62 protein-coding genes, 1 tRNA gene and 1 pseudogene (1 of these 64 running past the window's edge) are annotated in these 55,316 nt (G+C 59.1%); 46 read left to right on the top strand and 18 right to left on the bottom strand.

The annotated features are described in order from the left end of the window. Window positions 1–962: the 3' portion of an aspartate--tRNA ligase gene (gene aspS / locus OBACDRAFT_RS01150; RefSeq protein ID WP_043582165.1), read on the top strand. 838 nt of this gene lie to the left of the window's left edge; 962 of the gene's 1,800 nt are visible here — the last part of the coding sequence; its start codon lies beyond the left edge, outside the window; the stop codon is at window positions 960–962. Between the two features lie 48 nt (window positions 963–1,010). Here the strand turns inward: aspS and OBACDRAFT_RS01145 are convergent, their stop codons facing one another. Continuing rightward, window positions 1,011–2,015, bottom strand: coding sequence for a LacI family DNA-binding transcriptional regulator (locus OBACDRAFT_RS01145; protein WP_198529830.1), 1,005 nt, complete (start codon window positions 2,013–2,015; stop codon window positions 1,011–1,013). Between the two features lie 154 nt (window positions 2,016–2,169). Between OBACDRAFT_RS01145 and OBACDRAFT_RS01140 the strand changes: the two genes are divergently transcribed. Genes OBACDRAFT_RS01140 through OBACDRAFT_RS01115 form a run of 6 tightly spaced genes read left to right on the top strand, consistent with a single transcriptional unit; the run spans window position 2,170 to window position 11,861 of the window. Beyond that, a complete protein-coding gene (locus OBACDRAFT_RS01140; RefSeq protein WP_052360813.1) occupies window positions 2,170–3,435 on the top strand; it encodes a hypothetical protein in 1,266 nt (421 codons plus the stop codon). Window positions 3,436–3,491: 56 nt separating this feature from the next. Then, window positions 3,492–4,397: a hypothetical protein gene (locus OBACDRAFT_RS01135; protein ID WP_043582161.1), complete on the top strand. Its 906-nt coding sequence runs from the start codon at window positions 3,492–3,494 to the stop codon at window positions 4,395–4,397. Window positions 4,398–4,455: 58 nt separating this feature from the next. Continuing rightward, window positions 4,456–7,266 carry a hypothetical protein gene (locus OBACDRAFT_RS01130; RefSeq protein ID WP_052360812.1) on the top strand — a complete coding sequence of 937 codons (2,811 nt, stop codon included), beginning with the start codon at window positions 4,456–4,458 and terminating at the stop codon, window positions 7,264–7,266. A 35-nt stretch (window positions 7,267–7,301) separates the two neighbouring features. Next, window positions 7,302–8,024 (top strand): type II secretion system protein, encoded by a 723-nt coding sequence (locus tag OBACDRAFT_RS01125; RefSeq protein WP_043582159.1) that lies wholly within the window; start codon window positions 7,302–7,304, stop codon window positions 8,022–8,024. Window positions 8,025–8,065: 41 nt separating this feature from the next. Next, the gene (locus OBACDRAFT_RS01120; RefSeq protein ID WP_043582157.1) at window positions 8,066–9,508 is read left to right on the top strand and encodes an MFS transporter; all 1,443 of its coding nucleotides are present in this window, start codon (window positions 8,066–8,068) and stop codon (window positions 9,506–9,508) included. 52 nt (window positions 9,509–9,560) lie between these two features. Continuing rightward, window positions 9,561–11,861, top strand: coding sequence for a DNA polymerase domain-containing protein (locus tag OBACDRAFT_RS01115; protein ID WP_232766480.1), 2,301 nt, complete (start codon window positions 9,561–9,563; stop codon window positions 11,859–11,861). Window positions 11,862–11,871: 10 nt separating this feature from the next. On the opposite strand, the gene miaA is transcribed toward OBACDRAFT_RS01115, so the two are convergent. Continuing rightward, entirely contained in the window at window positions 11,872–12,807 is a 936-nt protein-coding gene (gene miaA / locus OBACDRAFT_RS01110) for a tRNA (adenosine(37)-N6)-dimethylallyltransferase MiaA (protein ID WP_232766478.1), read from the bottom strand. A 107-nt stretch (window positions 12,808–12,914) separates the two neighbouring features. On the opposite strand from miaA, the gene OBACDRAFT_RS01105 reads away from it, so the two are divergent. From OBACDRAFT_RS01105 to OBACDRAFT_RS01050, 14 genes are all read left to right on the top strand, one after another. Further along, window positions 12,915–13,322 (top strand): hypothetical protein, encoded by a 408-nt coding sequence (locus OBACDRAFT_RS01105; protein WP_052360811.1) that lies wholly within the window; start codon window positions 12,915–12,917, stop codon window positions 13,320–13,322. After that, a complete protein-coding gene (locus tag OBACDRAFT_RS01100; RefSeq protein ID WP_043582152.1) occupies window positions 13,319–13,768 on the top strand; it encodes a periplasmic heavy metal sensor in 450 nt (149 codons plus the stop codon). Before OBACDRAFT_RS01105 ends, OBACDRAFT_RS01100 begins: the two co-directional genes overlap by 4 nt. A 10-nt stretch (window positions 13,769–13,778) precedes the next feature. Continuing rightward, window positions 13,779–14,387, top strand: a complete 609-nt coding sequence (locus tag OBACDRAFT_RS01095) for an RNA polymerase sigma factor (protein ID WP_081721739.1) — start codon at window positions 13,779–13,781, stop codon at window positions 14,385–14,387. 124 nt (window positions 14,388–14,511) lie between these two features. Then, window positions 14,512–14,766: a hypothetical protein gene (locus OBACDRAFT_RS01090; protein WP_043582150.1), complete on the top strand. Its 255-nt coding sequence runs from the start codon at window positions 14,512–14,514 to the stop codon at window positions 14,764–14,766. After that, the gene (locus OBACDRAFT_RS27750) at window positions 14,763–15,590 is read left to right on the top strand and encodes a hypothetical protein (RefSeq protein ID WP_157836862.1); all 828 of its coding nucleotides are present in this window, start codon (window positions 14,763–14,765) and stop codon (window positions 15,588–15,590) included. Before OBACDRAFT_RS01090 ends, OBACDRAFT_RS27750 begins: the two co-directional genes overlap by 4 nt. After that, on the top strand, window positions 15,587–15,778 hold the full coding sequence (locus tag OBACDRAFT_RS01080; RefSeq protein ID WP_043582146.1) for a hypothetical protein: 192 nt from the start codon (window positions 15,587–15,589) through the stop codon (window positions 15,776–15,778). Before OBACDRAFT_RS27750 ends, OBACDRAFT_RS01080 begins: the two co-directional genes overlap by 4 nt. Next, entirely contained in the window at window positions 15,775–16,140 is a 366-nt protein-coding gene (locus tag OBACDRAFT_RS01075; RefSeq protein ID WP_043582144.1) for a hypothetical protein, read from the top strand. The genes OBACDRAFT_RS01080 and OBACDRAFT_RS01075 overlap by 4 nt, the downstream gene beginning before the upstream one ends. 4 nt (window positions 16,141–16,144) lie before the next feature. Beyond that, window positions 16,145–17,017, top strand: coding sequence for a hypothetical protein (locus OBACDRAFT_RS01070; RefSeq protein WP_052360810.1), 873 nt, complete (start codon window positions 16,145–16,147; stop codon window positions 17,015–17,017). A gap of 15 nt (window positions 17,018–17,032) precedes the next feature. Further along, complete coding sequence (locus tag OBACDRAFT_RS27745) at window positions 17,033–17,179, top strand: hypothetical protein (RefSeq protein ID WP_157836861.1); 147 nt, start codon at window positions 17,033–17,035, stop codon at window positions 17,177–17,179. Between the two features lie 15 nt (window positions 17,180–17,194). Continuing rightward, window positions 17,195–18,124, top strand: coding sequence for a hypothetical protein (locus OBACDRAFT_RS01065; protein ID WP_043582142.1), 930 nt, complete (start codon window positions 17,195–17,197; stop codon window positions 18,122–18,124). 313 nt (window positions 18,125–18,437) lie between these two features. Further along, window positions 18,438–18,959 (top strand): ATP-binding protein, encoded by a 522-nt coding sequence (locus tag OBACDRAFT_RS01055; RefSeq protein WP_043582138.1) that lies wholly within the window; start codon window positions 18,438–18,440, stop codon window positions 18,957–18,959. Window positions 18,960–19,264: 305 nt separating this feature from the next. Next, on the top strand, window positions 19,265–19,549 hold the full coding sequence (locus OBACDRAFT_RS28790) for an ADP-ribosylation factor GTPase-activating family protein (protein WP_198529829.1): 285 nt from the start codon (window positions 19,265–19,267) through the stop codon (window positions 19,547–19,549). Window positions 19,550–20,032: 483 nt separating this feature from the next. After that, the gene (locus OBACDRAFT_RS30445; protein ID WP_269799044.1) at window positions 20,033–20,167 is read left to right on the top strand and encodes a hypothetical protein; all 135 of its coding nucleotides are present in this window, start codon (window positions 20,033–20,035) and stop codon (window positions 20,165–20,167) included. A 48-nt stretch (window positions 20,168–20,215) separates the two neighbouring features. Next, window positions 20,216–21,097, top strand: coding sequence for a hypothetical protein (locus tag OBACDRAFT_RS01050; protein ID WP_043582136.1), 882 nt, complete (start codon window positions 20,216–20,218; stop codon window positions 21,095–21,097). On the opposite strand, the gene OBACDRAFT_RS27740 is transcribed toward OBACDRAFT_RS01050, so the two are convergent. Further along, window positions 21,060–21,842 (bottom strand): hypothetical protein, encoded by a 783-nt coding sequence (locus OBACDRAFT_RS27740; protein WP_157836860.1) that lies wholly within the window; start codon window positions 21,840–21,842, stop codon window positions 21,060–21,062. The genes OBACDRAFT_RS01050 and OBACDRAFT_RS27740 overlap by 38 nt on opposite strands. 26 nt (window positions 21,843–21,868) lie before the next feature. Between OBACDRAFT_RS27740 and OBACDRAFT_RS01035 the strand changes: the two genes are divergently transcribed. The 12 genes from OBACDRAFT_RS01035 (at window position 21,869) to OBACDRAFT_RS00985 (ending at window position 28,382) form a co-directional block, all read left to right on the top strand. Beyond that, window positions 21,869–22,684 carry a hypothetical protein gene (locus tag OBACDRAFT_RS01035; protein WP_043582129.1) on the top strand — a complete coding sequence of 272 codons (816 nt, stop codon included), beginning with the start codon at window positions 21,869–21,871 and terminating at the stop codon, window positions 22,682–22,684. A gap of 4 nt (window positions 22,685–22,688) precedes the next feature. After that, a complete protein-coding gene (locus tag OBACDRAFT_RS01030; RefSeq protein WP_043582127.1) occupies window positions 22,689–23,279 on the top strand; it encodes a hypothetical protein in 591 nt (196 codons plus the stop codon). Between the two features lie 10 nt (window positions 23,280–23,289). Then, entirely contained in the window at window positions 23,290–23,979 is a 690-nt protein-coding gene (locus tag OBACDRAFT_RS01025) for a hypothetical protein (RefSeq protein ID WP_043582125.1), read from the top strand. 39 nt (window positions 23,980–24,018) lie between these two features. After that, on the top strand, window positions 24,019–24,285 hold the full coding sequence (locus OBACDRAFT_RS01020; RefSeq protein ID WP_043582123.1) for a hypothetical protein: 267 nt from the start codon (window positions 24,019–24,021) through the stop codon (window positions 24,283–24,285). 21 nt (window positions 24,286–24,306) lie between these two features. Beyond that, window positions 24,307–24,861 (top strand): hypothetical protein, encoded by a 555-nt coding sequence (locus OBACDRAFT_RS01015; protein WP_043582122.1) that lies wholly within the window; start codon window positions 24,307–24,309, stop codon window positions 24,859–24,861. Between the two features lie 26 nt (window positions 24,862–24,887). Next, window positions 24,888–26,015, top strand: coding sequence for a hypothetical protein (locus tag OBACDRAFT_RS01010; protein ID WP_043582120.1), 1,128 nt, complete (start codon window positions 24,888–24,890; stop codon window positions 26,013–26,015). A gap of 170 nt (window positions 26,016–26,185) precedes the next feature. After that, entirely contained in the window at window positions 26,186–26,452 is a 267-nt protein-coding gene (locus OBACDRAFT_RS27735; protein WP_157836859.1) for a hypothetical protein, read from the top strand. A gap of 299 nt (window positions 26,453–26,751) precedes the next feature. After that, a complete protein-coding gene (locus OBACDRAFT_RS28785; RefSeq protein ID WP_198529828.1) occupies window positions 26,752–26,898 on the top strand; it encodes a hypothetical protein in 147 nt (48 codons plus the stop codon). Next, on the top strand, window positions 26,895–27,071 hold the full coding sequence (locus OBACDRAFT_RS27725) for a hypothetical protein (protein WP_157836857.1): 177 nt from the start codon (window positions 26,895–26,897) through the stop codon (window positions 27,069–27,071). The genes OBACDRAFT_RS28785 and OBACDRAFT_RS27725 overlap by 4 nt, the downstream gene beginning before the upstream one ends. Next, window positions 27,068–27,313 (top strand): bZIP transcription factor, encoded by a 246-nt coding sequence (locus OBACDRAFT_RS00995; RefSeq protein WP_043582115.1) that lies wholly within the window; start codon window positions 27,068–27,070, stop codon window positions 27,311–27,313. Before OBACDRAFT_RS27725 ends, OBACDRAFT_RS00995 begins: the two co-directional genes overlap by 4 nt. Before the next feature lie 128 nt (window positions 27,314–27,441). Then, entirely contained in the window at window positions 27,442–27,879 is a 438-nt protein-coding gene (locus tag OBACDRAFT_RS00990) for a hypothetical protein (RefSeq protein ID WP_157836856.1), read from the top strand. After that, a complete protein-coding gene (locus OBACDRAFT_RS00985; RefSeq protein ID WP_043582111.1) occupies window positions 27,876–28,382 on the top strand; it encodes a PBECR3 domain-containing polyvalent protein in 507 nt (168 codons plus the stop codon). The genes OBACDRAFT_RS00990 and OBACDRAFT_RS00985 overlap by 4 nt, the downstream gene beginning before the upstream one ends. A gap of 228 nt (window positions 28,383–28,610) precedes the next feature. Here the strand turns inward: OBACDRAFT_RS00985 and OBACDRAFT_RS00980 are convergent, their stop codons facing one another. Beyond that, a complete protein-coding gene (locus tag OBACDRAFT_RS00980; protein WP_157836855.1) occupies window positions 28,611–28,916 on the bottom strand; it encodes a hypothetical protein in 306 nt (101 codons plus the stop codon). Window positions 28,917–28,998: 82 nt separating this feature from the next. Between OBACDRAFT_RS00980 and OBACDRAFT_RS00975 the strand changes: the two genes are divergently transcribed. From OBACDRAFT_RS00975 to OBACDRAFT_RS31150, 3 genes and pseudogenes are all read left to right on the top strand, one after another. After that, the gene (locus tag OBACDRAFT_RS00975; protein ID WP_043582108.1) at window positions 28,999–29,298 is read left to right on the top strand and encodes a hypothetical protein; all 300 of its coding nucleotides are present in this window, start codon (window positions 28,999–29,001) and stop codon (window positions 29,296–29,298) included. 111 nt (window positions 29,299–29,409) lie between these two features. Next, window positions 29,410–29,688: a hypothetical protein gene (locus OBACDRAFT_RS00970; protein ID WP_043582106.1), complete on the top strand. Its 279-nt coding sequence runs from the start codon at window positions 29,410–29,412 to the stop codon at window positions 29,686–29,688. 1 nt (window position 29,689) lies between these two features. Continuing rightward, window positions 29,690–30,646 (top strand): annotated as a pseudogene (locus tag OBACDRAFT_RS31150) (tyrosine-type recombinase/integrase); the annotation flags it as partial. 269 nt (window positions 30,647–30,915) lie between these two features. On the opposite strand, the gene OBACDRAFT_RS00955 reads toward OBACDRAFT_RS31150, so the two are convergent. Beyond that, window positions 30,916–30,990 (bottom strand) — tRNA-Thr (locus tag OBACDRAFT_RS00955). A 63-nt stretch (window positions 30,991–31,053) separates the two neighbouring features. Further along, a complete protein-coding gene (locus OBACDRAFT_RS00950; protein WP_043582101.1) occupies window positions 31,054–32,184 on the bottom strand; it encodes a small ribosomal subunit Rsm22 family protein in 1,131 nt (376 codons plus the stop codon). A gap of 58 nt (window positions 32,185–32,242) precedes the next feature. Between OBACDRAFT_RS00950 and OBACDRAFT_RS00945 the strand changes: the two genes are divergently transcribed. From OBACDRAFT_RS00945 to OBACDRAFT_RS00930, 4 genes are all read left to right on the top strand, one after another. Next, window positions 32,243–33,130, top strand: a complete 888-nt coding sequence (locus OBACDRAFT_RS00945; protein WP_052360809.1) for an NAD(+)--dinitrogen-reductase ADP-D-ribosyltransferase — start codon at window positions 32,243–32,245, stop codon at window positions 33,128–33,130. 84 nt (window positions 33,131–33,214) lie between these two features. After that, complete coding sequence (locus OBACDRAFT_RS00940) at window positions 33,215–33,751, top strand: FKBP-type peptidyl-prolyl cis-trans isomerase (RefSeq protein ID WP_043582100.1); 537 nt, start codon at window positions 33,215–33,217, stop codon at window positions 33,749–33,751. Window positions 33,752–33,839: 88 nt separating this feature from the next. Beyond that, window positions 33,840–34,574 carry a polyphosphate--glucose phosphotransferase gene (ppgK, locus tag OBACDRAFT_RS00935; RefSeq protein ID WP_043582098.1) on the top strand — a complete coding sequence of 245 codons (735 nt, stop codon included), beginning with the start codon at window positions 33,840–33,842 and terminating at the stop codon, window positions 34,572–34,574. Between the two features lie 188 nt (window positions 34,575–34,762). Then, window positions 34,763–35,437 (top strand): exopolysaccharide biosynthesis protein, encoded by a 675-nt coding sequence (locus OBACDRAFT_RS00930; protein WP_232766474.1) that lies wholly within the window; start codon window positions 34,763–34,765, stop codon window positions 35,435–35,437. Here OBACDRAFT_RS00930 and OBACDRAFT_RS00925 read toward each other — a convergent pair. The 5 genes from OBACDRAFT_RS00925 to OBACDRAFT_RS00905 form a co-directional block, all read right to left on the bottom strand. Next, window positions 35,397–36,335: a TerC family protein gene (locus OBACDRAFT_RS00925; RefSeq protein WP_043582096.1), complete on the bottom strand. Its 939-nt coding sequence runs from the start codon at window positions 36,333–36,335 to the stop codon at window positions 35,397–35,399. The two genes, OBACDRAFT_RS00930 and OBACDRAFT_RS00925, sit on opposite strands and share 41 nt — an antisense overlap. Window positions 36,336–36,661: 326 nt before the next feature. Next, the gene (locus OBACDRAFT_RS00920; protein ID WP_081721738.1) at window positions 36,662–37,510 is read right to left on the bottom strand and encodes a DUF1573 domain-containing protein; all 849 of its coding nucleotides are present in this window, start codon (window positions 37,508–37,510) and stop codon (window positions 36,662–36,664) included. 16 nt (window positions 37,511–37,526) lie between these two features. Further along, window positions 37,527–37,997: a DUF1634 domain-containing protein gene (locus OBACDRAFT_RS00915; protein WP_081721737.1), complete on the bottom strand. Its 471-nt coding sequence runs from the start codon at window positions 37,995–37,997 to the stop codon at window positions 37,527–37,529. 209 nt (window positions 37,998–38,206) lie between these two features. Then, window positions 38,207–39,049 (bottom strand): sulfite exporter TauE/SafE family protein, encoded by an 843-nt coding sequence (locus OBACDRAFT_RS00910; RefSeq protein WP_043582095.1) that lies wholly within the window; start codon window positions 39,047–39,049, stop codon window positions 38,207–38,209. Window positions 39,050–39,061: 12 nt separating this feature from the next. Then, on the bottom strand, window positions 39,062–39,490 hold the full coding sequence (locus tag OBACDRAFT_RS00905) for a phage holin family protein (protein ID WP_043582092.1): 429 nt from the start codon (window positions 39,488–39,490) through the stop codon (window positions 39,062–39,064). Between the two features lie 112 nt (window positions 39,491–39,602). Here OBACDRAFT_RS00905 and OBACDRAFT_RS00900 point away from each other — a divergent pair, with 112 nt between their 5' ends. Beyond that, window positions 39,603–40,367 carry a DeoR/GlpR family DNA-binding transcription regulator gene (locus OBACDRAFT_RS00900; RefSeq protein WP_043582091.1) on the top strand — a complete coding sequence of 255 codons (765 nt, stop codon included), beginning with the start codon at window positions 39,603–39,605 and terminating at the stop codon, window positions 40,365–40,367. Between the two features lie 102 nt (window positions 40,368–40,469). Here the strand turns inward: OBACDRAFT_RS00900 and OBACDRAFT_RS00895 are convergent, their stop codons facing one another. From OBACDRAFT_RS00895 to OBACDRAFT_RS00870, 5 genes are all read right to left on the bottom strand, one after another. Further along, window positions 40,470–41,798, bottom strand: coding sequence for an IS5-like element ISOpb2 family transposase (locus OBACDRAFT_RS00895; RefSeq protein WP_043582089.1), 1,329 nt, complete (start codon window positions 41,796–41,798; stop codon window positions 40,470–40,472). 141 nt (window positions 41,799–41,939) lie between these two features. Further along, complete coding sequence (locus tag OBACDRAFT_RS27720; protein ID WP_157836854.1) at window positions 41,940–42,902, bottom strand: hypothetical protein; 963 nt, start codon at window positions 42,900–42,902, stop codon at window positions 41,940–41,942. A gap of 77 nt (window positions 42,903–42,979) precedes the next feature. After that, entirely contained in the window at window positions 42,980–45,544 is a 2,565-nt protein-coding gene (locus tag OBACDRAFT_RS27715) for a hypothetical protein (protein WP_157836853.1), read from the bottom strand. A gap of 42 nt (window positions 45,545–45,586) precedes the next feature. Next, window positions 45,587–46,834: a hypothetical protein gene (locus OBACDRAFT_RS28780; protein WP_198529827.1), complete on the bottom strand. Its 1,248-nt coding sequence runs from the start codon at window positions 46,832–46,834 to the stop codon at window positions 45,587–45,589. Window positions 46,835–46,861: 27 nt separating this feature from the next. Then, entirely contained in the window at window positions 46,862–47,680 is an 819-nt protein-coding gene (locus tag OBACDRAFT_RS00870; RefSeq protein ID WP_043582085.1) for a type II secretion system protein, read from the bottom strand. A gap of 270 nt (window positions 47,681–47,950) precedes the next feature. On the opposite strand from OBACDRAFT_RS00870, the gene OBACDRAFT_RS00865 reads away from it, so the two are divergent. From OBACDRAFT_RS00865 to OBACDRAFT_RS00850, 4 genes are all read left to right on the top strand, one after another. Beyond that, the gene (locus tag OBACDRAFT_RS00865; RefSeq protein WP_081721736.1) at window positions 47,951–48,457 is read left to right on the top strand and encodes a Fur family transcriptional regulator; all 507 of its coding nucleotides are present in this window, start codon (window positions 47,951–47,953) and stop codon (window positions 48,455–48,457) included. A 131-nt stretch (window positions 48,458–48,588) separates the two neighbouring features. Continuing rightward, window positions 48,589–50,295 carry a peptidylprolyl isomerase gene (locus OBACDRAFT_RS00860; RefSeq protein WP_043582082.1) on the top strand — a complete coding sequence of 569 codons (1,707 nt, stop codon included), beginning with the start codon at window positions 48,589–48,591 and terminating at the stop codon, window positions 50,293–50,295. Between the two features lie 330 nt (window positions 50,296–50,625). Beyond that, the gene (locus OBACDRAFT_RS00855) at window positions 50,626–51,663 is read left to right on the top strand and encodes a phosphate acyltransferase (RefSeq protein WP_043582081.1); all 1,038 of its coding nucleotides are present in this window, start codon (window positions 50,626–50,628) and stop codon (window positions 51,661–51,663) included. 40 nt (window positions 51,664–51,703) lie between these two features. Continuing rightward, window positions 51,704–52,954: a phosphotransacetylase family protein gene (locus tag OBACDRAFT_RS00850; protein WP_052360805.1), complete on the top strand. Its 1,251-nt coding sequence runs from the start codon at window positions 51,704–51,706 to the stop codon at window positions 52,952–52,954. Between the two features lie 158 nt (window positions 52,955–53,112). Here OBACDRAFT_RS00850 and OBACDRAFT_RS29130 read toward each other — a convergent pair whose 3' ends face one another. Continuing rightward, window positions 53,113–53,508 carry a helix-turn-helix transcriptional regulator gene (locus OBACDRAFT_RS29130; protein WP_232766471.1) on the bottom strand — a complete coding sequence of 132 codons (396 nt, stop codon included), beginning with the start codon at window positions 53,506–53,508 and terminating at the stop codon, window positions 53,113–53,115. Continuing rightward, window positions 53,415–54,275, bottom strand: coding sequence for a substrate-binding domain-containing protein (locus tag OBACDRAFT_RS26095; protein WP_232766488.1), 861 nt, complete (start codon window positions 54,273–54,275; stop codon window positions 53,415–53,417). Before OBACDRAFT_RS26095 ends, OBACDRAFT_RS29130 begins: the two co-directional genes overlap by 94 nt. Window positions 54,276–54,437: 162 nt before the next feature. Here OBACDRAFT_RS26095 and OBACDRAFT_RS00830 point away from each other — a divergent pair. Next, a partial coding sequence (locus OBACDRAFT_RS00830; protein WP_043582076.1) for a glycosyl hydrolase 2 galactose-binding domain-containing protein occupies window positions 54,438–55,316 on the top strand: 879 nt, incomplete at its 3' end.

Raw genomic sequence — 55,316 nt, 5'->3', positions numbered from 1 at the left:
CGTTCCACGAGGCGATGAACCGCTTCGGCGTCGATAAACCCGACCTGCGCTTCGGCCTCGAACTCACCGACCTGACAAAAACGTTCAAGACGTCCGCCTTCAAGGTGTTCCAAGCTACGGTCGCGGGCGGCGGCGTCATCAAGGCGATCAACGCCAAGGGCCTCGCCGACCTCACGCAAGGCGAACTCAAGAACCTCGAAGACATCGCCAAATCACTCGGCGCGAAAGGACTCGCCTTCATCAAAGTCGAGGGCGGCGAATGGAAATCACCCATCGTCAAGTTCTTCTCCGACGCCGAGAAAGCCGCGCTCACGCAACAACTCGGCATCGCCGAGGGCGACATGATTTTCTTCGCCGCCGCGCCTTGGGAAAAAGCCTGCGCCATCCTCGGACGCATCCGCCTCGAAGCCGCGCAACTCCTCGTCAAGCGCGGCAAACTCACCATCGACCCCAACGACTGGAAATTCCTCTGGGTCGTCGATTTCCCCCTCATGAGTTACGACGAGGAACGAGGCGGTTACGCGGCCACGCATCACCCCTTCACCGCGCCCGTCCCCGAGGACATTCATCTGCTCGACAGCGACCCGAAGGCCGTGCGCGGCCAGCACTACGACCTCGTTCTCAACGGCATGGAACTCGGCGGCGGCTCGATCCGCATCCACCAGCCCGCGCTCCAGAAAAAGGTCTTCGAGGACGTGCTCAAGATCCCGCAGGACGTCGTCGAAAGCCGTTTCGGATACATGCTCAAAGCCTTCACCTACGGCGCGCCTCCGCACGGCGGCATCGCGTTCGGTCTCGACCGCATGGTTGCGCTCCTCTGCGGCACCACGAGCATCCGCGACGTGATCGCCTTCCCGAAGACGCAAAAGGGCCAGGATCTCATGGCGCAGAGCCCCACCCCCGTCACGGCCAAGCAACTCAAGGAATTGCACATCCAGACCGTGATTCCGGCAGCGGAGTAATTTCCTTTAAGGAGCCCCCCCCCTCCTCTATTTTTTCGATCTCACATGTCACAAATCATCGCCGACAGCTAATGTGTTTCCCTCATGCCAGTCACCTTCGGTCAAAAGCGTGATTCGGTTCGAGGGAATGCCGCGCTCATTCTGGTTGATCTTGTCAATGAGATGGCGCGCGGCAGTCGCGCCTATCGTCGAGGTATGATGGATGCCGGCATGCCCCTGCGCCTCCGGATCGATGACGTTGATGTTGACTAGTCCAATGTCGCGCGGAACCCGCCAACCGGCCTTCTTCAGCCAAGCTTCGATTCGGGACCAATACGTGTTGGACGAGACGATCACGCGCGGACGGACTTCACGTATCCATTTTTCAAACGCACAATCGTCCCACGCGGGGAGAATCAACGGCTTCAACGCAGTCAGTTTCCGTTCATTCTCCACCGCGAGCCGATAGGCGGCGCGCAGGACTCCACCGTTGCGATCATCCACTTCCAGGGGAAACACCAGGCCCACCCGCGTGAATCCCCGGCGCAGACACTGTGCGCAGATCACGCGCATCATGTGAAAATTGTCCGCATTGACGCGGTCGAAAGCCGGCTCCCTGAAAGAATTGTGGATCGCCACCACGCAAAATCGCTCCCACTCCAGCGCGAAAAGCCGATCTCGGTCCGGCAGCGGGCCGAGGATGATGCCAGGGATGTTCCGGGTGATGAGGATCTGGTTGAGCCGCTCCTCGTGCAGTTCACGATCAATGACAAACTTTTCCAATTTGTAGCCACGGCGCACGGCGGCATTTCGCGCACTCGCGATGTGACCGTTGTTGGCCTGCTGAAGTGAATCGCCGCGCAACACATAGGCGATGGTCATGTGGCTGTTGAGGGACGCTTTCTGATGGCGCAGCGTACTGAGCGCGGCAAGCAGAGGATTGGGCACATAACCGAGAGCATCGGCTGCGACGCGCACACGTCGCCTGACATCCTCCGAAATACGCGGATCGTTGCGCAGAGCTCGTGAAACCGTCGCCTGATGCACTCCGGCGGCACGGGCGACATCCTTCATCGACGCTGGCAGGGGGGGGAGGGTGCGTTCCATGCATTGGATTGCACAACAGCCCCGTTGCGCAGCGCAAGCGCAAGATCATAGATCGCGCCACATCGACTACTGCCGCCCGTCCCGACCAGTCCGCCACACCCCTCCAATGCCTTTATCAAATATGAACACTCTGACCGAGATCACTATTCCCGATGCCATCCCTTCCTCCGCGCCACGCGCACCTCGCATTCATTCCGTGCGACCGCCATCCATGTCCCCGCATGATTTCCTCCGCAATCAGAAGTTGTTTACCGAATGGCGCGATCCGGCGACCGGCGTGGCCAGCCACATCCTGACTCGCCGCGTCGCGCCGGTGCAGCAGTCGTTCTATTTCACGAGTCCGAGCATCACGGACGACGGTCGTTACTACTGGTTCTATTGCGCCTTTCCTCCCAGCGGCAGCGGTTATCACGGACGCACGCTGGCGGTCGCAGACCTGAAGGCTGGCGAGATCATCCATCACCCGAACACCCAGTTTCTGGAAGCCTCTCCACTGGTTGATCGCCGCACCGGAAACGTCTATTGGTGCAACCCCGTCGGCATCTGGAAACTCGCGCCGTGCGCCGAGTCCGAGGCCGAGTTGGTGAATAGATTTTCCCCCGAATTTGTGGGCTATCAGGACGTGCGACGCTATGCCACCCACCTGACCTTTTCGGCCGACGGCAGCGCACTTAACATCGACGCCGAAATCGGGCACAAATTCTGCATCGGCAGCGCCCCGCTCGACGGCGGAGACATCGAGATCTGGCAGGAGATGGACCACTGCTACAAGCACGGTCAATGGAACCCCGTGGACCCCGACCTGATGCTGATCGCGCAGGACCACTGGATAGATCGTGCAACATGGACGCGGCACACATACCAAAACCGCCTCTGGCTCATCCGCCGGGGCGGTCGGGCCGAGCCCATCTACACCGCCCCCGTCGCGGCCGACCCCGGGAAGCAGGTCCCGGAACACAATCGCGACCGCCGCACCCGCCACGGCCACGAGTGGTGGAGCGCGGATGGCAAACACATCTGGTATGTCCACTACGGCCACGGCGTGGAGCGCATCGCCCTCGGCGCGTCCGCGCCCGAACGCGTGTGGAACATTGAGCGCATCGCCCATGCCCACGCCGACGCGACCGGACGTTTCCTCGTCTGCGATGGTATCCATTCCACCACGACCGAAACGTGGCGCGTGACCTTTTACGACAGCGAACTCCGTCGCGAGCTTCCTCTGGTTTCGAGCATGCCCAGGCTGCTCCACGACGAGCCCCGCTACCACATCCACCCCCATCCCCATTTCTGCCTCGGCGACTCGCTCATTTGCTACACGACAACCGTTCTCGGCCAAGTCGATGTGGCCTTCACCCGGATCAGCGATCTGCAAGCCCTCTTGCGCTAAAACGTCCCCCCCCCCCCCTTCCCTGCCCAACGCAAAAACATCAAATCATCACCACCATGAACAACACACACCACCTCGCCCGTCTCGTTCGCCTCTTGAGCGCCAGCGCCCTGTTGGGGCTGGCCGCCGTCCTGTCTCCTGTATCCGCCCAGACAGCCATTACCCTAAACCCCTCGGACTGGTTCACTGCCAACAGCGATGGAGGCGCTACCATAGGGGAAAAGTTGCAGTTTGGCAGTTTGGGCGACGGCACCAGCACCATCCAGCACGCCGTGACCTATTTCGCGCCGACGGGCCAGACCGTGAACCTGTCGCATGTCGGCGATTCGTTGAGCCTGTCGCTGACCCTTTCGGTTCAAGTCAAAAACCCTGGCAACCCCAGCAAGGATCCCACATTTGGATTAAGTTTTTATGATTCGGGAGGCTCGCGCGTCTCCTCGGACGGGGCCGGGCCAGGATCTTCCGGAGGCCCCTATGCAGAATACCGTGGCTACCGTGTCGGTGTGCGTCCGGCCACAGACACCGGCAAGAGCGACCCATTCGAACTCCGGGCACGGTCGGGCACTGCCAACACCCTCGCGAACACCACTACCGCCCACGCCACGCTCATCGGGACCGGCGGCACGTCCAGCACTGACAGCGCATTGGTATCCGGCACACAATACAACGTCACCTACTCCATCACCCGCACCGGCGCGGACACCCTGAGCATCGCCTTCTCGCTCACCGGCTCTGGCGTAACCGGCTACAGCGACAGTTGGACGGTGGCCTCGTCGAGCGGCGCGTTCTACACCGCCTTCGACACCTTTGCCCTCTCGCTGGGGAACTCGAATATATTCAACTCCATCACCCTCCACGACGTGAGCCTATCCGCCTCGATCATCCCTGAACCTCGCTCGGTGGCGGCTCTGCTCGGCCTCGGAGCCCTGGGACTTGTGGCAGCGATGCGGTGGCGGCGTTGAAGAATCGGCCCGTCGCCTTCATTCATCTCCCCCCCCCCCATCACGACATCCAGCTTCGATGAAATACGTATCCAAGGTCTTGCTACTGTTTTCCCTTCTCTGCCCGGCGGTCCTCTCCCTTGCGAATCAGCAAGAGTGGCCTGCGATGGACGGGTTGGAGGTCGCGCCGAACGGCTCCTTCACCTTCGACCGTCTCCCGGTCATGGTCTGTCATTTCGACTTGGGATGGAATCGGGTGGACCAGCGTCGGCTCAAAACCGCGCCCGGCTACCCCAAATCGAACGCAGCCCTTTCGGAGACGCAGGGAACGCTCCAGCCGCGCGATATTCCCGAGCCGATCACGCTGCGCCAGCGTCTGGACCGGATCGACGCCCACTCCTTCCGCGTCCGTTACGAAGCCTCGCATCCGGCCGGCGCACCGACCCGCGAGATTTATCTGCAAATCGAACTGCCCATGACGTTCGCCGTCGGCAAGACGGTCCTTCTCGATGGCAAACCGCATACGTTGCCCGTCGATTTCTCGGCGACACGTCTGGCCGTGGAGGACAAAATTCAACGGCGCACGCTGGTGGTCCCCGGAGCCAGCGGCACGGTGACGATCGAGGGTGTCTTCAGCGTGCTCCTTCAGGACGCGCGCCAGTGGAGACAGGACGTCTATGCGCTGCGCCTGCGCTTTTCCCCGCAGAAAGATCCGCTGACCAAGGCCGCCCTCGAACTGACCTTCCGGCACACGCCCTCGCCGGACGCCATCGCGCCCCTCCCCCCGGTGATGCCGTGGACGGCTGTCACCAGCACCGAGTGGGCTGAGCACGCACACGCGCTCGATATTGAAGCGGGAAGTGTATTCGATTTTTCATCACAACTCGACGCACCCGCCGGCAAACACGGCCCGGTGATCGTCACACCCGAAGGCCATTTTGCCTTTCGTGACCTCCCCGGCGAACGCGCCCGTTTCTGGGGCGTCAACCTGTGCTTCTCGGCCAATTTCCTCGAAAAAGACTTGGCCGACCAGCTGGCCGAACGCCTGGCCCGCTCCGGTTACAACAGCGTGCGCTTCCATCACTATGACCGGGAGCTTCAGAAGAAAGACGGCGCGTCGTGGGAGCTCGATCCCGAAAAACTTGACCGCTTCGACTACCTCTTCACCGCGATGAAAAAACGCGGCCTCTACATCAATATCGACCTCTACACCTCCCGCACCTTTACCCCCGAGGAATTTGCCTCGGTCGGATTCCCTCCCGTAACCGATACCAGTGCTGCGGCGGGCGAGATGCACTGGCGGTTCAAGGCCATCCTTCCCGTTTCGGAACAGGCCTTTGACATCTGGGCACAATTCGCCCGCAACCTGCTCACCCATCGCAATCCCTACACCGGGCTCACCTGGGGTCAGGATCCCGCCGTCGTCGGCATCTGCCCGGTCAACGAGGATGCGCCCCGCAACCGCATCGACAGCGACCCGGTCGTCAGCCGCCTCTACCAGGAGCGATTCGCCGCCTGGCGGGCACTGCCGGAGAACCGGACGCAGACCGACAAGGACCGTGAGCGGGCCTTTAACCGGTTCGTTTACGAAACCCAGATCGAGTTCAACGCCCGCCTGCGCGCATTCCTGCATGACCTCGGGGTAACGGTTCCTCTGACCGGCACCAACCACCGCACCGCGCAGGGCCTCGCCTTCGTCCGTCAGCACCACGACTACGTGGACAATCACCGGTATTGGGACCACCCCTCGTTTCCGCAGGAACGCTTCCGCATCCCCTTCCAGTTCCGTCAGGCCAGCGCCACGCGCCACGCCGCGGAAGTTCCGCGCGACCTCATGCCGACACGCATCACAGGCAAGCCGTTTGCGATGACGGAATTCAACTTCGTCCGTCCCAACTCCCACCGGGCCGAAGGCGGCGTGCTCATGCCCGCCTACGCCAGTTTGCAAGACTGGGATGCCCTCTACAACTTCGACTACGCCAGCCACAGTCGCGACGTGGAGCGCCCCGGACTGGGCGGCACCTTTTCTATTTCCGCCGATCCCATCGGCCAGATCGCCGACCGGGTGGGAGCGGCCATCTTCCTGCGAGGCGACATCGCTCCGGCGCGGGGACTGATCGGCTTCGCGGTCCAGCCCGGCACGGCCTTCGTGAGCCGGGAGACGCCATTCCCCGATGTGTTTTCCCGGCTCGGGCTGATCACCCGCATCGGCTCGCAGCCAGCCGCGCCCGAAGCGTTGCTACGCGAGCCCGGCATCGGCGCGGTCGTCGTTGAGCCTGCGGACTACCGCCCCGGAGTGGACCAACGTATCTATCCCGCCGAAAACACGCTCACCGCGCGACTGGAACGCGACGGCGTGTTGCCACGCGGTTCCATCTCGGACAACGGACGACGTTACCGGAGCGAAACCGGCCAGATCGAACTGCGCACGGATGCCGGCACGATCAAAGTCGTGGCCCCGCGCAGCGAACAATTCGTCCTCCCCTCCGGCGCAGCCCTTTCGGGAGACCGGGTGGCTGTGCGCAACGGCTCCGTCTTCGGCACGGTTTCCGTCATCGCCGTGGACGGGCAACCGCTCGCCCGCAGCGGCCGCCTGCTGGTCACGCACCTCACGGATTCTCTGCTCACCGGCATGCGCTTCGCCGACGCGACCCGACGCCTCTTGGAAACACGCGGGCAACTGCCGCACCTGCTCCGACGCGGTGCTGCCGACCTGACCCTCAAACTCGGCGAAGGCAACTACCGTGCCTGGGCCGTTTCCCCCTCGGGCGCCCGCCTTCACGAGGTTCCTCTTACGCCGACGAACGACGGCTGGCACCTGCACGCAGAGACAGTGACGCCGCAAGGCACCCAACTCGCCTACGAAATCGCCCGCGAACAAGCACGCTGATATTAACAGTCACTCCAACATCCATCCGTATCCAAATGCAAACTACTACCTCCGGCATTCGCAATACCAGTGCCTTCACCCTGATCGAATTGCTCACTGTAATCGCCATCATTGGCCTCCTGGCGGCGATTATCATCCCTGTCACAGGCAAGGCTCGTGAAGCGGCCCGCAACGCCACCTGCAAAAGCAACCTCCGCCAGTTCGGTGTGGGCGTCTCCCTCTTTGTCATCGAAAACAACCGCTATCCCCACACCGTGGGCGGTCCCAACCTCAACTTCCACGGGGAACTCGCTCCCTACATCAAGGTTCCCGAAGGCTCCAAAGGCACCATTGTTGACGAATGCCCCTCCCGGGCCATCCGCGTAACCGGCCACATCAACCGCTCCTACAGTGCCAACCCCTATGCCCTCACCTCCACTTCCGATTACCCTAATCCCATCCGTCCAAGCGCAATCTTCCGCCCTACGGAAACCATCCTTTACATGGACGCCATCCAGCGTCCTGACAACGGGACCATTGACGCCGCCAGCGCCGCCACCCGTATGGTCAAAATCCCCAGAAATATGACCCTCACTCCCAGCGCGACGAATGCCAACACCCTCCTCCCCGCCGATGTATCCAGCGATACCGACGGCGTGGACGAGGGCGCCTACCGTTTCCGCCACAATGGCAAGGCCAACGCCCTCCGGGCCGACGGCTCGGTTGTATCCGTTGAAAAAGGCACGCTCAAACAACGGCACTTCGCGATCACTTACTGACCGGTCCCCTCCCTCCCCCCCGTTATCCCGTTATTCATCCAATGAACCTCTCCTTTCTCGCTCGCTTCCGCTCAAAGGTGGCGCCTGCCGACCGCGTGCCAGCAGGGCAAAAGCTTGCCTACGGGCTTGGCGGGCAGGTGGAGGGCATGGCTATCTGGATACCCAAGAGCAACCTCATCCCCGTTTTCAACATCGGACTCGGGCTCGACCCGGTGTTCATCAGCGCCATCATGATGATCTGGCGTATGTGGGATGCCATTACCGATCCAGTGATGGGTAACATTTCCGACAACGCGCGCACACGCTGGGGACGCCGCCGTCCGTTCATCGTCGCGGGCGCGATACTCACCGGACTCACCCTGCCGCTCATGTGGTGGATGCCGCGCGACCTCGGACAGTGGCAGATGGCGGCATGGCTGCTGGTCAGCGGCTTCATTTTCTATACCTGCTTCACCGTCTGGACGATGCCCTACTACAGTTTGCAACTGGAAATGTCGCCCGACTACGACGAGCGGACGAACATCACCGCATGGCGGGCTGTTTCGCAGAAATTCATCACGCTGGCGGGCGGCTGGATTCTCGCGCTGGCGGTGCTGCCCGTGTTCAGCACGAGCGCGGATGGCGCGCCCGACATGGTCAACGGGATGCGCTGGATCAGCATCGGGCTCGGTGTGCTGACAATCCTGGTCGGCTCCTTGCCGGGCATCTTCGTCAAAGAGCGTTATTACGCAAAAAAAACGGCGAAGCAGGAAAAACAACCGCTCATCGCCGGCATGAGGCAGACGCTGAGAACACGGCCTTTCCTGTGGCTGCTGGTCGTTGTCATTTCAAAATCATTCGGAGTGGCATTGGTGAGTTCGCTGGGCTTTTACGTCAACGCCTACCACGTTTGCCGTGGCGACCTTGTGCTCGCGGCAAAAATCCAGGGGGTGAAATCCAGTCTCCTCCTGGTTCCGGCCATTCTGGCCGTGCCCTTCTGCACATGGCTTTCGGCCCGTCTCGGAAAACACATGATGCTGTATCTGACGACCGGATGCGGGATGCTCGGTTATCTTTCAGTCTATGTTTTTTACACGCCGGAGCATCCGTGGCTGCAAGTTCTCTCGAGCTTGCTGATCGGGCCTGTCTCGGTGGGATTGTGGCTCGTTGCGCCCTCGATGCAGGCGGACATCGCCGACTATGACGAACTCGCCACCGGCAAGCGTCGCGAGGGCAGTTTCGCCTCGGTGTTCTCGTGGTGCCTTAAAACCTCCGGGGCGATTACCACGGGGTTGGCGGGGGTTGTGCTGACGCTGACCGGTTTCAAGGCCGAATACGGCGCGGCGCAACCGGGGCATGTCGCGGAAAATCTCCGACATTTCTATGTGTGCATCCCCGTCGCGTTCATGCTGCTCAACCTGTTCGCGATAAGCCGCTACAAATTGACCAAGACGCGCATGGCGGAAATCCGGACGGAACTGGAAACGCGACGCGGAAAGCTCTGACCCCGGACTCATCAGCGTTGCCCCCGGCGCGAGGACTGTCCCTATTGGCACCATGGCCGAAGACATCCACGAACGCTCCGTCATGACACCCGACTCCCCCTCCCCCCTTCCCCCCCCCCCCCCATCGTTGGCCGGACTCTGGATTGCAGCCGATGGCACGGTGCATGTCGCACTTGCCCGTCCCGATGGCACGCGCACGGAACGCACCGATGCCTTTCGTCCCTTTGCCTGGCTCACCGCATCCACCACCGACGCACCCGAACTCTCGATCGAACGCACCTCCAACGTCGCCCACTTTGAATCCCTCAACGGCGACGCCGTCTTCAACCGGCTCGTGCACATCGACACCCTCGCCGCCTACGAGCCCTTTATCAAAGCCGCGCGCGCCGCATCCGGGAGCGGCTTTGGCATCGACCTCATCCGCCCGCTCGAAAACCAGTATCTGCTCCAGCACCGCCAGCGCCTCTTCCGCGACATCGCCTTCTCGCAAGTCCGCCGCTGCCAGCTCGACATCGAAACCGCCTCGCATGACGGCGAGTTTTCCGACGCCACCAAACCCGACGACCGCATCCTCGCCATCGGCCTCCGCTTCACGGCCCCCCCCTCCCCCCCCCGCACCCGCCTCCTCGTCCTCGAAGAAATGACCGACGCGGCGGAAAAAAAACTCCTCGAACAATTCAACGCCCTCCTCGCCGAAGAGGACCCCGATTTCATCGAAGGGCACAACATCTTCAAATTCGACCTCGACTACCTCCGCCGCCGATCCAAGCGCCTCAAGGTTCCCTGCGCCTGGGGTCGTTTCGGGCAACCCGCCACCTTTCGCAACAGCCGCCTCAAAGTCGCCGAACGCTGGCTCGATTTCCCCCGCTGCGACCTGCCCGGGCGCACCGTCGTGGACACCTACCTGCTCGTGCAACTCTACGACATCACCACGCGCGAACTCACCTCCTACGGGCTCAAGGACGTGGCCGTCTATTTCGGCATCACCGACGAGGACTCCGCCCGCACCTACATCGAAGGCTCGCGTATCCAGGAAACCTTTACAACCGACCGCGAACGCTTCCTCGCCTACCTCGCCGACGATCTGCGCGAGACGCAAGGCATCGCCGACCTGCTCCTGCCCACCTACTTTGAGCAGATAAAAACATTCCCCATCCTCCCGCAAGAGGCCCTCCTGCGCGGCAACACCGGCAAGATCGACCTCCTCTTCCTCGAAGAATATTACCACGCCCGCCAGTCCTGCCCCGCGCCGCCCGAAGTCCGCCCCTTTGAAGGCGGCTACACGCGCAGTTTTCAAGAAGGCGTATTCAAACACGTATTACACTTCGACGTTGCCTCGCTCTACCCGAGCCTCCTCCTCGCCATCGGACAAAACCCCGCGAACGACTCCCTCGGCGTATTCATTCCGCTACTACGCACGCTCCGCGACTACCGGCTGCGCTACAAACAACTCGCCCGCACCGCCCCCACCGCCGGCGAGCGGGCGGAGGCGCAGGCGCGGCAGGCCAGCTTCAAAATCCTCATCAACTCCTTTTACGGCTACCTCGGCTTTTCCGGCGCCCGCTTCGGCGACGGCGAACTGGCCGCCGAAGTCACCCGCCAGGGACGCGAACTTTTGCAAAAACTTGTCGATGCCTTCACCGCGCAAGGTTGCACAATTCTTGAGGCCGACACCGACGGCATTTATCTCGCCTCCCCCGCCGATCACGACGACCCGGAAAACCTGCTCGCCCGCATCACACCGATCCTCCCCCCCGGCATCGAACTCGAATACGACGGACGCTACGAAGCGATGTTCTGTTACAAGGCCAAGAACTACGCGCTCTACGACGGCGAGGCGAAAAAGATCATCCTCCGCGGCAGCGCGCTGCGCTCGCGCGGCACCGAGCCCTACCTGCGCAAGCTCGGCAAGCAATTGATCCACTATCTCCTCGGCGCCAGCCCCGATTCGCCGATCGACGAAGTGGCCCGCCTGCGCGCCGCCATCCCCGCCCGCGAACTCCCCGTGCAGGAACTCGCCAAGTCGGAAATCCTCAGCCAGAATCCCGACGCCTACGAACGCTGGATCGAAGCCGGCGGCAAGCCCCGCCGCGCCGCCGCCGAGGCCGCGTTGCAACTCAATCCGCGTCCGCGCATGGGCGACCGCGTGGCGTATTACGTGATGCATCGCGCGTCCGGAAAAATCGCCGACTGGCAGCGCGCCCGTCCCGTGGAATTGTATGATCCTGCCACCGCGCCCTACGACGCCGATTATTATCTCAAAAAAATCGACGACTGGCTGGAACGCTACGGCCCTTTCCTTGGCCTCCCCCCTCCCCCCCCCCCCGGCGGCGTGCAAGGCGAGCTGTTTTGAGATCAGTTAATCAGGCAACTGTCTCTTCAACCTTCAGCCATTCGGCCTCGTCCCACATCGCCGCTGGCACCACCCGATGCGGCGGGATTTGTGTGCGAAACCACGTCCGCTGCTTGCGCACCAACGCCCGCGTATTTCTGACAATTTCCGCTGCCAGCGCCCCCCCCCCCCTCCCCTCTGTCGCGACGGCGTCCAGCACGGCCAGTGTTTCCCGATAACCGATGGCACGGGCCGCACTCGGATTTTCCCGAAACCCCGCCGCCGCCAGCCCGGCCACCTCCTCCACCAAACCCGCCGCCAACATCGCTTCCACCCGTTGCACGATTCGCGCATCGAGCTCCGCCGGTTCCCGCTCCAGTCGCACGCACACCTTTCGCCACTCCGCAAACGGCCCCGGCTGCCGCGCAAAGTCCGCCGCCAGTTCCACCAGCGTCCGCCCCGAAGCCAGACAACGCTCCAAGGCCCTCGTGACCCGGCGCGGATTGGCCGTGTCCAACCCCGCCAGATCTCCCGGCGGATTCAGTATCCGCAATCGCACTACCAAAGCCGCCAGCCCCTCCGATTCCAACTGACGCGCCACCTCCGCGCGAATCTCCGCCGGCACCGCCACGCCATCCGCCACAGGGGAAAAAAATGCCTTCAAATAAAAACCGCTCCCGCCCGTCACCAACACCCGGCGCCCCCGCGCCTCGATGTCCCTCACCGCATTTCGGGCCAGTTCCACATAGCGCGTGATGTCCATCGGTTCCCGCACCTCGCAAATGTCCACCAAATGATGCCGGACCCGCGCCAGTTCCTCACGAGTCGGCTTGGCCGTGCCGATGTCCATGCCCCGGTAAAACAAGAGGGAATCGCACGAGACGATCTCCGCGTCATTGGCCTCGGCCCAGCGCAAAGCCAGTTCGGTTTTCCCGACCGCCGTTGGCCCGGTAAGAACATAAATCACACGCGACGCCTCATTCATATGAACTCAAAGTTTTTGTTGAGGACGCAGCCATTCTGCGAATTCAAAAATCGCCAAGGGATAATCCCCGCCGCAACGTATCACTCCGCATGAAATCACCTGCCGAAGACCACGACCTTCGCGCCCTGCTCTCCACCTGGCGCCCTCCCCCGCCCGCCCGCGATCCCCATTTTCAGTCTGCCGTCTGGACCCGGATCAACGCCCACCCCGCCCCCACCCCCGTTCTCCTGACGCTGCCCGGAAAATTGTTGTCGGTTTTCATGACCCGCGCGCTCGCCGCGACGACCGCCACCGTGGCCACCGCCGCCATCGTCGGCGTCACGCTCGCCCTCTCCTACAACCACGCGCAAGCCACTGATCGCATGGCCGCCGCCTACATCGCCCGCATCGATCCCCTGCAACGCGCGCACCTCCCCGGCCCCGCCGCCGCCACCACCGAGCCGGCCACTCCAGCCACTCCCGGTCACGAGCACCATCAGTCCACCGCCAGCCCGTGAAACGCCTCCTCTACACCGCCCTTGCCGCCCTCGCCGCCTGCGCCCTCGCATTTGGCCTCACCCACTGGCTTGGATGCGTCCCGCACGCCACCGCCGGCAACGACACCCTGGCATGGCTGCAAAAAGAATTTGCCCTCACCCCCGCCCAGACCGACGCCATCCAGAAACTCCACGCCGCCTACGAACCGATTTGTGAAGAACATTGCCGGCGTATCCAAGAAACCCGGACACGACTCGCCGCCGCGTCCGCCGCCCCCGACGCCTCCGCCCATGCCGCCGCCCAGTCCGACCTCGACCACCTCACCCGGCTCTGCCGCGACACCACACTTGCACACCTTCGCCAAGTCGCCTCGCAAATGACCCCCGAGCAAGGCCGCCGCTTTCTCGCGCTCACCGAACCGAAACTCGAAACCGCCCCGCACGATCAACCCATGGGACTGAAGTGAGCCGCGCCCGATGACCGACGCCACGGACAACACTCCCCCTCCCCCCCCCCCCCCCGTTGGCGACGCTGCCGCCGCACCCGACGACGAGGCGCTCATGCTTGCCCTGCGCGACGGCGACGACCTTGCGCTCAACCTACTCATGCACCGCTGGCAGGTGCCGTTGCGTCATTTTTTGGAACGCCACCTGCAGAACGAGCACGACGCCCACGACCTCGCGCAAGAGACCTTCGTGCGCATCTACCAGCATCGCGCGCGCTGGCGCGATGGCTCCCGATTTTCGACCTGGATGTTTCAGATCGGACTCAACCTGACTCGTGACCGCGTCCGTTGGCGCAGCCATCGCAATCATCCACCGCTCGACGCCGCCCGTGACACTGCCAGCGACGCCCCCCTGCCCGCCGCCACTGTGGAGCTGCAAGAACGGGCCGAAGCTGTGCGAGTCGCCATTCATGCGCTCCCCGACGACCTGCGGGCGACCGTGATCCTATCTGAATACGAGGACCGTTCGCATGCCGAGATTGCCGACATCATGCGCACAACGCCCAAGGCCGTTGAAACCCGCCTGTATCGCGCCCGCCAACTCCTCCGCAAACGCCTCTCCCGCTGGCTGTCCTGTTAAACTGGAGCCGATGGTCGGAGTCGAACGGATTACCTTTCCGCATATGGCATTGATATTCAGAAACTGCATATTGCGGCTAATAGGCTTGTAGCAGCGATACGCACATTAAAGGGAGGGCGCGACGATGCCTAACGCCGCCCAACTCCAAGGCGGCAAAGCCGTTTGTCCGCGTCCGCGCCGGACCTACACGCCTTGTGAGGCATCGGCGGCGGCGGAACAATTTGGTTTTTTCCGCTCGGCGCGTTGGTGGTCGGACCGTTGCAAGACTGGCAAGGTCCGCACGCTCGCTGCGCTTCGTCCGTTCCATTACATAACAGAAGAGGAATTGATGCGGGTGATTGGTATCGTGGACCTTGCCGAAACGGGAGGTGAATCGTGAAGCGTCGCGTGCCGATTCACCGTCGCTTAACGGCCTATTTGCGGGCGATTTTCGCGAAAGGAACACGTTTCTATCGTTTGGACATGGACGCCCTTGCGCGTTCGTTTTCTTGCACGAAAAGAACCGTGGAAAACGCGCTTGTCACGGTGCGCGAATCCGGGGCGTTTCGTTTCGAGAAAAAACGCATCGGGCGTTCGTATTCAGTATTCTGCTACCCGCTGGTTTTTGCTGCGCGGATTTCAGACCGAAACTCTCCTCACTTAAGGGGGTTTTGCTACGCAAAAAAAGAATATCAAAACACGGCTGCGCCGGATTTGAAAAAATCTTCTCAGGGGGGATGGCAGACCGATCGCAAGGCACCGCCGCGCATCCTCGCTCTTGCCGCTTGGTTCGCTCGAAACGTTCTTTGCCGTGCGCATCGGTCCATTTCGCGGACGATGCCACGTTTTGCGCACGCTTACCGCTTCGCAGCGGATGCCCTTCACGCCGGTTTTTCGCGGGACGCGATTGCAGACGCTTACCGCTACGCCTTGCGGTCCATTGACGACGATTTGGCGCATTTGCCGCGTTCCGTCCGATGGGAACCGTCCAGCCTGATCCGCCTCGCCCGCCGTCGCCTTGTGGACGGTTTGAGCATGGCGGAACGCGTGGCGATTCGCCGCCGTGCGCTTGCTGTCGAATCCGGCGAGTCGTCCGCCGTTTCGTCCATTGTGGAAAACGTGATCGTCTCTTTTGCCGTGCCAAAGGCTAGCGAGGAAACGGCGTTTTCCGACCTCCAACACGACCCTGAATTCGCCGCTTTGCTTGCGGCACATGCCCAATGAGACCTTTGACCCGTCGCGAGCTAATCGCCCGCCATAACATCAACAAAGCCGCCTTAGCCGCGCATCAGGCTTACGGTTTTGACCATCCAATCACGAAAGCGATTCGTGCGAAAAGCGCAGCAATCGCCGCCGCCGCCGAAACGTCACGAATGCCCGATGTTTCGATTCTGAAAGGGGGCGCATCGTGATTTACGCGAACGACTACGAAAACCTCTATGAATTCGACCCTGTAAAACGCGCCTTGCACGACATGCGGGACGAATTTGAAAGCCACCGATTGGAGGTGGTTTTAGTCCCACAAAAAATCCACACAAACGAAGGCGGATGCATCCGCGTGCTGGCGGATCAAAACGCCCGCTGGTATCGTGAATTTTGCGGGCGTTTCGCTTCCTCGCGTCGCCGCAACAAGGCCCTTTTCGACACGAAAATCAAACGGCGAAACACCGAACGCGCCCTTACCGCGCTAATCGAAGGACGAAACGGCGGAATCTATGGCCCTGCCATTCTCTCAATCGCTCGTGAAAGGGCGGAAAACGAAAACCCATTCTAACGTCATGAATAAACCAATACTCAAAGTGTTGTCTCTCGGCGCGGGCGTACAATCGTCCACATTGGCGCTATTGGCAGAGGCCGGAGGAATCACCAAACCCGATTGCGCCATATTCGCTGATACCGGCCATGAACCGCGCCACACGCGCACGTTTGATCCGGGCTCCGGGAAATGGATCACTGGTGGAATCTACGGATGGCTAGATTGGTTGGAATCGCAAGTTAGCTTTCCGATTTACCGTGTCCATAAGGGAAACCTTTTCGAGGTGGCGGCAGAAGTCCGCCTGTCACAGAAAAGTGGCAAGCTCTACATGAAAGGTCTGATCCCGGCCTTTATCGACAAAGGCGACGGGAAGCCCGGCTTGCTTGGCCGTAAATGCACCGCAGATTACAAAATCATTCCGATACAGCAAAAGGTGCGTGAATTGCTAGGCGTGAAGCGAGGCGGCAAGTCGGTTGCGTGCGAAATGTGGGTTGGAATTTCGATGGACGAAGTTATACGCATGAAGCCATCACGCGTGCCGTATATTCGTAATACTTGGCCGCTAATCGACCTTGGCATGACACGACAGGATTGCTTGCGTTGGTTGTCATCGAACGGTTACCCGATAGCACCGCGCTCTGCTTGCGTTGGTTGTCCTTTTCATGGAGACGACGAATGGCGCAATTTGCAGGAAAACTCCCCGCTGGATTTTGCCGCCGCCGTGGCGGACGAACAACGATTACAGGACGCTGCCCGCCGCCAAGAAGCATTGGACGGAATGCCCTACCTGCACGGTTCCTGCCAACCTCTCGACACCATCACGTTTTCTGACCGCGCTTCCTATGGGCAGTTGGAAATGTTTGGTAACGAATGTGAGGGGATGTGCGGGGTTTAACTGCCCATTTTGACCATGAAAACCGCCGAAATTCGAGAGCAACGCAGTGAATTAAAACGCCGATACAAACGGATACAGCGTTACCGCCGTTACCGTCGCCAAGGGATGCGTGCTGAAAGCGCATTCATGCTCATCAAGGCCAATTCGCCGCTTTTCCCCTAACCCATTTTTCCACCTATGGACATCGAAACCGAAAACACAAAACCGCCCGTTATAACGGACGCCACGAACCTCGCCGCGGATGCGCTGGCACGTGCTCCCAAAGCGACCACTACCGTTGACGGCAAACCCGTTTCTTCCGCTCCGACCGGTGCCAGTGAACAAAGCGAGGCAAGCGCCCACCGCTTGGACGAACTGGACAGCTTGGGGCGGAAGTTTGACCCCAAAAAATTCCGCCCGGAAAAAGATAAAATCGGACGGTGGAAAAACCAGAAAGGCGGACGCCCCCGCAAAACCGGGGACACCGCAAACGCGGGCGGTTCTCCCGCGCAAACAACCGCACAAACCACCGTTTCTGCACCGGAAAGCGACCTGTTTATCCCAAAAGGAAATGGAGCCGCCCCCGGACAGGAACCGGGGGAAACCGCCACAGAAACGGCCTCTGGCACGGAACCGGGCAAAACAGACGACGGGCAGACACCGGAAGCGCGGGAACTTGCGGCAAAAAAAACCGCTGAATCCGTCTGCCGCCTCACGTATGCCGGACTTGGTTTTGTCACAGGACACCCGGAAGAAACCACCCCCACACCAGCGGAACACAAGGCGCTCGTTGACGGCACCTCCGCTTACCTCATGCGCAAAGGTTGGGTCGCAACCGGGCTGGTTTTGCTCCTCATGCTTTGGGGGCTTTACGTGGAGACAACCGCGCAAAAACCGGGTGTGTCGGCGAAACTGGCAAGCTGGTGGAAAAGCTGGTTTGGTAAAAAGCCCAAACCGGTTGCCGCCGCCGCCCCCCCCCGCACCGTTTCCGCAAATACCGCCACCGCGACACCCGCGACGCCGCATGTGGACCCTTCCTCATCCCCGGTTGCGGTTCCTTCCGAACACGCGCCGCGCACACCGGAAGTCCCGGCCCAGTTCCGCAACACCGGAAATCCCGTTTTTTGACCGCAATCAACCGCAACACGTAACCAAAAATACAATACACAATGAATGCAATCATCAATCTCCACGCCCATAACACTCTCCGCTTTGGCGGGCTTACCGGGCTCGTTTACACGCTGCTTTGCACGTTTTATCCGCTCGCGGTTTTGGCCGGAGGCAGTTTCCTCTTTTGGGCCTGCTTGCCCGGTCCTTGGTCCCCGGTAAAACTGGTTTTAGTCCTCATTTTCATCGTCATTTTGCTGAGCTATCGACCCCAACTGCCTCACATCTTAAACGCTGAAAACACCGCCCCAAAACCGGAAGGGAGGGCCGAATAATGGCCAGTGTTCGCGTTGCCATAGCCGGGCCTTCCGAGTGCGGCAAATCCACCCTCGCGCATTCACTCGCGGGGGCGATTACCGTTTTGCAAGGGCGGCGGCACATCGTTTTCGATCCTCAAATTGAAACCAACGCATGGCCGCGAGGCTCCTTTGTCACAAACGACAAAGACCGGTTTTGCCTGAGTGTGGAACGCTCGCGGAATTGTTGCGTATGGATCGAAGACGCATCCGCCACGATTGACCGGGATCGCTCGCTGTCATGGCTCTTTACGCGCATCCGGCACAACGGGCATTTGCTCTACGTCCTTTGCCATTCCGCCACCGATTTACTGCCCGGTATGCGCCAAAACCTCACCGAAGTTTTCCTTTTCCGCCAACCAGCAAAAGGGGCGGAGCTTTGGGCTGAGACCTTCATGGAAAACGGCTTGCTCGCCGCCCAACACCTCCCGGCAAAAAGCTACGAGTTCCTTCATTACGTCCCCGGTTCTCCGATTGTGAAACGAAAACTAAAACTATGAAAACACTTGGTCCGCCCAACACCTCAGAGGAGGCACGGAAATTATGAGTATCGAAACCACAACTACGGCACCGCCCGTTGCCTCCTGCGCTCTGGTTAGACCGGCGCACATTCCCGACCTCGGAGGTTGTCCCCCTGATTGCGGACACACTGAGCAAGAACACATCGCTTTCGACCTTGGTGTTTATGACGGCGAGCGCGGAAACACGGTGCCCCCAGTGGAGTTCGATTCTGGCCTGCTTCGTGAAGCATGGATGACCGGCTTTTCAGTCGGCCAAAAAAACAGGTCTAACCCGGAGGTGCGACATGGCGAATGACAATGAGACATTGGCGCAACCGGCTGGTTCTGAGGGTTGGCTGCGCGATAATTATCACCGGGCATATATCCCGGCACCGGGTGAGCACATCCCCGGAAATGCGCGGTGCGCCGATTGCGGCGCAACCTCGGATGACGCTGGCCGCTATCGAGTGGCCGAAGATCACGAAGTCGCGGATGCCGATGGCGAGATCTACGAATGCGCCGATTGCGGCGGACTCATGATTATCCCTCCTCTGAACACCGAGCGCACCGATGCCGGAGGCATTCGGTGACGCGGCTGGTTACGCAATTTCACGATGAAAAAACCAATACCAATATATGGGGACGAGGTGGTCTACGTGTCGTGCGCCGCCATGCATGGCGCAATGCGGAGACGCCTTTTGCGCACAGGGATGTACCATGTGCAGCGAGAACAATATCTGAACCACCGTCTCCGATCCAAGGCAATAGGTCGGCAGATTAGTGAGATCGTAGCGCGTCAGCGTAACACCTAGTTCTGGGAATGGGCGTTCGTTTATAGAACGCCAAGGTAGCCAAAAACAGAATACACATATAACCCGCCCCGGCCTGAAACGTCGGGGCTTTTTTACGTCCAACCACCAGCATTCTCCGACATCGCGCGACATCCTTCGACATCGGGCAGCATCGAACGGCAAAGGGCGACAACCAGAGGGCTTTTTTTTGTGTAAAAACGGGTGGATATTACAGGACGTATCGGAAAGACAAATACAAAAACATTAACACACAAAACTGACATGAAGAAACTCCTCGTTTACGTGATTCCCGTCGTGACCGCCGCCGTTGGCGTGATCGTCGGTTTGTTCCTCATCAACCGCGTCCCCGCTGTTGGAAAAGCCGTGACTGGCAGCAAAGCCGCCGCATCCGCCTAATCCGTCTGTATCGGAAAAACGCTACAACACACAACCGAAACAACTACCATGCCGACAATCAAACAGCCCGTTGCGGGCATCACGAGTCCCGTCCCCGGCGCATTCTGCTATACCAAAATGACCGTTGGGCCGCGCTACCACTGGGCGAAATACAAAATTGGCATTCCCGCCGACGTCGCCAATCCCGTCACCGTCGAACAGCTTATCGGTGAAATCAAAATCAACATCAACGGTGCGGCGGTCCGCGAAGTTGATGCCACCATCCTGCGCAATCTCGCCCGCTTCAACAACCTGACCGTCGCCGACGACGAAATTCCCATTTACTTTGTGGAGCCGTGGCAGGAAACGCCGCAACAGATGTATCGTGGCGCATGGCCCACTCCCGCCGCGCTTGTCCGCTCGTTTGAAATTCAGATGTTTGTGCGCGCCGGAGTCCTCACGCCTGCGCAGGCCGCTGGTCTCACAATCACGGCTTACGAGGCGCACGACTGGAACATTCCTTACCGCATCAACGGCGTGGACAACTGGATTGGCAGTCCCTCCATCCCGGAAGGCGGATCGTTCCTCCAGTCGATCATGCATCAGACCACGTTCACTCAGCCGATTTCGGCTGGCGTTTACAACTTCACCACCCTGCCGCTCAACCAGCCCATCAACCGCCTGTTTCTCCAAAAACAGGACGGCAGCGCAATCAACCGCGTGGAAGTGCTCGCCGACGACGTGTCCTATTTCGACGTGGACGCGGAGACCAACGCCCTTGCGTTGGCTGATCTCAACATGTCCGCCAGCGTGTGGACGTTCCCCATCCCCTTCGATGAATACGGAACCGCCGATGCCATCATTGGCCGTCGCTCGCTTAACGTCCGCATCCATTCACCGACAGCCGGGGCCGTCACGATCCTGAACGAATCGCTTCAAGGCAGCTACTGACCTTCGACACCGGTATCATCCGGTCCAATACAACAACAACATAGCACCCGCGCCGTTCTCTAAAAATGGCGCGGGTTAAACTGGAAAAACACACATGGACTTTGGAGATTTTGTCGGGGGACTTTTCGACAGCGGCAAAGAAATGGCTACCGCTTACGGCCAGGCGAAAGTGGCCGAAAAGCTGGCGGAAGCGCAGGCCAAGGCCGCCGCCGCGCAAAAGCTGGCAGAACAGGCCGCAACCACTGCCGGAGCCGTTGGCAATGCCGCTGGTGGCACCGGGACGAAAACACAAACGAGCAACACCATCTGGAAAATCGCCGCCGCCGCTGGTGGCGTGATTCTGGCCGTTGTCGGGGCCGTGCTCATTTTCAAACGTCGTTAACGCTATGAGTTGGCTAGACATCGCCGGAAGCAACAGCCTCGCATCAAACACGACAGTCGGGCCAACGAGCAATTCAGGCACGATTATCTTTTCGCCCAAAATCGTGAACGGGGGTTGGTCTGGAGACATCTCAACGTCCAGTTCTTCGACGCAACGGGACGTTTCCGCAAGCGGCTCTGCCGATGCGGTGGCATCCGTTGCGAAAGACGGCGCTTCTTCCAACGCGTCACAAGAGAAACCACTGCAAGCGGCGTTGGCGGCAGTGTCGCAACCGGTCAGTAGTTGGTCTGGCACTACATGGGCCTTCATCGTTGGCGGCGGGCTCGCGCTCATGCTGTTCACGTTTGGGCTCGCCAGTTTCATTTTCGGGAAAAAACGGAGGAAATAACATGGGACTTTTCGGAAGCACAAAAGTAGAATCAGGCACCAAGGCATACGATCAAAGCGCAACCGTGCAGGATCAAGGCGTTGGCATTGGCTCCGGTTCGCGCAACACCGTTGACCAGTCGCTCAACGACAACAGCGGCGCAATCACTGGCAAAGTTGGAAACAACAACACCATTTCAACCAGCATTGTCACCACCAGCACTGACCACGGCACCGTTGACGCCGCGTTCAAGTTTGCCGGGGATTCCGCCTCACAACTCGGAACACTCACGGAGAGCGCGATGGAAGGCTCCTTGCTGACCTCGCTGACCGCGTTGACGGAAAACACGAAGGTCAACCAGTCCGCGATGGAGGCAACAAAGGACATCGCCAACACTGCCATCGGGGGCAACCTCGCCACCACCCTAGAGGCGATGAATTTTGGCCGGGACGCGCTAAGTTTCGGCACCGATGCGCTCGCAGTCGGCAAAGACATGTTCAACACGGCCATTGGCTCAAACATGGAACTGGCTGGAACCGCGCTGGGATTCCAAGACCGGGCAATGAACCTCGCAGTCGGTTCCAACATGCAAGTCATGGACACGGCCCTGCAAGGCGTCATGGGCGCGATGGACAAAATGCACATCGCCTCGCTGGAAAACATCAACCTCGCACGGCAGACCTCAAACCAGTCCATCAATGCGGCTGAAAGCGCAATCACGAGCGCGGGAACCGCCATCGGCGCAGCAGATGAAGGAAACACCTCCACTCAGACCAAGCTGATCGTTGGCGCGGTCATTGCCGGCCTCATCGCCCTCGCCCTCCTGAAACACAAATAAAGCCATGATAACCTCCCAGCAAGGCAGCATCGTAAACGTCGTCATCCCCGCTGGTCCGGGACAAGTCGGCGTGGCAATGGTGCATGGCCGTCACTTCTCGCTACTCTCCGCGTCCGGCCCGGTTGAAATCAAAATCGACGCAATGCCTTATTCCACTTTCCGAAGCGGAATGAGTCTGGACTTCGATGCCCCGGAGTTTTTTGAGCGCCTCGAATTTCGTTCCCCGACGAAGAAAGAAATGTTCGTCTCATTTTGGGCCGGGGTGGTGAAGTTCTCCGACAACCGGCTTGACCAGATCGAAGCCCCCACGGAAATGCTCGCCCCGTCCAACGGTGGCAGTGTCATCATTCAGCCGAACGGTTTTGTCGATTTGCTCGGCACGCCCAAAAACACATTGCTGCGTCGCAAGGCCGTCGTTGTGAGCAACACGAGCAACGAACTGTATCTGGAATTTCGTGACGCCAGCGACGGCGTAACCGGCATTGTGAGAGCCAACGAGACGATCACGCACCACGTGAGCGGATTCGTCCGCATCCACAACCCGCAGACCGCCCCCCTCGCCGCTACGATTTCGGAAATCTGGTGGACCGCATAAACTCGCACCAATGCCATCCTACAAAACCATTTTTGATCTGCCGGAATTGTTCGACCTGTCCGGTGACGATTGCGTGGAAATCGCCCGCCCCGGCACGCCCGGTGGAAACCGCGCCTCCCTTGCGACGCTGTTGGGAGACTTCGCCCCGCGCAATCCGTTCCTTGACGCCACGGACGATATGGGGGTCGGTCAACCGGGGAATGTCCTCTGCTCGAACGGGATTGTTCCGCTCTGGCAAATGGACCTGACAGACGGAGAGGGAATCCGCTCTGCCGGGCACTGGACGCGCGAACTGTACGATTTGAGCGGGTACGTCGTCGCGATCAACTGGCAAGAACGGATAGCCTACGATGCATACGCAGTCGGGGCAATTGATTGGACTAACCGCATACTCTACAACTCTGAGGGCGGTTATGTCGCAGAGTGGGGGGAGTATTTCTTGAATATTTTGTCACCCGTAGCCATCCGATCTGACTTAGAAGTCTTTGCCCCGCTTTCCGTCGATGGCCCTACGACGCTGTTGGGGGGACTGAGCGTGGTAAATATATTTGGGGAAGCAATCCTCGACATTCAATCCGAAGCTAATCCCCTTACGTTGAGCAAGCTTCCTAGCGATGCCCCGCTTAGCCAAGTCATTGACCGCGTAAACACGCTTACAGATCGGCTCGCCGAATACGGCATTATTAGCCCCCTCTACTGATTTTAGTATTTGGTTAATAACTACAACAAAAGCAAAATAATGATTAAGGCAAACATCACTCCGGCCATCGCCGCCGCCCAACTCGCCGCGCAAGCGGTGAATGTCCTCAACAGCATCCCCGCGCAAATCGGCAAGCTGGTTGACGCGCTCGAAAACGGAACCGCCGTGCGTCCGCAGGGGGCTCCGCAATCCGAACCGATCCCCATTACCGGCGAAGACCTTGCCGCCGCGTTGGGAGCGGACAACGTGGCCGCGCTCAAGGGCATTGCCGCCGCGCTCGCCGCCGCGAAACCCGTCACCAAGTAATCACTACACCGCGCCTCCGTCGTGATCTTCGCCCGCCCGCAAATCCAGTGCATCCCCACGCCGCTCCTCTATGTGCGGCGTGGCTGGCGCGTGCCGTTTGCGAGCGAAACCGCGAAACTCTCCGCCGCGCTCGATGCGCTCCTGTATGTCCCCGTAACGCGCATCGACAGCAACGAAGACGCGACGGAAGACATGGAGATGGAACCTGTTGTGCGCGGCATGGCGGACGGCAGCATTCGCAGCTTTGGCGGCACCGGCATCCGCGCCGTGTGCTGGGGACTGTATGAACGCGCCGCTGTTGTCTCCCCGATTGAAACCCCCTCGCAAAACGTTGGACTTGCCGCATGGACTTACGAGCCTGCCACCGGCCCGACATTGTCGAAAAACGCCACGCAAACCCTCGGTCTTGACGCGCTCCTTTACGAACCGGCCCTGACTGCAACCGGCGAAGAACACGCCACGCAAGCCGTCGCCATGTCCGCCGCATCATTGACCCCATCCGGGCACATCGCCGCCGCCAACACCACCAAGGCGGACGTTGCGCTTGACGCTTTTGCCTACGGTCCCCACGCGTAACCATTTTTTAGATACACATTCGCACCATGAGAAAAATTTCAACCAGCACAAAACAACAAATCGGCATCCGCTACAAAATTTCCGTTCTAAACCCGGACGGCACGGAAGAACTCCGCCAGCCTTGGAAGAAAAACCTCATCCTCGACAACGGCCTCAACGCGCTTGTCGAAAACTACCATTGGGACGACGTAATCCGCGCTGCCGTCGTCGGCACCGGCACAACCCCCACCCGCCGCGACTCCGGCAACATCGCGTTCACCCAGACCGGCAACACCGTGAAGGCCAGCGCCGCGTTTTTCAGCAATGAGGACGTCGGGCGTCTTTTGAAACTGGATACCGGCGAGGAAATGCGCATTCAGGCCGTGGCGGACACAGTGACGGCCTCCGTGGACATCGCCCGTGAACTCCCGGCCCCGGCAAAGGGCACGATCTGGTATGTCAACCAAACCGGCCTCACCGCCGAAACCATGCGCACGGACGTTTACGGAACCGGGGGAGACGACAACACCGTTAACATCGTGGACAACCAGCTTGTCCGCAAACGCACCTTCATTTTCAACGCCGTCACCACGCAAGTCACACTCCATGAAGTCGGCTGGTCGTGGAACTATTACCAGTCGTCAAACTCGCTGTTTGGCCGCGACGTGCTGGAAGGTGGCGGCGTTACACTTGTCCCCGGCCAGCAACTCAAGGTTGTGCTCAACCTCTACATCGCACTTTCCCCCCTCTCTCCCGTTGCCATGCCCGGCCCGTTCTGGACCGGTGGCGGCGGACAGGTGCAACTCGAAAACCTTGGCTGGCCGTCGCAGATTTCGCCGAATAAATACGAATTTGAAACCTTCCTTGGCAACAGCGAGGAAGCATTCGCGCTCCCAAACACCGCCAATAATTTCGCTTTGGGGGGGACAAAGTCACGCAAGACAGCCACCCGCCTTCCCTACGTTGCGGGCTCCTACCGTCGCGTCTGGCGAAGCGAGTTCACGCTCAACGACGGCAACCGCACGGACATCAAATGCATGGCCCTCGGCTGGTCTTATTACGACACGATCTGGCCCATGCTGCGCATCAAATTCGACCAGACGCAGGTTAAGGACAGCGACAACGCCCTCACCGTTGACTGGGCCATTTCGTGGGGGCGCGTATTGGTAAACTAACTACAAAACAGGAAACAACTACAATGGGATGGTTAGACTCATTTTCAGGCTGGCTCTTCACGAGTAAAAAAGAGCGGGAACGCACGGAGAAAATTGCCGCTGAACAGGCTGCGATTCTCGAACGTCAACGGGCGGACGGTCTTCTTTCAGAAGACGAATTTCAGCGACAAATGGCATCCATCACGGATACCGCGGACCTCTCCGCAACCGTTGGCGAAGCCGTCAATGACCGCATTCCCTCCGCGCTTGCCGAATCCGCCAGCGAACTTCCGGGCCGCATCAACACCGCAATCGACACCGTTGGAAAAGGTTTTTGGAACTCCATTCCCGGCTGGTTGAAATTCCTCGGTTTTGCCGCCCTCGGCATCTGGGTTTTGACGCTCCTCAAACCCTACATCGACGGCGCACTCAAAGCAAAAGGAGTGCTCAAAAAATGACTAACGCAGACACAAAAGAGGCGGAGGTTTCCGTGTGTGGACTGCCGCCTCTGCCGACACAGGCGAAGCGAATAAATGTAATCCGTGCCACGGCCCGGACCGTTCCATTTTTTCGTCACAGTGGCATCCAATTTGCAAGCGACACGATAATCTCGTTTGGGCGAACTGGACTTGTGCGAGAAAGCACAAGTCAATTTTTCAACGGGAGAAAACTCGTGGAAAATCAAGGGGTTGCTCTGACGCCGGAAATGGAGGCAAGAGCAGTCGCGTTTGCTTCCAACCCGCCCAAATTCAATTGGTTGACCCGTAATTGCGAAAGTTACGTCAACTACGTGCTCACCGGCAAAACCTCCAGTGCCAGCGCATGGCTTACGCTGCTCGCCGTCCTGCCAGTCGGTTTGATCGCTTTCTGGCTGATTGGAAAACTCTCAAAAACCAAAAAATGAATACAACCGACAAACTCTGCATCGGCCTGCTTGGCCTGTCGGTGGACTTCGCGCTAACCGACGTTTCAACGGTGGCGTCCATCCTCGCCGGGCTCGCCACCGCCGCCTTCATGATTCTTTCGTGCGTCCAAAAATGGCGCGAAATCCGTAACCAAAAAAACAATACACAATGAGAACGATCACAACCATTGCCACCTACATCGGAGGCTTCGCCTTGTTCGTCACAGGTTTTTTAGTCCTTTCGGGATGCTCCACGCAGGAAAGCCGTGAAGATTACGCCTTCTCGGACTCACACTCGATTGACCCTGAATACACCGCCGCCCTCCGCCGCGAATGTGATAACCTCGCCGAAGAAAACGAGGAATTACGTGCGATTCTGACGGACTTGGTTCGCCAAACGACAAAGCATCCGTGAACGCCCGTTTCTTCGTTCTTTTTGCGTGCCTTGCGGTTTTCCCGGCCTGCCAGACCGCACACAAAGCCAAGCCTCCGTCTGCCGTTGCGCGGTCCGGGGGCGTCCGCGTTTCACAGACTGGAGATGCGGTGAAACCTGCCACGGCATCCGCCGAAACCGGCGAGGCGTCTTTCACGCTCCCGGCAGGAACGGAAGTCACGTTTTCGGAAACACTGGGGACATTCACGGCCAAGCTCCCGAAAGACAGTAGTGTAAAACTCACTACACGCAAGGAGACTGCCACGGCACCGCAAGCCTTCACTCCCCCCTCCCCGGCTGAACAAGCAACGGGGAAGCGCGTGCTCATTTACACCTTCGCCGCCCTCGCGTGCCTCGCGCTGGCCGGTCTCCTCGCCTGGCGTGCGCATTGGCTTGCGGCTGTCTGCGCGGGACTAGGAGCCGCTGTCTGCCACCTGCTTTCCTCGCCCGCTGGTCTCTGGATTGCGGGCGTGCTTGTGGCCGTGGCAGGGGCGTTTTTCATTGCGTGGCACCTCCTCACTCGCGCAAAACCCGCCCCTTCCGCATGAGCAAACACGCGCCCATTGTCGCCATCCTCGCCATCCTCGCCACCCTCGCCACCCTCGCCGCCGCCATTTGCGGCGGCATTTGGTTTTGGTGGACACGCCCCGAATCCGTGTTGCGCCGCTGGTATCTTGGCCCGCGTCCAACCCGGCAAAAGGACGATTTTGTCGATTACATGCCGATCACTCCAAGCGAGGCGCAAAGACTATTTGGACTCACTGGCCTTAACCTGAACGGATACAAGGCCCATGCCGTGGCCATTGATGAAGTGAACCATGCCCTGAACAAGCATGGGAAAGACAAACTCCCCGTCACAGTCGCAGACATCCTGCGCATCCCCTACTATCTAAAAAACGCCCAAAAGGTCAGGAAATCGCAGAAGAAAACGCACCGGAGCCTCGAAGCCATCGAATACCTTTACAAAGACGCCAGCGGAGTAACCACCGTAATCGAGGAGGTAAGGGTGGGGCGGAAAAAACTCGTTTTCCAAACGATGTATAAAAACTGAAGGGTAAAAAAAGGGTCTCCTATTCGGAGGCTCTGATGGCTTTCGCCCTCCAGCTTGACGGCCTAACCGCTTTCCGACCTAGGAGACGACCCTAATAGGGCACACCTGCCCCGCCTTGTCAACCCGACCGGTTAGCGTAACGGCAACTCAGGCATAAGCCGCAACGGTAGCGCGGCGGCGTTTGCGCGCAGCCCGCGCCTTCTCGCCAACGATTCGCATCGACGTGGATCATGCGGCTTTCTTCTTGGTTGGCTTGGGAGCCTTCGTCCTTGAACCAGAGGTCTTTGCCTCGTGTGCCTCAGACTCCGAAATGAAGCCTTCCGCTTCCTCTTTCATCCTCTGCAAAACCATCGCCCTTGCCGTGCTGTCCACGGTGGAAATAGCCGGGTAGTTTGCCGCCCGCCAGTGTTCGAATACCATCGCCGCAAAACGGCTCTTGGTAACGCCTATTACCAACGCACGACGTTCGATCATTTCGACAATGTCGTTAGCGAGATGAACCCCAAGCATTTGTGCAGTTTTAGATTTTCCCATGCAGCAATCATAGCAGGTTTATCAATCTTTTCGCTGTTAGAAAGGTTGACATGGCAAGGATGTTTAGACTCAAAGCATTCTTATGCCTAACCCGCCTACCCGAACCAAACCCACCAAGAAGGCTCCAAAGCCTGCCGTAGTGCTCAAGGAAGTTGGCCCTTGTGGTTTCATCCCTCTTTTCACGATTTCCGACCGTCGCGCCCATTCGTTGCCCGAACTGTTTAGCGCGATGGTTTCCATCGAAAACGCCCTCAATTCCCAAGGCTGGCAGGTGCATGGCCTGCAAATCCGCCCCGTTGGCCGTGCCCTTCCCATCACCGGCGAAGTTGCCGCCCAAATCCCCAAACCCGGCGAAGCATCCCCCACTCCCGGCGAAATCTGACCACTCACCCTCCCCGCGTCGGCGTGCTTTGCTCTGGTCGGCAAAGCCCCGGCGCGAGGGAGGTTTAATGTATCCAAAAAAAAATACCGACCAGACAACCCGACCAAAGCAATGAGCACACAAACCGAACTCCCCCCCGTTGATGAAACCGCCAACCTCGCCCCTGTTGGCTTTAGCAAAGGTCCGTTCGACCTTTATGCGACGATCAAGAAATCGTCCAAATACTACTACCAAGGTTTAGGAGACGACAACAAGCCCCGCGCCTTTCGCATCCGCCAGATTGACGATTTTGGTGACTACCGTTTTCACGGAAATTCCAACCAATACCGGGCGGAAGATTTGATGTTCTGGATCGAGAACAGCAAAGGCAAATTCACCAAACTGCGCTGACATGACCGAATACGTTTTCCGCCCCCTCCGCAACGGCAAGCGCGCCCGTCTGTATTACGGGCGTTATGCCCTCAATCGTGGCGACAAACCTCGCACCGTTGCCCTAGGCACCCCCGACGTTCGCGTTGCCCGCAAACGGCTCCGCGACATCATCGTTGAAAAACAGCGCGAGCAAGAGGGCATCATTGCACCGCGCACCGAACGCGACACCGCCGCCCTCCCGCTGACCACCTTGCTCACCGAGTTCGTTGCCGATTTGCAGGCTCGCAAACGCACACCGCGCCATATTCGCACTACTCGCCTTTGCATCGAAAAAATCCTCAATGAAACGGGCTGGAAACGCCTTTCAGACATCCGCGCAGACCAGTTTGTAAAGTGGCGTTCCACGCTCAAGTTGGCGGCAAAAACCGTCCGCGAATATCAGGCATCCATCTGCATTTTCCTTAACTGGCTGGTGAGGCTGGACCGCATCGCCCGCAACCCCCTCGCCAAAGTCCCCCATGTCGAAACTCGCGGTCAAAAGGTCCGCGACACCCGCGCTTTCACCCCGGAAGAACTCGCCCGCCTGTTCGAGGTGAGCGGCCCGCGCAGCCTCCTGTATCGGTTCCTTGCGTATACAGGCATCCGCAGGGGCGAGGCGCAGGCGCTGGTATGGGGAGACCTGCATCTGACCGGAGAACAGCCGTATTTGCTGGTTCGTGATGAAACAACAAAGGACATGACCAAGCGCCCCCTGCCGTTGCACCCCCGGCTGGCGGCATTGCTGCGCGCCGCCGCTCCGCAGGATGCGAAGGCGGACGCTCCAGTTTTCCCGGAGTTTCCCCATTTCCGCGTGCTGGATCGGGACATCAAAGCGGCCGGCATCCCGAAACGCGACGGACTCAACCGCACCGTCGCCTTTCACAGTTTTCGGAAGACGTTCCAGACGATGGGCGTCCGGGCAGGCATCAACCAACGGGCGGCGCAGGAGTTTCTAGGACATTCTGATGCGAACCTGACCGCGAAAATCTACACCGATATGCCCGCCATCGGCCTGCATTCGGAAATCATCAAACTTCCGTGGCTGGGAGACCCCGTCGATGTAGCAGCGAAAGACACACTCACGAGTGAGCGCACTGCTGATACATCAAAATTCCTCACCCTTTGTGCCTCATTAGTCGAACTTTCACAAAATGGCTTCTTACAGGAGATTATGAGCGTAAAACCCAAAGAATCGCTTTGCGAAACTGGAGCCGATGGTCGGAGTCGAACCGACGACCAGCGGTTTACGATACCGCTGCTCTACCACTGAGCTACATCGGCCTTCAGAGGAAAAGCGGAACAAAGCCGCGGCTCGCCCAAGCGCAAGCCTCATTTTCCCCACAATTATACCTCTCCGCCCTGTTCGCCGCTCCGCACCACCCGCTCCACCTCGGCAATCCGCCGCCCGTCATGTCTCCAGCGGAACAACGGAATGCCGGGCCGACGTTCCAGTTCCTTGAAAAAAGCCGGATCGGTGCGCTTCTGCAATTCCAACTCCGTCAACCCCGCGCCATCGCACCCCAACATGCGCGCATACCCCTTAAACACCTCCGGACGCCCCAACACACGCGTCGCATCACGATTTTGTTCATCAATTCCATTCGCCATTCCCGCCGCCACCGTCTCCGCCTTCTCCGTCCCTGCCATCCCACCGCTCACACGCTCCATGACCAGAAACGAATATGGCAAACTGCGCAGATCAATTCCCGCACGCTGCCCAAAACGCACCCATCCTGAATCGTTCTGCACGCCCCGCGGAGGCGGCGCAAAAAAATGACACCAATGCCGTTCGTTCGCCTGCTGAAACAACGGACACCCCTCCCGATGCGTGCAGGGCGCCACAATCCGCCACGCCCCGTTCGCTGTCGTCGCCGTCGGTGGTGCCGCCAACAATTCGTCCCGCACCGCCGCGAGCGCCCGGCTGTCCGCGTGCGTGCCGGGCTCCACCCACAAGACCGCCGCCGCCCCCGCGGCCAAGGCGATCAGCCGGCTGCGATCATCAGCGGACAACTCATTGATGACATGGCTCACCACCAGCACCAACGGCGCATCCCCTCCCCCCCCCCCCCCGCCGCCAGCCAGTCCCGTCCACTCGCCCACATCGCCGATGCCCGGAAATTCCCTGCGCAACCGGTCCAGCGCGAAACGCCGCGCCAGCGCCGAATGATCCCACACGCGCGCCGCGACAAAACACCCCGCGCCAAACGCCCCCGCCACCCTGCGTCCGGCGACACCGCTCCCGCAGCCCCAATCGAGCAACACCGCACCCGCCGGAGGACGCCAGCCGCGCTCGCGCAACTCCGCCAGCACCGCGTCCCACTTCCAGCCGATGCGCTCCCCATACGTCGCATCGTAGGACTCAAGATCGCGTTCACTCTCCCAATACGGCCCGCGCCCCGCCGCCTGTCCGGAGAGAAACCCGGCGCGCAACCGGTCGAGCGCCACCCAATCAAGCGGATCGTCACGAAGACTCATGCCCTGATTTGAAACTTGGATAATCGCGCCCGGCCAGTCTCATCATTGTTAAAAAAAAATGACCGCTACCACGCCCCCTCCCACCTCTCCCCCCCCGCCCGCCCCTCCCTCCCTTCCCACCCGTTTCAATCACTGCAACCTCTCGCCGTGGGCGATTTCCTCCTGGGAATTTCAGGACGCGCCTCAACCGCTCGAACTCGATCACGTTCACCTCACCGACCGCCGCCTCTGGCAACGCCTCGCCGGCATCGACGATCCCGCCGAACGCGGGCGCGTTTTCCATGACTACGTCTCGGTAAAATTCCGCCTGCACGAATGGACCGACGTCTCCGGCCCCGCCCAACTCTGCCTGCGGCACAGCTACCTCGCCTCGCTGCGCAACTGGGGCGTGGACAGCAACAGCCTCTCCGGGGCCGCGCTCAAGGCCTGGGTGGAAAGCCGTTTCGGCCTGCGCGCCACCTATCACCACGGACGCCTTGCGACCGAACCGGCGGCGCGCGAACGATACGCGCTCGACCGCATGAAAGGAGCCGCGCGCACGCCCAGCCTCTTCATGCAACTCGATTTGCTCTACACCTTTTGTCAGGATGAACTCGCCCGCCGTCGCCCCGACCAACGCTGGATCACCCTTTATCGCGGCACCCACGATCCCGACGAATACACCCTCATTCCGCATCCCGCACTCCGCACTCCGCATTCCCCCCCCTCCCCTCCGCGCGACGAGCAGCCGCACGACGACCGGATGCTGGTCGAACTCAACAACCTCAGCTCCTTTTCCTCCGACCCCGAAGTCGCCTGGGAATTCGGGCACCACGTCTGGGAAGTCGCCGTGCCACTGGCCAAGATTGTTTTTTTCAGCGGCCTGCTCCCCCCCCCCATCCTGCAAGGCGAGTCCGAATACCTAGTCCTTGGCGGCGAGTATCACGTGCGCCGCCTCCGGGGATAAGCCTCCCCGCCCGCCCCCCCCCCACACCCACCGTTTCCAACATGCGGCTTGACCCTCCGCCCCGTTGCGAGCGGGGTTGGCGGGATGCCCAACGTCATTTCGTTTCACTACACGCTCCGCGATCCTGAAGGCCGCGTGCTCGACACCTCCCTCGGCGGCCAGGCCCTTGCCTATCTGGAAGGCGCGGGACAAATCATCGAAGGTCTGGAAGAGGCGCTTGCCGGCCTTCCCTGCGGCACCAAAACCAGCGTGCAAGTCCCGGCGGCCAAAGGCTACGGCGAACGCGACGACGGCCAGGTCCAGCGGGTGCCCAAGTCCGTGCTTCCCGTCGAAGGGGAAATCAACATCGGCGACCAATTTCAGACCGGCCCCGAACCCAGCGCGCCCATCGTCACCGTGCGCTCCATCGAAGGCGACGACGTGATCCTCGACGCCAATCATCCGCTCGCCGGCGTGGACCTGACCTTTGATGTCGAGATCGTATGCACCCGACCCGCCACGCCCGAGGAGATCGAGCACCCGCAGCGTCCCATCAACGGCGGCTGTTGCGGTGGTGGCGGCGACGACGGCAGTTCCCGAAAACACGACGGCTGCGACCGCCCGGACTGCGGATGTCATTGATCGGAGCCCCGGAATTTTTCAAATTACCCAACTCCTCCCTCTCTCCCGGCTCTCCACACATCCACCTTCATCCACAATCTCCCAACGCATGAACATCCTCGGCATCGACATCGGCGGCTCGGCCCTCAAAGGCGCGCCCGTGAACACCCAAACCGGCAAACTCCTTGCGGAGCGCCATCGCATCGCCACGCCCAAGGCGCTCACCCCGGCGCAGATGGCCGGCGAGATCAAAAAACTCGCCGCGCATTTCAATTGGAAAGGCCCCATCGGCGTCGGCTTCCCCGGCGTCATTCAGTCCGGCTTCATCCGCACCTCCTTCAACCTGCATCAGGATTTTATCGACTGCGAAGCCGCCAAACTCTTCTCCAAAGTCACCGGGCAGCGCGTCGCCCTCGTTAACGACGCCGACGCCGCCGGACTGGCCGAAGCCACCTTTGGCGCGGGCAAGGGCGTCAAAGGCACCGTGCTCATGCTTACCTTTGGCACCGGCGTGGGCAGCGCGCTCTTCGCCGACGGCCGCCTGTATCCAAACACCGAATTCGGCCACCTGCGCCACAAGGGCAAATCCTACGAAAAATTTGTCTCCGCCGCCGTGCGCGAAGCAAAGGAAATGTCCTTCAAAAAGTGGGCGAACCGCGTCAGCGACTACATCAACCAGCTCGAAGCCGTCACCTGGCCCGAACTCATTATCGTGGGCGGCGGCATCAGTTCGGAGCACAAAAAATGGTTCAAGCACCTGAAACTGCGCACGCCCATCGTGCCCGCCACCTTCCTCAATGAAGCCGGCATCGTCGGTGCCGCGCTCAACGCCGCCCGCTCCTGACCCCTCCCCCCCCCCCCCGTTCACCACAGAGACACGGAGCACAAAGGAACAAACCACGGAGGGGGGCCACGAAACACGCGAAAGAACACGAAAGAAAAACCATCAGATGCCTACCTTCCCATTTGTGTCCTTTCGTGTGTTTCGTGGGCAAAAAAATCCGTGATTCTCTGTGTCTCCGTGCCCCTGTGGTGAACTCTCCGGAAAAAACGCCCCAGCCCCCGCCCCCCCCGCGCCTCTCGACGGAACTCGCCGCGATTCGCCAGCGTCTCGTCGCCGGCGGCGGAGCCGTCACGCTCGACGACGTCATCCACACCCTGCGCGGACGCGCCTACACGCTGCTCCTCATCCTGCTCGCGCTGCCCTTCACCACGCCCATTCCACTGCCCGGCCTGTCCACTCCCTTTGGCGTGGCGATCGGGATCATCGCCTTCCGGCTCACGCTCGGGATGCGACCGTGGCTGCCCGCGCGCCTGCGACGGCGTCCCCTGCCACCGGGATTTTACGGACGCCTCTTCGCGCTGACCGGACGCGTGCTCGGTTTTCTGGAAAAATTCCTCCGCCCCCGCCTCACCTCGCTGACCGACCCGGAGCCGTGGCGACGCGCGCACGCACTGCTCATTCTGGCGGCGGCGGCCTTTCTGCTCCTGCCCTTGCCGATCCCCTTTTCCAATACATTCCCCGCCTGGGTCATTCTGCTGGCGGCGGGCGGCCTGCTGGAGCGCGACGGCAAGGCGATCCTCTGCGCCTACGCCGTGGCGCTGGCCGGAGTGCTGTTCTTTGTCTTTCTCGGCGGCGCGGCGCAGGCGGGAGCCGAGGCGCTTTTCAACTTTTTTTCTCAGCGGCCACCGGAACCGGGTTCATGATCGAGGTGACGATCGCAACCGTCAGCGAAACAGCGATCACGATGAGCGAGATCCAGACGGGCACATGAAAGAACCCTGAAATGACCATCTTCACGCCCACGAACGCCAGAATGAACGCCAGCGCGTAATGCAGGTGGTGGAACATCTTCATCACGCCTGAAAGCGCGAAGTAGAGCGCGCGCAGGCCGAGGATCGCAAAAATGTTGGACGTATAAACGAGGAACGGGTCGCGCGTGACGGCGAGGATGGCGGGGATCGAGTCGAGGGCGAAAACCACGTCGGTCGTCTCCACCAGCACGAGCACGAGAAACAGCGGCGTGCACCAGAGCACGCCCTTGGCGTCGCGCCAGAAAAAGTGCTGCCCTTTCAAGTCGGGCGTGATGCGCCAGAACTTGTTGGCGAGGCGAAACACGAGTCCCTTGGACGGATCGGGTTCTTCGCTTTTGCAAAAAGCCATCTTGAATCCCGTGTAGATCAAAAACGCGCCGAGCACGTAAATGATCCAGTGGAAGCGATTGATGAGCGTGATGCCCGCCGCGATGAACACCGCGCGCATGACGAGCGCGCCGAGGATGCCCCAGAACAGCACGCGGTGCTGGAGGATCGTGGGAATGCGAAAGTAGCCAAACAGCAGCAGGAACACGAACAGGTTGTCCACGCTGAGCGCCTTTTCGAGCAGGTAGCCGGTGAGAAACTCCAGCGCGGGCGTCGAGCCGTGCCACCACCAGATGAGGCCGTTGAACACCAGCGCGAGGCTGATCCAGACGGCGCTCCAGCCGAGCGCCTCCTTGAGCGAGACTTCATGCGCCTTGCGGTGAAACACGCCCAGGTCGAGCGCGAGCATCAGCAGGACAAAGACATTAAAACCGATCCAGAAACTAAGCGGCGTATTGGCCATATGATTTATTTTCGATAAAACGAAGCAGCAAGTCCGTCCGCCGCCCTTGGGGCAAGTTCCCCAAGCTTACAAAGCCCCTTCGTCTTTCCAATTGGAGGGCGGGTTTTGTTGCCAATCCCCGCCGACGGCGCAAAGCGCCGCCCATCCGGAATATCTCACGCCGAGACGCAAAGGCGCGGAACAGCAGTTTTTTAGACAGAATTAACAGAATGAGTAGAATTGGCAGAATTTTGAAAAAAATGTCTCTCACTTAACTTCCGTTAATTCATTAAATTCCGTTAATTCTGTCTAAAATCTATTTTTAACGGCGAATGGCGTGAGTTTCGTCAGCGGCACACGACGAAAATCCGGAGTTTGAGCGGACCGAGTTTTTCCGTGTGCGCCGTCACCGTGACCGCCGAGCGCCAGGGCAGCGCGGCTTCGTGCCACGAAGGCGTCACGCTCAGGATCCAGTCGCCCGCGTTTGCGTCCGGCGTTTCGCCCGCGACGCCGACACCAGCGTCCCCGGCTGGCGGCACCGCCTCGGCGCGCAGCCAGTCTGCCTCCGGCGTGGCTTCGACGCGCTCGATCCTGCCTGTTTCCAGGCGGTCAAAATGCAGCCGCGTTGTTTTGGGGATTGTTGTGTCGCGGGCGATCTCGGTGGCGGCGGCCCAGGTTAGCATCCGGGGCGTGGCGGTCAGGGGATCGGGAATCACGACGACAAACTCCAGCCGCACCGGTTCGCCGCCGGCGTCGGTGCGCACATCGATCCAGTTGGACTGCACGCCGCGCCGCGAGCCGGCGTTGAACTCGGCGCGCAGTTCCCCGCGTTCGCCCGGCGCATACTCCTCGCGGTCGGGTTTTCCCGCCGTGCAACCGCAACTCGATTCCACCGAGGTAATCCGCACCGGTTTCGCCCCCGTGTTGACAAAAGTAAAAATCGCCGAGGCGGTTTTCTCGCCCGCCTTGAGGCGCAGGTCGGCGCGTTGCTGCTCCCAGCGCAGCGGACCGGCGTTGGCGGTCATGCTGGCACTATCGGCGGTGGCGGCGGCGGCAACTGCCGGCGCAGCGAGAAATGTCAGCGAAAAACCGATACAGAAAATCACACCAAGGAGATGATGGCGGCAGCAATGCATGACCCGGTCAGGGAATTTCAAGTTGAGTTGCAGCCATTGTCGTAACGGTAGGGAGGCCATTTCAAATCAAGAGACGCTATCCCGCCTTGCCCAGTGCGAAAGACAACGCAAGAAGCAGAAACACGGTGGTCGTTACCACCACGTAAATGCGGTCGCGCTCCAACGCGAAACCCACGATCGAAATCGCCACCCGCACCACCGGCGTGGAAATCAGGAGCAGCAGCCCCAGAACGACAATCGCCTGACCGCGCCCATGCGCCAGCCCTTCGCCCAGCCAGACCAGTGTGCGCGGAAAGGCTTCGTCGCCCTCGATCAACCGCCGCAAATCCTCCGCCGTGCCGCCACCCGCCCCATAGTCATGCGAATGCACAAAGCACAGCAGGGTGCCCGCCACGAGCAAGGCGAGGCTCGCCCACACGCCCCAGCGCAACACTTCGCTGATGAGCAACTCCACGCGCAACGAGATCGGGGCCGCGCCGTCGCCAGTCGCCATCGCCGACTTTGCCGCCCCTGCCTTCGCTGTCGTTTTTGATGAGAATGTCTTCATTTCAGCGTTTCAGTTTCATTTCAGGGAGGTTCTAAAAATTCATTTTTGCACAGAAGATAACCAAGAAAACGAAGATAAAGACAGGGAGCATAACTTGTTTAATTTGTTTATTTTCAATAGGTTATTAAAAACAAAAGTTCCATTTCAATTGATTGTCTTCGTTTTCTTCGTTACCTTCTGTGCAATTTTTAGAACCTCCCTTCAGTTTTTCAGCCCTTCCCCACAATCCCGTTCCAGAGCATTTGCAGGGCCGACACCGCGAGCACGATGACGAAGGCTCTTTTGATGACCTCGCCCTTGAGTCGTCCCAACAGGCGCGCCCCGATCCTCGCCCCGACCAGCACGCCCACCGCCACCGGCGCGGCAATGAAAGGCTTCACGTCGCCGCGCATGAAATACACCGCGGCGCTCGCCGCCGCCGTCACGCCGATCATGAAGTTGCTCGTCGCCGTGCACACCTTGATCGGCAGGCCCATGGCGAGGTTCATCACCGGCACCTTGAGCACGCCGCCGCCGATGCCGAGCAGGCCGCTCACCACTCCCGCCACGTAACTCACCACCAAGCCCAGCCGGGTGCGCGACACGCGGTAGGAAATTTCCTGTTTCAAGGAGCGGTCATAGTAAGAGCTATGCAGCCGCAATCTGTCCGCCAGCGCATCCGGCACGGGCTCGCGCAGGTGCCCCTGGCTTTTGCGCGACATCGACCAGGCCGTGTAACACAGCACCAGGCCGAACAACAAAAACAGCCAGCGTCCCGACACGACCACCGCGAGGAACGCCCCGCAGATCGCACCCACCGCGGTCGCAATTTCCATGACCATGGCGAGCCGGATGTTGGTGATCCGCTCCCGCACGTAGGACGACGCCGCGCCGCTCGATGTCGCCACCACGGCGACGATGGACGCCGCGATGGCATGCTGGATATCCACGCCCATGAGCAGGGTCAACGCGGGCACCACGATGATGCCTCCGCCGACACCGACCAGCGAACCGAGGGCGCCAGCCGAGATGGAGATGAGGGCAATGATGAGGGTGAAGAGCAGCGGTGTCACGAGAGTCCTGGTTCAGACGTCGATGACGTCGCCGGGCTTGTTGTCCGCACCGCGCCCGCCGCCGGGAGGAGGAGACGGAGGCGGCGGCGGACGACGCATGAGGCTGTTCATGACGAGATTGGTCACGCCGACGATGAGCGCGCCGCCCACCGCCCAGCCGAAGCTCTCCACCACAAACCCCTCCACCAGGCGGCTCACGAGCATGAAGAGCAGCGCGTTGATCAGCACGAGGCCGAAGCCCATTGTCAGCACGATGAACGGCAGGGTGAACAAGACCAGCAGGGGACGGAGCACGGCGTTGAAGAAGCTGAGCAGCACCACCACGACGATGAGCGTGGGCAGGTCCTGACAACGGATGCCGGGCAGCACTTTGGTCGAGAGCGTGACGCCGAGCGCGAGCACCACCCAGCGGATCAGCAGTTGAAGGAACGGATGACTCATTGGCTTTAGGGTCCGAATGTCGAAGGTCTGAATGTCCAAGGTCAAGTGCGTGGTCAGGCGCGTGTATGACTTCTTTTGACAATCCGGCCTCCGGCTTGTGACAGTCTGCCGCGTGACCAACAAGCAACGCATCGACCTCATCGAGCGATTCATTCGCGAGCACAAGTATGCCGACCTGCACACGCTGGCCGAGCGTTTTGACATTTCGTTGTCCACCGTGCGGCGTTCGCTCGACCAACTCGCCGAGCGCGGTGTGTTGCGGCGTCACCACGGCGGGGCGTCGTTGATCGAGACCGACGAACTGGCCAAGGAATACGATTTCATCGCGCGCGACGAGCGGCAGGCCGCCGAGAAGCACGCCATCGCCCGTGTCATTGCCGAGCAGGTGCAGCCCGGCATGACGGTGATTCTGGACGGCGGCACTTCGACGTATGCGGTGGCGCGGTTGCTCGTGGGCAAGCGTCTGCAAGTGATCACCAACTCGCTGCCGATCGCGGGCCTTTTTAGCGAAATCGGTTCGTCGGAAACCATCGTGACGGGCGGCGGCATTCACAACCGCCTCGGCGTGCTGGTGGGACCGCTTTGCGAACAATCCCTTGAACAAATCCATGCCGACCTCGCCATCCTCGGCGGCACGGGTGTGACGGAGGCGGGCATCTGGAATCACAACGCGCTGATTGTGGCTGCGCAGCGCAAGATGATCTCCGCCGCCGAGGCGACGATCTTTGCGATGGACAGTTCCAAATGGGGCCGCAAGGCCCTGAGCCTGACGACTGCGGTGGACGCGCGTTTCACCATCGTGACGGACATCCCCCCCCCCCCCCCCATCGCTCGCGCCCTGCAATCCGCCGGCGCAAAGCTGAAGGTGGCGGAGTGAGGAATCAATATATTAAAAATACAACTGAAAAATAATAAAGAGGACGCCATCTCAGGATGGTGCCCTCTTTTTTTATGTAGTCGGTGCTGAGGAAGGGCGGTATTAAGCGAGTTTGAAGCATGGCGAGGTGCGCAAGGCGGGAAAAAGCGCGAGCAGAAGGCGGGAAAAAAAGGCCAAAAGGAAAGCCAGGAGCTTTCCGAAGTTCATCGCGGCGGCGCTGAGGATGGCATTGACCTTGTCTCCGATCAATCCGCGTAACTTGTTGCGCTCCATACGATGTTCATTCTTGAGATGTCCGATTGTCGGCTCAATGGCGGCACGGCGTTTCATCCAGCGCCAGACTCGTTTGGGGATTTTCCCTCGCCTGCGTTTGTCCACGATCACCTCCACCGGCCCCTCATAATTGTGCCCTCGATAACCCATGTCCACGTGCGCCGTTTTCGGCCCCTGTTTTTCAATATAGAGCCGTTTTACCTGCTCCATTTGCGCTTCAAGCGTGTGCCCATCATACGGATTGTCTGGCATACATAACGCTCCCAACAGCCAGCCTCCCTTGCTCGTCGATGCCACACTTACCTTCTGTCCAAATTCATATTTCTTTCCCGATTTCCCTTTCGATATGCATTTCACCTTTGGCTCATGCACACTATACACTTTGTTTTTGTCTGCTGTCTTTTGTTTGTAAATTTGCTTGCTCGTCTCCAGCAACCCTTGCAATGCCGCCACAGGCTTTTGTCTCTCTATCTCTCGTATCACACGGCCCAGATTCGTCCTCAGTTTCCTCACACATGCCTTCGTTCTCTTCATCTTTCGGCTATGCATATAGCGCCCGGCCATCATCAATAATCCCCTCCCTACCCGTTCATAACTCTGCTTCACTTTCAGCCCGGCTTTCCGCGCTTCCTTCACCAGCCTCTCCCTCGCCCGATCATACGATCTCGCATCGGTCGGATAACGTATCTCCTTGGTTTGCACCGTCGTGTCAACGTTGATATGCACCACCTGCACCGGCTTTAACCCCTTCATCCTCACCGCGCTCTCTATCGTCTGCTTGAGCATCTGTTCGGCTCCACTCTCCCCCAATCTCTTCCTCCACCTCGTCATGCTCGACGAGTCTATCGGCTTCTCATGCTCAAAATACTGCATCCCCGATAAATATTGCCAATATGGATTCTCCACCCAATGCTCCAGCACCTCTTCGTCGCTCAGATCATATTGATACTTCAAATAATGTAACGATACCATCAACCTCGTCCCCAACCCGGGCTGCCCCAACCTCTCATGATACGTCGGCCCCAAATGCTTGTCAAACTCGGCCCAGTTTATATTCCCGGCCAGCTTCACCATCGGATGGTTCATGTTCACCAACATTATTAACTCCATCTTGAACATTTCCCTCTGTCTCTCGTGCTTGTTTTCCTTTGGCTTCATCTTTTTCCCAGATTTTCTTTATAAATTGCCCTTTTCTGGGAAAATCTCACTCCAGTCTCAAGCGTTAACTTGCTCCTTGATAGGAAATTAAATGGTTCTTCAGCACCGACTATGTAGATTACAGATGATCATCCGAATCGTTTACAGAGTAAGAAGGTAAATAGTATTATCACTTGATATATAGAGGTCTCCGTTGTAGAGCCGGATTTCTCCGAGTCGTCCTGTGTCTTCCAGGATTTCATCAAAATTATTGGCATAGTTTCCAGTTATGGGATTCACTTCAAAACGGACTAGAATGGATGGATTGATGAAGTCCGTGATGGTCAAAAGCAAATTGCCATCAAGATCGACGACCATGGATGTTCCGCCCGAATAGATGCCATAATCAGCGGAGTAATCATGCCACAAGTGACCGGCAATATCGAGAGGATCGTTTACAGGATCAGCAATCGCATCTGCCACTTCAGCGGCGGACCATTTGTAAATGCTAGGGTCTCCATAGCCGGGAGCATAGTAAAGATTACCGTCCGCATCAAATGCGAGAGGACCAGATGCGCCGCTGGTTACGCCGAGGTCTTCGCGTGTGCCCAAGGCTCCAGTTGTTCCATTGACTGTATGGAAATAAACATGGTTGGTTCCCCAGCCTATGGCGCCGGTGACAAAAAGATCACCGTCATAAGTGTAGAGGCCATAATTAGCATCCGTTGACTCCAGAGTTACGGAAGATCCACTACTGTATTTATATATTGCCTGGACGTTGTTGGTGTCACTGGAGTTAAAATAAACGAAATCTCCAATGGTCAAAACACTGGCCCCGGCATAATCAGCGTAGGTTCCCCCTGATAATGTCAGCGTTGTGGTGGTGGATGTTGAAAACTCATGCTTATAAAATCCGCCCAAATAATAATAGATGGGGGTTGAGGTTTGGTAGAAAAGATCGCCATTGCTATCCCAGTCATAACTGGCAATCGAATTGGAGCCACCAGGCGTGTAATATGGTGAGATTGAATGCGGGGAATTAACCGTTATTGTCGCATGCAGGAGCGCGGACAATGCCAAGGATGCAATCCCCGACATGAATACTTTAATCGCCTTGCTATTCATGATGTTTTTAGTTTTGTTGTTCGTTACTATCTGCAGAATACGAAATGTATTCTGCAATAGAGGGTGCTTGCTACAGTTTATTTAGAAATATTTCTATGGATTTTTTTGAAGATCACGCTGGTCAAACAAAGCGCAGCGACTAACAACGCCCAAGCGGCGGGTTCGGGAATGGGAGCGACGACAAATTGAGCCGAGAAAAGGGCCGAGGTTCCGTTTGTCAGGACGGCCTGACCTATGAGTGTAAGGATTCCGCCGTCTTCGTTAACGGCCTGAATACTGCTCAGATAGTTGGCACCAGCGGCAGCCAGTTCGGTGCCGATGATGCTATTGATGTCATAAATGTCGTCGTGGCCTTCTTTCCAGAGGAAAGCGCGGTCGCCCTTGTTTTCGGAGCCATCGTAAAGCGTGTAATAGCCGTAGGCGAAGCCGCTTTCGGTTATGCCGTTGATGAACGAAAAGCTGATGCCATCGGTGCTTTCCGAAAGCTGAAAATCGAATTGTTGTTCGGAAACCAAGCTGTAAATCCAAGCGGTGCGGTTGGTGGCAACGTCGACTTTGGCGGTTGCGGTGTAGCGTTGAGAAAAGCCCCACACGTAGTTGTCGCCATCGGTGCCTACAATCGTAGTGAGTTGTTTGCCGGCGTTGTCACCAGCCTGCATGGTGAATGCCTCGCCTGTCAGACCGAGCCGCCGGGTATTCCCATCAGCATCGGCAATCCAAGCACCATAGCCTTGAACTGTTGTTGCTGCTGTTCCTTTATAGCGTACCGTGGTTCCCAAAACACGTCCTTTTTGCTCAAGTAATAATGAGGCGTTCCCAGAAGTGAATATGGTGGAATTTTGATATTTATTATCATTAGTAAATTCGGCAACGTCGTTTCCATCCGAGTCTTTTTCCAATCCGATGCGATGAGTCTGGACGGTGCCATCTCCTTTGATGGAGGCAACCCATGCAGCCGTGCCGTTCGGGGAAGCTGTGCCTGTTTTGTATCGGTTTGATGTTCCGGCGATTCGACCTGATTCCGTGAGAGTTATGCTTACTGAGCTACTCTGAATTTGGTTTGAAGTGGAAAATTCTGTCTCTTCATAAAGGCCGATACGTTGGACGTCGTCAGAGGGATTTGATGTCGTTGTAATCCATAAGGCACTGCCCGAGGCATTACTGCCATTATAGATTGAAGAACTGCCAGAAATATACCCTGCGGAATTGATCGAAAGGACAGCGCTGCTTTGTGCGCCATTGTTGGCGTTAAATTTTGACAAAGCAGTATCTTCTGTAAATCCAGGCACATGAATAGCTTCAAATCCTGTTGACTCATTGGCGATCCATGCCGCCTGTCCGATTTGGGTTCCGATTTCGTTGTATCTATGGGTTATTCCGAAAAGATAACCGGTTTGGGTGAAGGTATTTTGAGCTGGTGTCGTTACCGAGACTTCCGAATACCTTATGTCGTTAGCACCAATATAACTATCTCCGGTGAGTCCGAGTTTGGTATAGGTTAGGTCGGTTTCGGTTGTCGCATCGGCAATATTGGTAATCCACGACGTCCTGTTGAAAGAGTTGAACGAACCATCGGCAGTGTAACGTTGAGAATAGCCAAGCGCATATCCCTGTTCGGTGACTACCGTTACCGCAGAAAGCTGACTGCCGGCGAGAACGGGGAGATTATTAGCTTGGGTGTATTCGGAACCCGCCTTAAGTTCCTCTTCGGACCATGTTGAGATATCATCATAGAAGCCGAGACGAAGCGTTGTGTCTGACTGCGCTTTATACACCCATGCGGCTTGGTTTAGAGCCGAATCCTCGGTTCCCCAATAACGCCTTGATTGACCACTCACGTAGCCTGATTCCGTAATATTTGAAATTGTATGGTATTGGGTGCTATTTCCTGTTTTTTCAAATTCGGTATTTCCATAAAGGCTCTGACCGGTCCCAGTCAGGCCCACCTTGGAGGTTGTGTCACTCGCTGTATCATATAGCCACGCATCTCGCGTATAGTTTGTTGTGCCTGTATTGCGCCTAGAGAATCCTCCGATATACTGGGAGCTTGCCGCTAATATTTCACTATATTGATATCCACCGCTGAGATCATAAATTCCGCCAGTGAGCCCGATTCGGGCGCTTGCTCCGGTTGCCACATTATAAGTCCATGCATATCTGCCAGATATTGTTGTTCCATTATACTGATAAGACTCTCCGTAGATGATTTTATCACCGGAAGTCCCTCCGATCGTGGTGCTCTGTCTGGGACCTGTCCCCGTATAAATGGCATCCTGCCACTGGCCGAGACGATCATTTCTTACTGTGGAAGAGCTGCTTACCCACGAGGCTGTTTGATTGGAGAACGTGCTCTTCCCATAGGCGAACCAGTTTCCATCGTCAGTAAAGACGACATCCGTAAAGGACGTAGTAGCCGATTCATAACCACCGTCTGTCACTCCGAAGGGAGTGATGAGACTCAGGTTTGCAAGGGCGAAGCTGCTGTCTTGCGCTTCGCCACGTTGCGAGGGAAGAAGCGCGAGGACCAAAACACAAAGGGCGCCTGAGGTCCGTCGTGATGATGCGATCGATAATGATCCATTTCCCCGGCATTTGGAGAGATCAGGATAATTATGATAAGTGTTTTCTGTATTTTTGATCATAAGGTTCGTTGGTCGGTGAATGATTGGAGATGGGGAGTGTGATTAGCGGGATGTGTAATTCCGCTGTTGTCTGCCAAAGCGAAGTCGGACAGAAACCGCGCCCAATGCACAAATGCCAAAAATGAGCCAAGAGGAAGCCAGCTCAGGAATGGCAATGGAATAGATATCATTGATTACGCCAACCGCCTCCAGATCGAAGCCACCGGAACCGACCGTAACCCAGGCATCATAAATGGAATTACCGATGGAATCCTTGAAGAAGCCGTTCCCAGGGATATCGACAATTTTGACAAAATTGATTTCGTTCAGATCAAGCAGCTCCGCATCCACAAGCGCCCGGTTGGCATCGATTGCTGCCTGAAGTCGTGCCAGTTGTGCTTCGTCTAACGTAATTCCAGCTTCCAACAAGGCAGCGACGAGGTTGGCGTAATCAACAAGACTATCGAGATCAAACGGGGTTCCCCAAGAGGCTCCATAAGCGTTGCAATGTTTACCCGCCAAGTTGTAAATTTCGGTCGGGTCCACCGTACCGTAGCCGCCGACAAGTTCATCTTTACCCAAAAAAATGCTGGGAAACCGGGCGAAATGGACCCCATCGGTAGAGACTTCGACGTAGGCGAGTTCGGCAAAGGTTTGGCCTGCCACACCAGCTCCTCCGCCAGAGATAAATGCGTTTTCGAAGACGACAAAATCGGCACCGGGCCCATTGGCTATGGGAATATCAAATGTAAGCGTTATCTCGCCTGGATTATCAATACCAATAAACCCGAACCCATCGTCTGGATCTTGAGGGTTTCCCAGATATGGTTTATAGTTAAGATCCGTTGGATCCATGTAAGGCGGATAGCTCCCCCGAGGAGGGGCTTGGCTGGTGCTGTAGAGGTCGCCAAGGGTGACGATATCGAAATTATGACCGGTGACAGGGCCAAGGGCTTTGGTGGGATTGCCCCACTCCATATAGCCTTCCCCTTCGGAAGTTCCGTCCGTGGGAGCCACGGTAGCCACGCCCGGAGTTGGTTTATAGTTTGTATAACCGGTAGCCCATCCTCGGAATATCGGGTTTACATAATTATTGGGGTTCATGTAGATGGGTTCCAGTGTGTCTTCATCATAAATTGTGATCATCTTAACGTTTCCTTCTCCATCAGGGCCGGTGAAACCGGCGATCCCGGCGTCAATCGCTCCCTCCGTTTCATTCTCCAAGGAGGTGGAGAAAGGCCCTGCCAACACCGTGAGCAAAGTAAGCTCCAAGCAGGCTGCCAGTTTAAGGATGTATTGTAACTTCGTCATCATAGATAATTCTTTTTATGTATTGGGCTAGTGTTGGATATGCGGGTTCCAGTAACCATTTTCCTCATCGGGCCCAATCCAGCCGAGACGCTCCTTGTCTGCGTCTCCTCCATGAGGATTGGCTCCTGGTGTTCGTGGGTCCATTTTTTCCTGCGTTACACGTCCGTCGCACCACGAAACCAGCGCATTCCCATTGAAACGAAAATGGAGACTCGGTGAAGGTCGTGTATCGAGAAGGGCTCCCGATTTGGCTATCTGGAAAGGTACTTCCAAAAATGGATATTCCTGAACTCCATCTTTGATGGCGTAAGCGGATGTGCCAAACATGATTGTTTTCGATGGATTTTGTATTTCATCCGGCTTGCGGGCAATGGAAAGACCAACCGCATCATTGGGATAACAGGGTAGGTTCCCGCCTATGTAATCGTTATAGCCAAAGCCTCCACCATCCAACTCAAACGAATAGCCCGCTTTCTGCTTCTGGATCATATGGACTAACAATGGGCAAGATGTGATCTTGTTGGATCTGCCAAGATAAGGGGAAAGCAGGCCTTTGATTGGATTAAAGTTATTCCCGGAAATTTTTTGTCCGCTCCAACGGGCAGTATTGCCCGTCCGCACATTGCCTGTTGATACAAATCGACCCCTATCAATGGCATATACTAGATTGGCCGTGGTAAGTTGCCTCAGACTGCTGATGCTGACCGCCTTCCACGCAGCCATTCTGGCTTGCAAAACAAAGGGGAACGACAAGGTGGCCAGCAAGGTAATGATGCCGATGGCGACCAAGAGTTCGGTAAGTGTGAACCCTTGGGATGTTTTTTCATGCTTCAATTGCTGTTTCATTGATTCCAAAACCAAAGGAGGAGTCCTCCACCGGGCGGGCGTCCTGAAAAACGGAGGGATCGTGAGTGCTTCACCCTGACCAAGGGACAAAACTCTCTTGCCTCCCTCTCCAAGCACTCCGCCCGGCGAAGTCCCCAAAATCGGAAAACGGCCCGCATTCAAACAACCCTCAATCCATCGCGCCAGCTTTTTTTGGCACTATGATGCCAAAATTAGCAGCCATGCGCGCCGCATTGACCGGAGCTTATCAATCCAGCAACGTCCGCCTCCGTGCCTCCGATCAACGACCAAGGAAAACGCATTCACGCCACCCGCCAGCGCGCCGCCCTCTCCGAAGTGCTCGCCGAAGCCACCGGCCCACTGACCGCCGAGGAAGTGTGGGAACGCGCCCGCCGACGCTTCCCTCGCATCGGACTGAGGACCGTTTTCCGCAATCTTCAGGAACGCGTCGCGGACGGCAGCCTCGCCCGCGTGAGTTTCCCCGGCCAGCCCCCCGCCTACGAAAAACCCTCCCCACGGCATCACCCTCATTTTTCCTGTCTGAAATGCGGTAACATCTTCAACCTCGATTGCGAAACACCCGACGTCCGCCCGCATTGTTCCCTGCCTCCGGGCTTTGAAGCCGTGGGATGCGAAGTAACGCTCTTCGGCTACTGCGCCAATTGCACCACCGCCGCCATTTCCTCCGCCGCTCCTGTTCCCTCCAGCCGCCAACCCAAACCGCGCCCCGTTCAAACCAAGGCGAAACAACAAAAACCCCGCCCTCACAAAAACTGAAATCCCCCCTGCCCCTTTTTATTCTGTCTCTCCCTCCTCCCCCCCCCCGTCCATCCGCTTCCCACAACAAAGCCAGCGCCAGCGATTGACAGCAAGCATTCGACTCCTACGGTCCCACCCTTTGCGCACCTATGATCTCCTGGATCCAAAACACATTTCAGAAGCACTTTAAGTGGCTGTTTCTCACCCTCCTCGTCGTCGTCATCATCGGTTTCGTCTTCGTAACCGGCTCGACCTCAAACATCGTCGGCGGACGAGGCCACAAAGTCGCCCGGCGCGACTTCTTTGGCATCAACCTCAACAGCAAAGACGGTCAGGAACGCGTCTTCGGCGACGCCAGCCTCAGCGTCACACTCCGCTACGGCTACATCCAGATTAGCGAGGAGCAGTTGCAACCCTTCGCCCTCAGCCGCTGGGCCTCCATCCACCTCGCCGACACGATCAAACTCCCCGCCCCCACCACTGACGAAATCATCGAGCACATCCGCAGCCTTGGCCTCTTTCGCAACGCCCAAGGCGCTTTCGATCCCAAGCGCTATTCCGATTTTCGCGATCAGTTGAAGACCAACCCCCGCACCTCCGAAGCCGACGTGGACCGCGTCATCGTTGACGACATCCGCGTCGAAAAAGTCCAGAAACTCCTTGCCGGCCCCGGCTACACCCTCCCCGCCGACGTCATCGAACAACTCAGCCAGCTCGAAACCCGCTGGACCCTCGACGTCGCCTCCGTGGACTACGCCAGTTTCTCCCCTGCGGTTAAAGTCGGCGAAGACACCCTCAAAAAATACTTCGAAGACAACGCCCTCCGCTACCAGATCCCCGCCAAAGTCCAGATTCGCTACATCGATTTCCCCACCTCCGCCCGCCTCGCCGAAACCAGCGTCACCGATGACGAAGCCCGCGAATACTACCTTGCCAACACCCACCGCTTTCCCAAGCCCGCGGACAAAACCAAGACCCCTGACCTCCTCCCGAAGACCACACCCGCCACCTCCGCCGAGGACAAAAACGCCGACTTCGATGCCGTCAAAACCCAGGTAATCCAAACCCTCCGCGAACAAAAAGCCCAGCGCCTCACCGCCAAGGCCGCGGCTGACATCAGCCTCGCGCTGTTCAACCAAAAAGTGGCGCTGAAAGACCTCCCCGCCTTTGTGAAGGACAACAACCTCACCCTCAAGGACGTCGCCCCCTTCCCCCCGCAAAACGTCCCTGGCATCTTCGGTGCCTCGCCCACCATCGCCGACGAAGTCGCCAAGCTCACCGCCGACCTCCCCTACTCCGACGCCATCACCACGCCCACCGGAGCCGCCATCCTCGTGTGGGAGGCCGACATTGCCGCCCGCCAGCCTGACTACACCGAAGTCGCCCCCCGAGTGACCGCCGACTACCAGGCCGACCAAAAGCGCAAACTCTTCGCCGAGGCCGGACGCACCCTGCACGCCGCCATCGAAACCGCCCTCAAACAACAAAAACCCGGCGTCACCTTTGCTGACGCTGTCGCCACCGCCGCCAAGGCGCAGCACCTCACCGCCAAAGTCGATACCTACAAAGACTTCACCCGCATGTCCCCGCCCAAGGACATCCCCGGTGCCGCACTGCAACCCCTCAACTCGCTTTCCAAAGGACAAGTCGGCGAAATGATCCTCTCCGCCGACCAAAAAGGCATCCTCGTTTACGTCGTGGAGAAAAAACTCCCGGAAGTCACCTCCGCCAACCCCCGCTACGCCGAACTCACCAACGAAATTGCCGAGTTCAACGCCAGCCGCAGCGGCGGTGAGCAAATCCAAGCCCTCATGGAAGCCGAGCTCGCCCAGAACACGACGCCCGTCGCCCCCTGACCTCCCCCCCCCCCCCCCCCCAGCCACACCCATCAAACCGGGGCACACACGCCCCGGTTTTTCGTTCGCTTGGATTCATTCCTGTCGCCTGCTCCATTCAGTGTTAAATGTTCAGCGTTCAATGTTCAGTGTTGAGCGTTTCCCGACACTTCCCGTTTCTTTTCCCATTCGCCCCCTCGTCCTCCCCCATTCTCTTCCCCCCCCTCCCCCAACCCCACCCCGCATTTCCCCGCACCGACGGCTTGCGCCAAACCCCCTTCCCCGTTCACATCGGCACTTTAATTGCTCCACAACACCACTGCCATATCACCCCCTCAACCATTCCTGACCATGCCACTCATTCCCCGGCTCACTGAAAAACTCCAGCGTCACCCGAAACGCATCGTCTTCACCGAAGGCGCCGACCCGCGCGTCCTCCAGGCTGCGCGCCAGTGGGTCACCCGGCGCATGGGCGCGCCCATCCTCCTCGGCGACCGCGCCGCCATCAAAGACGCCGCCACCAAGCTCGACATCAACCTGCAAGGCATGCGCATCATCGAACCCGAGCGCAGTGAAGACTTCGACACCTTTGCCGCCCAGCTCGAACAACTCCGCCGCATCAAAGGCGTGAAACTCGCCGAAGCCCGCACCGCCCTCAAAAACACCGGTTACTACGGCACCATGATGGTGGCCACCGGCCAGGGCGACGCCCTCGTCTCCGGCGGCACCGCCTCCGCCTCCAGCGCCCTCCGCCCCATCTTTCAAATCCTCCCCCGCCTGCCCCACGTCGTGCACGCCTCCTCGCTCATGGTGCTCGATTTCGACGAAAAGAAAATCGGCAGCAACGGTTCCCTCTTCCTTGCCGACTGCGGCGTCATCCCCGACCCCACCGCCGAGCAACTCGCCGACATCGCCGTCTCCACCGCCCTCATCGCCGCCCACCTCACCAACGAGACCCCCCGCGTGGCCATGCTCAGCTACTCCTCCAAGAGCAACTCCACCCAACCCTCGCTCCTCAAAGTGCGTCAGGCCACCGAACTCGCCCGCCTCAAGGCCCGCAACGCCATGATGCCCCTTGAAATCGACGGCGAACTCCAGGTGGACGCCGCCCTCGACGCCACCGTTGCCGCCGCCAAGAACGTCACCAGCTCTGTCGCCGGCCACGCCAACGTCCTCGTCTTCCCCGACCTCAACTCCGGCAACATCGCCTTCAAACTCGTGCAACTCCTCGCCGGGGCCAACACCTTCGGCCAGATCCTCACCGGCCTCGCCAAACCCGCCGCCGAGATCAGCCGCGGCTCCAGTTCGCACGACATCTTCGGCACTGCCGCCATCGTCGGCTGCCAGGCCATTGACCGCCGCCTGCTCTACGGAAGCAACGCCTCTTAACCACGCCGTGCAGTCCGTTCCCGCCATCCCGCTTCCACCCATGATCGAACAGTCCAACGTGCCCAACGACCTGCCTGCCGCCGAGAGCATCACCGCCCCCCCCCCCCGGACCGACTCCAGCCCGCCCTATACCGGCATCACCCAAAACCCCTTCAACCTCCCCGCCCTCCCCCTCCTCACCCGCCCCACCAACGAGATCACCAAACGCGTCTTCGTCGCCGCCACCCGCATGAACGACGGCAAGACCACCACCTGCCTCGCCCTCTACGCCGCCCTCCAATCCCTGTATCCGCGCGTTGGATTCATCAAACCCGTCGGCCAGCGCTTCGTCGACGTCCAAGGCCAGAAAATCGACGAAGACTCCGTCCTCCTCGACACCATTTACCAAGTCCACGTCCCCATCGAAAGCATGAGCCCCGTGGCGATTGACGGCACCTTCACCCGCCGCTTCATCACCGACCCCGAAACCATCCTCCCCGCCCTCGAAGACAAAATTTGCCGCGCCTTTGACCGCGTCTCCTGGGAAAAAGACTTCACCATCATCGAAGGCTCCGGCCACGCCGGCGTCGGCAGCGTGTTTGACCTCTCCAACGCCCGCGTCGCGCAACTCCTCAACGCCAAAGTCATCCTCGTCTGTCCCGGCGGCATCGGACGCCCCATCGACGAAGCCGCCCTCAACAAAGCCCTCTTCGACAAAGCCGGCGTCGAAGTCATCGGAGCCATCATCAACAAAGTCGAAGCCGACAAGATCGACCTCATCCGCGAATACTCCGGACGCGGCCTCGAACGCCTCGGCATTCCCCTCCTCGGCGTCATCCCCATCCAAAAAGTACTCTCCGCGCCCAACCTCTCGCAAATCGCCGAAGAGATCGACGGACGCTGGCTCAACGGCCGCCGCGGAGGAGCCAAGCAACGCGTGCTTCGCGTCGTCATAGGAGCCATGGCCGCCAAAGGCATTGTTGACCACCTGCAACCCGGCACCCTCATCATCACCCCTGGCGACCGCGACGACATCATCCTTGCCAGCCTTGCCTGCGCCAGCCTCGCCGGAGGCAGCACCATCGCCGGCCTCGTCGTCACCAACGACATCAAGCCCCACCCCAAGATGTCCGAACTCCTCGCCCAGACCGACATCCCGGTCATTGCCGCCAAGGACGACGCCTACCGCGTCACCGCGCGCATCAACAACATGCACGTCAAGACCCAGCCGCAGGACACCGACAAAATCCCCATCATCAAGCGCCTCATCACCGACCACGTGGACCTCCCCCGCCTCCTCGCCCACGTGTAACCTACTCTAGCGCATCTCATTAGAATCCCAGCCATCACCTACCTGGTAGGGAGGCATCTCCGAGGCCTCCGCCGTGCGTAGTGTGAGAATGCGGAATTCATAGGTAGATGGAGCGTGGTTTCGGAGGCCTCCCTACCGCTAAGACAACCGCCACAGTTTCAAATAAAAGACTCCCCCCCCCCCCGCTCCCCGCGAAACTCCGACGGCGTGCGCCCCAACTTGGCGCGGAACAACACACTCAACCGGTGCGCGCTCCCCATCCCTGACAACTCCGCCACTGCCGCCAGCTTCATGTCGGTCGTCGCCAGCAACACCTGCGCACGCGCCAGCTTCACCCGGTGAATCTCTGCCAGCATCGACCGCCCCAGCACCCGCTTGAACCGCGCCTGTAGTCCCGAACGCGATACACCCGCCGCGCGCACCAACTCCTCCACGCTCTGCCGCCCGTCCCCGGCGCGGATCAACCGCACCGCCTTCGCCACGGCCTCATCCTCCACAAACAACACATCCGTCGAACGCCGCGCCACCACCTCCGACACCGGCAACCGCACCACCCGCCCCCCCCCGCAACGCGCCCGTCCCCGCCCGACATCAACCCATCCAGCAAACGCGCCGCCTCGTATCCAATTTCCCGCGACGGCAAGCGCACGCTCGACAACGGCACACTCTCAAAATCCACCCAGAAATCATCATCCCCCGCCCCCAGCACCGCCACATCCTCCGGAATGCGCCACCCCAAATCGCGCGCCGCCCGCAACAACTGCAACGCACACGTATCCAAAACCCCGAACACCCCCAGCGGACGCTCCTGCCCCGCCAGCCACCGCTTCATCCGCGCGAACAAACGCATCGCATCCTGCCGTCGCCCCCCCCCCAGCCCACCACCCACGCTCAAGCAACGCCCCACCTCCACACCCGCCCCCGCCAACCCCGCGCGAAACCCCGCCAGCCGCTCCTCCGAATAACTCGCCCCCGGCTGCCCCCAGAAACCAAACGCCCTACACCCGCACGCTCTCAAATGCTCCGCCGCCAACCGCCCCACCGCCTCATCATCCTGCGTCACCAACGGAACCCTCACCTCGCCCCTGGAATTCGAGACATTCACCACCGGCACCCCCACCCCCGCAAACCGCGCCTCATCCGCCGCCGAGTTCACCGCCGCCACAATCCCATCGATTCCATCACGCCGCACCAAAACCCGCAAATCCCCCGCCAACTCATGCGCCAGCCACCGATCCGCAAACACCAGCCGCCCCGAATCGAAACCATAATGACGCGCTCCCAGCAACGTATTGCGGAAATATTCAAGATCACCGCCCATGATCACCTGCACCCGAAAAGGAGGACGCCTCTTGCGAACAACGACAGACCGCTTCATTGGCGAAATTGACAAAAGATTTGTTGATTCAGGCAAAGCCAAAATCCCACCGATCCGCTATGATGCACCCTCAACCCTTCCAATTCCGCACTCCGCATTCCCACAATGACCACGCTCGATCTCAACACCGCCGACTGGCGCTTCCGTGACGCCACCGCCAAAACCAAGACCAAAACCACGATCAACAAAACCTGGCGCCCCGCCACCGTCCCCGGCTGCGTCCACACCGACCTCCTCCGCGACGGCCAAATCCCCGACCCCTTTTACGGCACCAACGAACTCGACCTCCAATGGATCGAAGAACGCGACTGGGAATACCAAACCACCTTCAACCTCCCCACCTCCCTCCTCAACGACCACGAACACATCGACCTCGTTGCCGACGGCCTCGACACCATCGCCACTGTTTATCTCAACGGCCACAAACTCGCCGCCACCGACAACATGTTCATCGGCTGGCGCTGGTCGTCCGCAAGAAAACACCTCCGCGCCGGACGCAACGAACTACGCATCCACTTCGGCAGCGCGATGCATTACATCCGCACCCACAACACCGAACACACACCCCGCGAATGCAACGACTCCGTCGGCGGCGCCACCCGCATCCGCAAAATGCAATGCCAGTTCGGCTGGGACTGGGGTCCCCGCTTCGTCACCGCCGGCATCTGGCGCGACATCCGCCTCGAAGCCTGGAACACCAACCGCCTCACCCACGTCCACATCGCGCAAGACCACACCGCCACCGACGGCTCCGTGACGCTCACCCTCACCCCCGAACTCGCGACCACCGCCCCCGTCACCCTCACCGCCACCGCCCGTCTCAACGGAAAAATCGTGGCGCAAACAACCCGCCCCCCATTATGGAGTGCGGCGATTCATCGCCGCTTTGACGGGCCGTTTCAACGGCCCGCCACCCCTCCGCCGAGCGACGCGATAAATCGCATCGTCCAAAGCGGCGATGAATCGCCGCACTCCACGAAATCC

Source organism: Geminisphaera colitermitum TAV2 (assembly GCF_000171235.2).
Classification (GTDB): Bacteria; Verrucomicrobiota; Verrucomicrobiia; order Opitutales; family Opitutaceae; genus Geminisphaera; species Geminisphaera colitermitum.
This window is presented reverse-complemented; position numbering and strand designations above follow the sequence as displayed.

Excerpts from the sequence above, each read along its gene's own strand:
- OBACDRAFT_RS01145 (WP_198529830.1), bottom strand. The coding sequence starts at position 2,015 with ATGAAGGATGTCGCCCGTGCCGCCGGAGTGCATCAGGCGACGGTTTCA.
- OBACDRAFT_RS01140 (WP_052360813.1), top strand. The coding sequence starts at position 2,170 with ATGAACACTCTGACCGAGATCACTATTCCCGATGCCATCCCTTCCTCC.
- OBACDRAFT_RS01135 (WP_043582161.1), top strand. The coding sequence starts at position 3,492 with ATGAACAACACACACCACCTCGCCCGTCTCGTTCGCCTCTTGAGCGCC.
- OBACDRAFT_RS01130 (WP_052360812.1), top strand. The coding sequence starts at position 4,456 with ATGAAATACGTATCCAAGGTCTTGCTACTGTTTTCCCTTCTCTGCCCG.
- OBACDRAFT_RS01125 (WP_043582159.1), top strand. The coding sequence starts at position 7,302 with ATGCAAACTACTACCTCCGGCATTCGCAATACCAGTGCCTTCACCCTG.
- OBACDRAFT_RS01120 (WP_043582157.1), top strand. The coding sequence starts at position 8,066 with ATGAACCTCTCCTTTCTCGCTCGCTTCCGCTCAAAGGTGGCGCCTGCC.
- OBACDRAFT_RS01115 (WP_232766480.1), top strand. The coding sequence starts at position 9,561 with ATGGCCGAAGACATCCACGAACGCTCCGTCATGACACCCGACTCCCCC.
- OBACDRAFT_RS01105 (WP_052360811.1), top strand. The coding sequence starts at position 12,915 with ATGAAATCACCTGCCGAAGACCACGACCTTCGCGCCCTGCTCTCCACC.
- OBACDRAFT_RS01095 (WP_081721739.1), top strand. The coding sequence starts at position 13,779 with ATGACCGACGCCACGGACAACACTCCCCCTCCCCCCCCCCCCCCCGTT.
- OBACDRAFT_RS01090 (WP_043582150.1), top strand. The coding sequence starts at position 14,512 with ATGCCTAACGCCGCCCAACTCCAAGGCGGCAAAGCCGTTTGTCCGCGT.
- OBACDRAFT_RS01080 (WP_043582146.1), top strand. The coding sequence starts at position 15,587 with ATGAGACCTTTGACCCGTCGCGAGCTAATCGCCCGCCATAACATCAAC.
- OBACDRAFT_RS01070 (WP_052360810.1), top strand. The coding sequence starts at position 16,145 with ATGAATAAACCAATACTCAAAGTGTTGTCTCTCGGCGCGGGCGTACAA.
- OBACDRAFT_RS27745 (WP_157836861.1), top strand. The coding sequence starts at position 17,033 with ATGAAAACCGCCGAAATTCGAGAGCAACGCAGTGAATTAAAACGCCGA.
- OBACDRAFT_RS01065 (WP_043582142.1), top strand. The coding sequence starts at position 17,195 with ATGGACATCGAAACCGAAAACACAAAACCGCCCGTTATAACGGACGCC.
- OBACDRAFT_RS01055 (WP_043582138.1), top strand. The coding sequence starts at position 18,438 with ATGGCCAGTGTTCGCGTTGCCATAGCCGGGCCTTCCGAGTGCGGCAAA.
- OBACDRAFT_RS28790 (WP_198529829.1), top strand. The coding sequence starts at position 19,265 with ATGGCGAATGACAATGAGACATTGGCGCAACCGGCTGGTTCTGAGGGT.
- OBACDRAFT_RS30445 (WP_269799044.1), top strand. The coding sequence starts at position 20,033 with ATGAAGAAACTCCTCGTTTACGTGATTCCCGTCGTGACCGCCGCCGTT.
- OBACDRAFT_RS01050 (WP_043582136.1), top strand. The coding sequence starts at position 20,216 with ATGCCGACAATCAAACAGCCCGTTGCGGGCATCACGAGTCCCGTCCCC.
- OBACDRAFT_RS27740 (WP_157836860.1), bottom strand. The coding sequence starts at position 21,842 with ATGAAACTGGCGAGCCCAAACGTGAACAGCATGAGCGCGAGCCCGCCG.
- OBACDRAFT_RS01035 (WP_043582129.1), top strand. The coding sequence starts at position 21,869 with ATGGGACTTTTCGGAAGCACAAAAGTAGAATCAGGCACCAAGGCATAC.
- OBACDRAFT_RS01030 (WP_043582127.1), top strand. The coding sequence starts at position 22,689 with ATGATAACCTCCCAGCAAGGCAGCATCGTAAACGTCGTCATCCCCGCT.
- OBACDRAFT_RS01025 (WP_043582125.1), top strand. The coding sequence starts at position 23,290 with ATGCCATCCTACAAAACCATTTTTGATCTGCCGGAATTGTTCGACCTG.
- OBACDRAFT_RS01020 (WP_043582123.1), top strand. The coding sequence starts at position 24,019 with ATGATTAAGGCAAACATCACTCCGGCCATCGCCGCCGCCCAACTCGCC.
- OBACDRAFT_RS01010 (WP_043582120.1), top strand. The coding sequence starts at position 24,888 with ATGAGAAAAATTTCAACCAGCACAAAACAACAAATCGGCATCCGCTAC.
- OBACDRAFT_RS27735 (WP_157836859.1), top strand. The coding sequence starts at position 26,186 with ATGGCATCCATCACGGATACCGCGGACCTCTCCGCAACCGTTGGCGAA.
- OBACDRAFT_RS27725 (WP_157836857.1), top strand. The coding sequence starts at position 26,895 with ATGAATACAACCGACAAACTCTGCATCGGCCTGCTTGGCCTGTCGGTG.
- OBACDRAFT_RS00995 (WP_043582115.1), top strand. The coding sequence starts at position 27,068 with ATGAGAACGATCACAACCATTGCCACCTACATCGGAGGCTTCGCCTTG.
- OBACDRAFT_RS00985 (WP_043582111.1), top strand. The coding sequence starts at position 27,876 with ATGAGCAAACACGCGCCCATTGTCGCCATCCTCGCCATCCTCGCCACC.
- OBACDRAFT_RS00980 (WP_157836855.1), bottom strand. The coding sequence starts at position 28,916 with ATGGGAAAATCTAAAACTGCACAAATGCTTGGGGTTCATCTCGCTAAC.
- OBACDRAFT_RS00975 (WP_043582108.1), top strand. The coding sequence starts at position 28,999 with ATGCCTAACCCGCCTACCCGAACCAAACCCACCAAGAAGGCTCCAAAG.
- OBACDRAFT_RS00970 (WP_043582106.1), top strand. The coding sequence starts at position 29,410 with ATGAGCACACAAACCGAACTCCCCCCCGTTGATGAAACCGCCAACCTC.
- OBACDRAFT_RS00950 (WP_043582101.1), bottom strand. The coding sequence starts at position 32,184 with ATGAGTCTTCGTGACGATCCGCTTGATTGGGTGGCGCTCGACCGGTTG.
- OBACDRAFT_RS00945 (WP_052360809.1), top strand. The coding sequence starts at position 32,243 with ATGACCGCTACCACGCCCCCTCCCACCTCTCCCCCCCCGCCCGCCCCT.
- OBACDRAFT_RS00940 (WP_043582100.1), top strand. The coding sequence starts at position 33,215 with ATGCCCAACGTCATTTCGTTTCACTACACGCTCCGCGATCCTGAAGGC.
- ppgK (WP_043582098.1), top strand. The coding sequence starts at position 33,840 with ATGAACATCCTCGGCATCGACATCGGCGGCTCGGCCCTCAAAGGCGCG.
- OBACDRAFT_RS00925 (WP_043582096.1), bottom strand. The coding sequence starts at position 36,335 with ATGGCCAATACGCCGCTTAGTTTCTGGATCGGTTTTAATGTCTTTGTC.
- OBACDRAFT_RS00920 (WP_081721738.1), bottom strand. The coding sequence starts at position 37,510 with ATGGCCTCCCTACCGTTACGACAATGGCTGCAACTCAACTTGAAATTC.
- OBACDRAFT_RS00915 (WP_081721737.1), bottom strand. The coding sequence starts at position 37,997 with ATGAAGACATTCTCATCAAAAACGACAGCGAAGGCAGGGGCGGCAAAG.
- OBACDRAFT_RS00905 (WP_043582092.1), bottom strand. The coding sequence starts at position 39,490 with ATGAGTCATCCGTTCCTTCAACTGCTGATCCGCTGGGTGGTGCTCGCG.
- OBACDRAFT_RS00895 (WP_043582089.1), bottom strand. The coding sequence starts at position 41,798 with ATGAAGCCAAAGGAAAACAAGCACGAGAGACAGAGGGAAATGTTCAAG.
- OBACDRAFT_RS27720 (WP_157836854.1), bottom strand. The coding sequence starts at position 42,902 with ATGAATAGCAAGGCGATTAAAGTATTCATGTCGGGGATTGCATCCTTG.
- OBACDRAFT_RS27715 (WP_157836853.1), bottom strand. The coding sequence starts at position 45,544 with ATGATCAAAAATACAGAAAACACTTATCATAATTATCCTGATCTCTCC.
- OBACDRAFT_RS28780 (WP_198529827.1), bottom strand. The coding sequence starts at position 46,834 with ATGACGAAGTTACAATACATCCTTAAACTGGCAGCCTGCTTGGAGCTT.
- OBACDRAFT_RS00870 (WP_043582085.1), bottom strand. The coding sequence starts at position 47,680 with ATGAAACAGCAATTGAAGCATGAAAAAACATCCCAAGGGTTCACACTT.
- OBACDRAFT_RS00860 (WP_043582082.1), top strand. The coding sequence starts at position 48,589 with ATGATCTCCTGGATCCAAAACACATTTCAGAAGCACTTTAAGTGGCTG.
- OBACDRAFT_RS00855 (WP_043582081.1), top strand. The coding sequence starts at position 50,626 with ATGCCACTCATTCCCCGGCTCACTGAAAAACTCCAGCGTCACCCGAAA.
- OBACDRAFT_RS00850 (WP_052360805.1), top strand. The coding sequence starts at position 51,704 with ATGATCGAACAGTCCAACGTGCCCAACGACCTGCCTGCCGCCGAGAGC.
- OBACDRAFT_RS26095 (WP_232766488.1), bottom strand. The coding sequence starts at position 54,275 with ATGGGCGGTGATCTTGAATATTTCCGCAATACGTTGCTGGGAGCGCGT.